This window comes from Vreelandella mediterranea (genome assembly GCF_970647075.1).
The window spans coordinates 2,440,087-2,497,099 of the sequence record NZ_OZ310198.1; the positions used below are offsets into that span (position 1 = coordinate 2,440,087).

The following is a 57,013-nucleotide window of genomic DNA, read 5'->3' on the forward strand; positions in this document are numbered from 1 at the left end:
CCCGTTAGCTTATCGTCAAAATCAGTACCGATTAGCTCCGCCACGAAATCAGCCTTGTAATCTTCCAGACTCGTTGTGAGCACATCGACCAAGTTGCTGCTGTCTGAAGAAAGCTCGATCACGGAACCAAACCCCAGTTCCTCGACAAGATCCTCATAAACCGAAGTGGCGTAAGAGGTAACAGCAAAAATAGGATAAATACTGCTTTCTTCCAGCGCCTCTCTAACCTGCTCGATGGACGGGTAGTCCTCACCGGTCCCCATCGGATCACCATCCAAAACTCGGTCACCATTGTTGGGTGGCAAATCAAGGCCAGACCTGGAACCTTCAGCGCCGTCACCAGCCTCGTGATAATCCGCATCGGTTAGCAGCACCAGTGTACGAAGCGCATCCGGACGATAACCGATACCGGTAGCGTCCATGTCCACACTGCCATCGTCCAGATAAACCAGCGGATCCTCAGCGCGTAGCGCAATCTGGAGTAGTGAGGTCAGCTGCGCTTCGGGGCCATCAGCCCCGGACTTGATGACCATTTCTTCGTAAGCCTGGCGCAGACCTTCAGGATCGAGCGATAGCGGCGTATCGGTGCGATACTCATAATCAGCTTCAGTCCAGTCTGACGGCGGACTGCCAAAAGGTCTGATCGGTTTATCGACAAACGACGCTACACCAAACGCGCTGTTGGGCTGGATGTTACGCACTCCTGCGATCAGGTCATCAATGAAGCCCGACGCATTAATGGTATACAAATCGTTTGTAAAAGAGCTCGAAAGGTCTTGAGATAGCATGATATCGAGTGGCTGCAGCCCCGTAGCACCTACACCGGTCCCCAACAAAATGCTGGCACCGCCTGCTTCAGCACCGCCATTCACTTCACCACCGTCGGTAAGATCAACGACAGCCGCCCCCTCAGCCATGGAGAGATCCAGTATGCTGTTGCGCCCGCTATCGATAATGGTTTTTTCGCCTGAGCCTGAGATGCGATAGGTATCCTTGCCACCCAGGCCTACCAATACGTCATCTCCATCAAGACCGTCGATAACATCATCGCCAGCGGTGCCTCTTAAATAGTCATCGCCAGCGCTACCAAGGATTACCCCGGTTTCATCGACTTCTTTTCCCACGGAGTCAACACGGCGAGCTTCACTGGCATCGGTGCCTTCTACAGTCAGACTATCCGTCAGGGTATAGCCCGCCATGCTGCCCAGATCAGATGTGGCACTCAGCTTACCAGCGCCGCTGAGAATTCGAGCGCCTCCTATGTCATCCAGCGAATCGACTTCCAGGGTCACCCCTTCGCCCAACTCGATCTCTCCCAGGTAGGCAAGTGTTACGCCCTCCCCCAAACTGAAAGTCGTTGGTTCATCGGCGCTGATGCGTAAGGTGCTGCTTCCGTCTCCAGTTAGAGAGATGAATTCTTCAAGCTGTTTGATGCTGAATGCCACTGAGGAGCGAATTTCCACAGTGCTAACACCCGTAATATCGTAATTACTCAGATCGGCTTTACCAATGACATAAAGCGTATCCGATCCACCACCACCATCGATTCGCCCCGCACCACCATTATCATCTTCATTGAATACCTTGCCATTCAAGTCGGTAATCGGAAAGCCCAGTGCTTGAGTAGTATCTGTACTCTCGACCTTACCGCCGGCAGAAACATCACCCACGATGACGAAAGTGTCATTACCTTCACCACCCAGCATCGTATCGGTACCACCGCCGCCACGCAGAATAGCCCCATCATCATCCGCTCGGAGTACGTCCGTGCCCTCGCCCGTTGACAAGAACCCATCACCGACAATCAACGTATCGTTTGTAGCAACATCTTCGCCATCGGTTACTGTTAGCGTCAGCTCTACTTGTTCATCATCATTAAGCGAGCTATCTTCCTTCAATTTGAGCAGCCAGCCCTCTTCAGCATCGCTATCAAGCTCGAAACGCTCATCTCCTGATACATTAAAATCGTAGTCTGTCTCGACAGATGTATCCGTAATCGCACTTAAAAAGCCAAGCTCTGCCCCTGCCTGACCGGCCCTTATAGCCGAACCATCAAAAGCGATTTTGACATCAATGGGTTCTGGCTCTGGCTCTGGTTCCGGTTCCGGTTCCGGTTCTGGCTCTGGCTCTGGTTCCGGTTCTGGTTCTGGTTCTGGCTCTGGCTCTGGTTCTGGTTCTGGTTCTGGCTCTGGTTCTGGTTCTGGTTCGGGAGGGGTATTAAGCGCTGTAATATTCTCCTCAAGCGCTTGCCGATCGTCCGCTGCGGCCGATTGCGCCAGCGTAAACGCCAACGTAGAGAGCGATAGTGAACCGTCGGCAAGTTTTTCAGACCAATAGGCAGCCCCCTCTGCATCAGGCTCACGATTGAACATATTGTCGTAAAGAGCAGCAATCTGTGCCTTGCTATCCAGATCGCCATACTTTTCTAAATATTCGTCTGCACTGCCAAACGCCTCTATAACCGGATTAAGGTCTCCTCCCGCAACTTGCAAAGCATTGACCCAATACGCCTTACCCTCTGCATCTGCTGCGCGACCGTAATAACCGGTATACAGCATATCCATAAGATCGCTGTAGGTCTTATCGAGTGCATTATTAACACGCTGCGCCAAAGCTTCTGCATCCTGGTTGGCAGATGCGCCGATAACGTACTGCACGACATCAGCAAATCTCTCGCCGCTATCAAGCCTATCAGCCCAGTAAGCCTGGCCTTTTGCCTCTACGTCACGACCGTATAGATGTTGATAAAGTACATTGATTCGTTCGTCTGCACTCAGGCCTGCATATAGCTCATCGAACTCGGATGACTGAGTAAATGATCGGCTAATCTCTTTAAAGTCATTGGTATCGTACTGGTCGGCCCAATAAAGCAATCCACCCCAGTCGGCCGGACGGTCGTACATGGCAATGTACAGCGCTTGTATATTTTCATAAGTCGACACGATAAACCCTCACTGTTTTTCCCTGATAGACCATTCGCTGACAGTCCGTATTTGAACATTACCGCAACATGGCTAAAAATAATTAACCCTTTTTCGTTTTTTTGCAATAGTTTATACAAAAAAACTAATATGAAATGAGCGATTGGGAAGAGCGCTATAGAGGGATGATCGATTAACGGAGTATCCATGATCTTGACTGCTTTGCCAGGTATCGCGACCTACCTATTCGTTTAAAAAAACCATTAAAAAGACGTCAGGTCTTGTTTCAGAACGGCTGAACCCCACACATGTGGGGTTCATGGCTGCTATCTGTTTTATTGCGTGGCGTCGGTCACCGCGCCGGTGCTCGCGGAGCTTACCTGACGGGCGTACTTGGCCAGTACGCCGCGGGTGTAGCGCGGCGCAGGTTGTTGCCACTGACTCTGGCGGCGGGTCATCTCGTCAACGCTTACGTCGATATCGATGGTATCCGCCTCGGCGTCGATGGTGATGATATCGCCGGTTTCGACCAGGCCCAGCGGGCCGCCCTCGAAGGCTTCAGGGGCCACGTGGCCGACCACGAAGCCGTGGCTACCGCCGGAAAAACGCCCGTCGGTGATGAGAGCAACGTCGTTACCCAGGCCCCGGCCCATGATCGCCGAGGTCGGGGTGAGCATTTCGCGCATGCCTGGGCCACCTTTCGGGCCTTCGTAGCGAATCACCACCACGTCGCCGGCCACCACGGTACCGTCGTTGATGCGCGCCTGGGCTTCCTCTTCGGAGCCAAACACCCGCGCCGGGCCGCTAAAGCGCGTGCCTTCCTTGCCGGTGATTTTGGCGACCGCGCCTTCCGGGGCCAGGTTGCCGTAAAGAATGCGCAGGTGGCTTTGCGCCTTCACGGGGTTGTCCAGCGGCGCGATGATCGACTGATCCATCGGGTAGGGTTCGACGTCCGCCAGGTTTTCCGCCAGGGTCTTGCCGGTCACGGTCAGGCAGTCACCGTGCAGAAGCCCCGCATCCAGCAGGATTTTCATCAGCGGCTGAATACCGCCAATCGCGACCAGCTCGCTCATCATGTAGTGGCCGCTGGGGCGCAGATCCGCCACCACCGGCACACGCTTGCCGATCTCGGTGAAGTCCTTGAGATTGAGCTCGACGTCGATGGTGCGCGCCATGGCGATCAGGTGCAGCACCGCGTTGGTCGAGCCGCCGAGGGCGATAATGATGGTAATCGCGTTCTCGAACGCCTCGCGGGTCATGATATCGGAAGGCTTGATGTCGGCCTTGAGAAGCTCGAGCACCGCCTCCCCCGCGGCTTTACAGTCGTCGCGCTTCTCCTGGGAAATCGCGTTCTGCGCGGAGCTTCCCGGCAGGCTCATGCCCAGCGCCTCGATCGCCGAGGCCATGGTATTGGCGGTGTACATGCCGCCGCAGGAGCCGGGGCCGGGAATCGCGGTTTCCTCGATCTGCTTGAGCTCGATCAGGTCCATGTCGCCACGCGAATGCGCGCCCATGGCCTCGAACACCGAGACGATATCCGTGTGGCCCTTGCCCGGCATGATGGTGCCGCCATAGACGAACACGCTGGGCCGGTCGAGGCGCGCCAGGCCCATCACGCAACCGGGCATGTTCTTGTCGCAGCCGCCGATGGCGACCAGCCCGTCGAACCCTTCGCAGCCCGCCACCGTCTCGATGGAGTCCGCGATCACTTCGCGGGAGACCAGCGAGTACTTCATGCCCTCGGTGCCGTTGGCGATACCATCAGAAATGGTGATGGTATTGAACACCACGCCCTTGCCGCCGCCGGCGTCGGCGCCGTCCCGGGCCAGTTCGGCCAGCTCACCGATATGGCTGTTGCACGGTGTCACCATACTCCAGGTCGAGGCGACCCCCACCTGGGGCTTTTTGAAGTCGTCGTCGTTGAAGCCCACCGCGCGCAGCATGGCACGGCTGGCGGCTTTGCCCGGGCCGTCCACGACCGGGGCGGAGTGGCGCCGCGAGCCTTGCGCTGCAACGTCCTGGGAATCGTTCTGAGAAGGGCTGGTCGGCTCGGTCATGGCAGGCTCCTGAATTTTTAATAGTGTTCTAATAAAATATTCTAATAAAACCCCATAGCTTGGCGATGCGCGGGCCTCACTGCAAGATGCTTAAGGCAATTATCCGGCAAAATTCCCGGGGCGCGGCGCGTAAAGACAAAAGTGTCGAAACTCATTAAGATCATGGCCTTTCAACAACGCACTGATTTTCACTCGACACACGAGGACGCCATGGAACCCCAGGAGAAACACGAGCTTTTAAAAAGCGTCGCGGAGCCGCTATACCGCGGTAAACTCTGGATGCAACTGATCGGCGTAATGCTGATTCTGGGCGGGCTGTTAACGGCGATTACCATCATCGGCATTATCGTCGCCTGGATTCCCATCTGGGCGGGCATCGTACTCTTCCAGGCGGCCAGTGCCAGCCAGCGTGCCTATCAAAGCGGCGACGAGCGCGAGCTGCGCTTTGCACTTGGCAAGCTCAAGACCCACTTCACCATCTTCGGCGTGCTGATTTTGCTCTACCTGCTGCTGTTCGTGGGCATGACCTTCCTGGGCCTGATGGGCATTGGTAACGTCACCCTCTCCTACTAGTTTTAAAAAACGACCCGGTTTCAAAAACGACAGGCAGTTCAGGCCTGTTTCCAACCGCTCACGGGGGTGTTCATGTCGAGCCTTTTCGCGCCACCATTAACGCCTGGTTTCATGGTGATTCACGCCAATCGGCTGGAAGATTTACGCGCCGTGGCGGTGGAGTGGATGCGCCTGCACCCGCTGGGCCCGCTCGAAAACGAAACGATCCTGGTGCAGAGCAACGGCATCGGCCAGTGGCTGAAGCTGGCCCTGGCCGAAGACCCGAAAAACGGCGGCGCGGGCATCGCGGCCGCACTCGATGTCACCCTGCCCGCGCGCTTTCTCTGGCAGGCCTACCGCACGGTGCTGAGTCACGTGAATGCGCAGGACGACGCCGTTCCGGAAACGTCGCCCTTCGACAAATCGCGCCTGGTGTGGCGTCTTCTGCGCCTTCTGCCCACGCTGGTCGATGAACCAGTGTTCGAGCCTCTCGCGCGGTTTCTCGAATTCGACCGGGACCAGCGCAAGCATTACCAGCTCGCCGAACGCCTGGCGGACCTGTTCGATCAGTACCAGGTGTACCGGGCGGACTGGCTGGAAGCCTGGGCGGCGGGCAGCGACGTGCTCATCAGCGCCCGCGGCGAGCGCCGTGAGCTTGCACCCCATCAGATGTGGCAGCCCGCGCTTTGGCGGCGCCTGCGTGAGGATGTCGCCGCCACCCAGGGCCAGGCCGGGCTCGACAGCAGCCGCGCCCAAGTGCACCAGCGCTTTTTAACCGCCACCGAGCAGTTGGAAGGCCAAGTATGCCCGCCAAACGTACCCCGGCGGCTGATCATCTTCGGTATCTCCTCGCTGCCCCAGCAGACCCTCGAGGCCCTGGCCGCGCTTTCGCGCTGCTGTCAGATCGTGCTCTGCGTACATAACCCTTGCCAGTACTACTGGGCGGATATCATCGAACACAAGGACCTGCTGCGCGCCAGCCGCTACCGCCAGCGCCGCAAGGAGGGCATGCCCGAGGCGCTGGATGTACTCGGCACCGGCGATGCCACCGAGGCCCTGCACCTGCACGCCCAGCCGCTGTTGGCCGCCTGGGGCAAGCAGGGCCGCGACTACCTGCGCCTGATCGACGAGCACGACGACACCGGCGACTACCAGAGCCTTTTCGAGCAGCGCGCGCTGCGTATCGATATGTTCGAGCCGTTCTGCCAGGGTGAAGGGACGCTCTTGAGCCAGCTACAAGACGACATTCGCGAACTACGCCCGGTGGGTGAAACCCGCGAGCACTGGGGCGCACCAAGCGCAGAAGACGACTCGATCGTTTTCCACATCGCCCACGGCCCCCAGCGCGAAGTCGAGATCCTCCACGACCAGCTGCTCGCCGCCTTCAGCGAAGACCCCAACCTTCGCCCGCGGGATATCATCGTCATGGTGCCGGATATCGACCGCTACGCGCCGCATATCGAGGCGGTGTTTGGAAAGCTCACCCAGGACGATGCGCGCTATATCCCGCATACGCTCTCGGATCAGGCCAGCCGCCACCGCCTGCCGATGATGATCGCGCTGGAAAAATTACTGCGCCTGCCGGAGCTGCGCGTTTCGACCAGCGACGTGCTGGATTTGCTCGACGTGCCCGCCCTGCGCCAGCGCTTTGGGTTGGAAGAGCGCGATATTCCCATTCTCGAGCGCTGGATGGCCGGTGCCGGCATTCGCTGGGGGCTCAACGCCCGCGCCCGCGAACACCTGGAACTGCCGGAAGGCATCACCCAGAACACCTGGGCCTTTGGCCTGCGCCGCTTGCTGCTGGGCTATAGCGTGGGGGCGGCCGAGTCCTGGCAGGGTATCGAGCCGTTCGATGATATCGGCGGGCTCGAGGCGCGCCTGGCGGGGCCGCTGGCTACGCTGCTGGAAAAGCTGGAAGTCACCTGGGAGCGCTTTTGCCAGCCGGCGGACCCCGCCACCTGGGTCGCCCGGCTACGCGAGCTTCTCGAAACCTTCTTCTTGACCGACGACCCCGCGGAAAGCGTGATGCTCACCAAGCTGGAAAACGGCTTGCAGCAGATGCTCGAGAGCACCCAGGAAGCCGCGCTGGAGGATGCACTACCGCTTTCCATGGTGCGCGAGCACTGGCTTTCGCAGATCGACGAGCACAGCCTTTCTCAGCGCTTTCTGGCAGGGGCCGTCAACTTCGCAACGCTGATGCCCATGCGCGCGATCCCCTTCAAGCGCGTGTGCCTGCTGGGTATGAACGACGGCGAGTATCCGCGCTCCCAGCCGCCGCTGGATTTCGACCTGATGGGCGGCGACTACCGCCCCGGTGACCGGTCGCGGCGGGAAGACGACCGCTACCTGTTTTTGGAAGCGCTGCTCTCCGCCCGCGACCAGCTCTACGTGAGCTGGGTGGGCAGAAGCCAGATCGACAACACGCCACTACCACCTTCCGTGCTGGTGGGCCAACTTCGCGAGCATTTAGAGGCAGGCTGGCAGCACGAAAGCGACGACTTGCTCGCGCGGCTGACCACCGAGCACCCGCTTCAGCCGTTTAGCCGGCGCTACTTCGAGGCGGCCTCCCAAGGGCTTTTTACCTACGCCCACGAGTGGCGCGAGGTACACACTGCGCAAACCACCCGGCAAGCTGCCGCGCTGCCCGCGCTTATCGAGGACGAATCGGCCACCCTGAACCTGGCCCAGCTGGGTAATTTCCTGCGCGAGCCGGTGAAGAGCTTTTTCAACACCCGCCTTGGGGTCTATTTCGAGCAGGAAGCGATCGAAAAGCTCGACGCCGAACCCTTCGCACTCGATGGCCTGCAGAACTGGCAGTTGCAGGATCAACTGATTGCCGCCCAGCGCCGCGCGGTAGATAACGACGAGCCGCGCATCGAGGCGCTGCACGCCGAACTTGAACGCTTCAAGGGTCAGGGGGTGCTGGCCATCGGCGCCTTCGGCGAGCGCATGCGCGACGCCCTGGCCGAGCCTATGGAAGCCCTTTTCGAGGAGTACGAGAAGGCGCTTAACGAGTGGCCAAGGCAGATAAACGCGCCGCTGCCGATCATCCTGGAGACCGACCACGGCCCCAGGCTTGAAGACTGGCTGGGGGAGCTTCGCGAAAGTGACCAGGGCGAGCGCTGCCGCGTGCTGCTTTTGAGCACCAGCCTGGTACGCCAAAGCAAATACCAGTGGCACCACCTGCTGCGCCACTGGGTCGCGCACCTGGCGGGCAACCTGCATGGCCCCCTGACCACCCGGCTGATTTCCAAGGCAGGCCTCGCCACCTTCGAGCCGCTGGCCGCCGAGACCGCCCAGGCCCACCTGACGACCCAGCTAAGCGCCTGGCAGCGCGGCCAGCAAGGGCCGCTACCGCTGGCACCCCAAGCGGGGTTCGAGTGGCTCAATCAATTGGGCACGCCGGAGAGCGACACCGAGAGCAAGGCCTACGCCAGTGCGCAAAGCGCCTATGAGGGCGGGCGCTACATGGCCGGGGATGTCACCAAAAGCGCGTATCTCGCCCACCAGTGGCCGGACTTCGCGCGGCTGTTCGGTGCCCGCACCGCCCAGGGGGAAGGCTTCGCGGAGCTGGTCGAAACCCTTTACGCGCCGCTTTTTAACGCGGTGAAGAAGCCTTCCAACAAGGGCGGGCGTGAAAAACCCGCCGATTAGAAACGCTTTAAGCGAGGCCGCTTAGGGGCAGGCCTCCGGGGAGGCGTGGCTGAGCGAGAGGATTTTCTTGGCCAGCGTAATCATCTCCGGGTCGCCGGTATGCTTGTCCGGCACGTCGGAAAGCTTGATGACCGGCAGCCACCCCTGGCCTTCCGGGCGCGCCTTGACCATCTTGATCACCATGTTCATCGGCTCGACGCCTACGTCGTTGGTGAAGTTGGTGCCGATGCCGAAGGCGGTGCCGATACGCCCCTGGCAGAACGCCTGAATGTGCTCGACGCGCTCCGGCGTCAGTGCGTCGGAAAAAATGATCGTCTTGTTTTGCGGGTTCACGCCCAACCGTTTGTAGTGCTCGATGGTCGCCTTGGCGAACTCCACCGGGTCGCCGCTGTCGTGGCGCACGCCGTCGAAAAGCTTGGCGAACTTCTTATCGAAGCTTTCGAAAAAGGCTTTGCTGGTAAACGTATCGGTCAGCGCGATGCCCAAATCGCCGCGGTACACGTCTACCCAATGTTCCAGCGCCAAGCTGTTGGCCATTTTGAAACCAAAACGCGCGCCGTGGAACATGAACCACTCGTGGGCGTGGGTGCCGATCGGCTTCACCCCGTGGCGCATGGCCAACAGCACGTTGCTGGTGCCGGTAAAGGTGTCGCCGCCGTAGAGGCGAAGCGCGCCCACCACCTGGTCGTGTACCGCAAAGGAGAAGCGCCGCCGAGTGCCGAATTCGGCAATCTTGAGCCCCAAATGGCGGTAGTGTTCGATCTTCTCTTTAGTGCGCTGCTCGATCAGCTCGTCGGTGTTATCCGGCGCCTGCTCGTCACGCAGCACGTACCAAAGCTCGCTGATCAGCGCCATCAACGGCACTTCCCACAAAATGGTGCGATACCAGGGCCCTTCCATCACCACGGAAAGCTCGCTGCCCTGCTGCTCGATGACGACCTCGGACGGGTCATAACGAAAACCGGCCAGAAAATCGAGGTAGGTCGGGTCCAGGTACGGGCAAGTGGTTTCCAGGTAGTTCTTTTCTTCCTCGGTCAGTGCGAGCGAGGCCATCTTGTCCACTTCCTGACGAAGTACGGCACCGAACCCTTCAGGAAAGCTGTGCTCGCCCCGGTTGATGAACGCGTAGTGCGCGTGCGCGTAGGGAAAGCGCTTGATCACGGCGTTTTGCATCGTGATCTTGTAAAAATCGTTATCGAGAAGCGATGTCAGCATGGTGTCTCATCGTCAGCAAAAACTAAGTGCCTCGGTAGCTTTTCGGGTTCGGCTTGAAAACTGTGCGAGCGAAGGCAAGACAAGGCAAAAATTGGCGAAGAACGGATCGGACTCGCGCCCGAGTTTACATAAAGTAAATGAGTATTCTGAGCTGATTTTTAACGCTGTATTGCCGAGCGCAGCCAGTTTTCAGGGTGAACCCAAGGGCGTCCTGGCGTGGGCTGGCCGACAAGATTAGCAGGTGAAGGCGCTATCTCACAGTCCGAGGCACCGCCGCGGCGCTTTTGATCCCCTCAAACCATCGCGATATAGTGCCAAGCTGGCGCTATAAAGGCGCTTTCCACCGCCCCGCCCGGAGAGTTTATGAGCCAGCCTGCCCCCCTTGATCCCCTACGCCTGCCCCTGCACGGCAGCCGTTTGATAGAGGCAAGCGCAGGCACCGGCAAAACTTTCACCATTGCGCTTTTGTACGTGCGCCTGGTGCTGGGCGGCCAAGCCGAGGACGACGACACCGCCTTCATTCGCCCGCTTACCCCGCCCGAGATTCTGGTGGTCACCTTCACCAACGCCGCCACGCAAGAGCTTCGCGAGCGCATTCGCGCGCGGCTGGTGGAAGCCGCAGCGGTGTTTCGTGAAACCCAATTTGATGCCCTACTGGTCGCGCTGCGCGAGCAGTATGACCCAGCGGCCTGGCCCGCCTGCGCGCGGCGCCTCGAGCTTGCCGCCGAGTGGATGGACGAGGCCGCCGTTTCGACCATTCACAGCTGGTGCTACCGCATGCTGCGCGAACACGCCTTCGATAGCGGCAGCCTCTTCTCGCTGAACCTGGAAAACGACCAGCGCGAGCTCGAGCAGGAAGTAGTGCGCGACTACTGGCGCACCTTCTACTACCCGCTGGACGCCGAGGCACTTGGTCAGATTACCCAATACTGGAAATCCCCGGAGGAACTTCACGGCGAGCTTGCAAAGCTATTGGCCGAAAGCGACGCCCTGGGCCACCCGCGCACGGCGCCCCAGGAAACGCTAACCGAGACCCAGGCGCAGAAAAGCCAGGCTCTGGCCACTCTAAAAGCGCCCTGGGGCAAGTGGCTCGAAAAACTCGGGCCCGAGCTCGAAGCGGCGGCGAAAGCCAAGGCCTTCAATGGCAAAAGCCTTAACGCCAAAAGCCGCGCTAACTGGCTGGACGCGCTGCGCCAGTGGAGTGAAACGGATTTGGAGCGCCCGGCGCTGACCGATGCCGCCTGGAAGCGCATGACCCCGGAAGGCATGCGGGAAATATGGAAAGAAGGCGAGCCGCCGCTCATGGAGGCCTGGCAGGCGCTGGCAACGCTTAAAGCCGAGCTCAACACCCTACCCGAGCCCTACAACGACCTTCTGATTCACGCCGTGCAGTGGTGCAAGGTTCGCCTGGAGCGGGAGCAGCAGCGCCGGGCCGAAATGGGCCCGACGGAGCTTTTGACGCATTTGGACCGCGCCCTGCAAGGCCCCAACCGGGAGGCCTTGGCCGCGCAAATCAAGCGCCAGTTCCCGGTGGCGCTGATCGACGAGTTCCAGGACACCGACCCGGTGCAGTACCGTATTTTCGATGCGGTGTACCAGGTCGCCACGCCCACCCGGGAGAGCGCCATTTTGCTGATCGGCGACCCCAAGCAGGCCATCTACGCCTTTCGCGGCGCGGACATTTTCACCTACCTGCAGGCGCGCGCGGACACCAACGGCCGCCACGTCACGCTTTCGACCAACTTCCGCTCGACCCGCGCCATGGTGGAGGCGGTCAACCACTGCTTTCGCTACGCCGACGCCCACCCCCAGGGCGCGTTCTTGTTTCGCGATGAAAGCGGCGAAAACCCCTTGCCGTTTCTGCCCGTGGATGCCCGCGGCCGGGACGAGTGGCTGGTGCACGACGGGGAGCCGGTACCGGCGATGACCCTGTGGCCGCTGGCAGCCGACGAGGTGCTTTCCAAAACCGCCTACCACACCGAGATGGCCGAGCGCTGCGCCACCCAGATGGCCACCCTTCTGGAGGCAGGCCAAAAAGGCCAAAGCGGTTTCCAAAACGGCGAGACGCTCACACCGCTCAAGCCCTCCGACATGGCGGTGCTGGTCAACGGGCTGAGTGAGGCGCGGGCGATTCGCCTGGCGCTGGCCGCCCGCGGGGTGAAAAGCGTGTATCTATCGGATCACGACAAGGTGTTCAGCTCGCCCATGGCCGCCCAGGTCGAGCGGCTTCTGCGTGCCTGCGCCGAGCCGCTGGCAAGCTCCCGCCAGGCTGAGGCGCACTTAAGGGCGGCGCTGGCCACCCCGGCGCTGGGGCTAACGCTTGCCGAGCTCGACCACCTTCAGCAGGATGAGCTTGCCTGGGAGGCGCGCGTGGTGCAGTTCGGCCACTACCACCGGCTTTGGCAGCGCCAGGGGGTGCTGCCGCTGGTGCGCAAGCTGATGGTGGATTTCGAGATTCCCGCCCGGCTGCTGGGCGCTTTCGAAGACGGCGAGCGCTTACTCACCGACCTGCTGCACCTGGGCGAGCTTCTACAGCAGGCAAGCCAAGAGCTCGACGGTGAGCACGCGCTGATCCGCTTTCTGGCCGAGGCCATTAACGAGCCGGACAACCAGAACGACAGCCACAAGCTGCGCCTGGAAAGCGACGCGGACCTGGTCAAGGTGGTCACCATTCACAAATCCAAGGGTCTCGAGTACCCGCTGGTGTTTCTGCCCTTCATCAGCAACCACCGCCCGGTAAAAAAAGACGACCTACCGCTGCGCTGGCACGACGACACCGGCCGCCTGCAGCTAAGCCTGAGCGCCGACGACGAAACACTTAATACCGCCGACCGCGAACGCCTGGGCGAGGATTTGCGCAAGCTGTATGTGGCGATGACCCGCGCCCGCCACGCCACCTGGCTGGGCCTGGCCCCGCTCAAGGAGGGTGAGGACAGCGCCATGGGCTACCTGATGAACGCCGGTGAGCCCATCGCCCCTGGTGCGCTCACATCCGCACTCGAGGCTTTGGCCGAGGGCAGTGACCTCCGCGTAGCGCCGCCGCCGGCGCCCACCGCGCTGCGCCTGGCCCCGGCCGCCGAGGCCCACGTTTTAGGCCACGCCCGCACGCCCACCCGCCCGGCCCGGGAGCACTGGTGGATCGCCAGCTACTCGGCGCTGCGCCTTTCCGGCACGCTCAGCGCCCCCACCGCCACGCCGTTGGAGCCCACCACCGCCCAGGAAGCTACCGCCTTCGAGGTGCTGGACGAACCAAGAGATGCCACCGAACCCCAGGCGTTTCACCTGCACAAGTTCCCCCGCGGGCCGGGGCCGGGCACCTTTCTGCACGGGCTTTTGGAGTGGGCGGGCAGGCTCGGCTTTCAGGCCGCCGCAGACGACGAAGCGCAGCTTAACGACATGCTCTGGCGCCGGGTGCAGCTTCGCGGCTGGCAAGCCTGGCAGGAGCCATTAGCGGGCTGGCTGCAGGCGCTGTTCACCACGGCGCTGCCGCTGAACGCCACCCAAAGCGTGGCGCTGGTAGCGATTACCGAATACCAGGTCGAGCTCGAGTTCTGGCTGGCCGCCCACACGGTGGACACCCGCGCCATTGACGCCCTGGTAAGCCGCCATATACTGCCCGGCCATGCCCGCCCGGCGCTGGACCGCGACACACTGAACGGCATGCTCAAAGGCTTTATCGATTTGGCTTTCGAGCACGAGGGCCGCTTCTATGTGCTGGACTGGAAATCCAACTACCTGGGCCCGGGGGACACCGCCTACGAGCCGGACGCCCTGCGCCAGGCGCTGCTGGAAAAACGCTACGACCTGCAGGCCGCACTCTACCTACTTGCCATGCACCGGCTGTTGAAAGCCCGCGTGAGTGACTACGACCCGCACCAGCACCTGGGCGGCTCACTCACCGTGTTCCTGCGCGGCAGCCGCAGCGCCGGGCGCGGCGTTTATGCCGAGCCCGCCCCCGTTGCGCTGATCGAAGCGCTGGACGCCCTGTTTACCGGCACCGCCCAGGAGGCCACCGCGTGAGCCGCCACGACACCCAAACGTTCGATCTCTTCAGCGACGACGCCGCCGAACCAGGCCCAGTAGAGCCCGCAGCCCCACCGGGGACGCCCCACCCGGCGCTTGATGACACCCAGGCCCTGCTGGATCTTCTGGAGCGCTGGGTAGCCCGCGGCTGGCTGCGCGACCTGGACCGGGCGCTGGCGCGCTTTCTCGCATTGGAGGCCCCGGACGCCCCGGCACTTTTGCTACTCGCCGCGGCCCTGGCCAGCCACCAGCTCGGCCGCGGCCACGTATGCCTGGATATTAACGCCACCCTGGCCGCACCGGATTTCGCGCTCTCGCTACCGCCGGAAGGCGACGACCTGTTAGAGCCACCGCCGCTACCAAGCCAGGTACTGGCCACCCTCACACAAGATAAATGGCAAGCCGCACTTGCCCACCCAACGCTTGCAAGCCCCGGCCCCGGCAACACCCCGCTGGTTGTAAGCGGCCCAAGGCTCTACCTACGCCGCTACTGGCAGTTCGAACAAACCCTCCACGCGGAAATCGCTGATCGACTTGTTACTTCAGAACATAGCAATAGTCTGGCTACTACTTGTAGGAGCCCGATTCATTGGTGGTCCGACACGTCGGCGAAGGATGACGCTAGTCATCCCGGCCGCGCCACTGAACCTGACCTCCTCCCCCAAACCCTAAACACCTTATTCCCGCCAAGCCTGGAACTGGACTGGCAAAAAACCGCCTGCGCCCTCGCCGCCCGCAGCCGCTTCGCCGTCATCACCGGCGGCCCCGGCACCGGCAAAACCACCACCGTGGTGCGCCTGCTGGCCCTGCTGCAAACCCTGCAACTGGCCCAAGCCGAGCAGCCGCTACGCATTCGCCTGGCCGCCCCCACCGGCAAGGCCGCCGCGCGCCTGAACGAATCCATCGCCGGTCAGGTCAGCCAGCTTCCCACCCAGGCGCTGGCCAGGCTCTGGGAAGAGGGCCGCGCGCACGCCAGCGCCGAGCAGCTACACGCGTCCATTCCCGTTGACGTCACCACGCTTCACCGCCTGCTGGGCGCCCGGCCGGACACCCGCCACTTTCGCCACAGCGCCCACAACCCGCTGGCGCTGGACGTGCTGGTCATCGACGAAGCCTCAATGGTGGATATCGAAATGATGACCGCCGTGCTCAGCGCCTTGCCCGCCCAGGCGCAGTTGGTACTGCTGGGCGATAAAGACCAGCTCGCCTCGGTCGAAGCCGGTGCGGTGCTGGGCGACTTATGCCGCCGCGCCGAAGCCGCCCACTACACCCCGCACACCGCCCAGTGGCTGGAAGCCGCCACCGGCCAGCCGATACCCGCCGAGTTCATCGACCCCGCCGGCCAACCCCAGGACCAGGCGATTACCATGCTGCGGGTCAGCCACCGCTTCGATGAACACAGCGGCATCGGCCAGTTGGCGAAGGCGATCAACCAACCAAGCCACGCGGCAAGCGATGCAGAGAAGCAGCAGCACGTGAGAAACGTACTGCGCCACGGCTACCCGGACCTGCACCACCTGGCGCTAACCGACGACGCCGCACTGGATAAACTGGTCATTCACGGAAGCCCCGGCGGCTTTGCCAACGCCGGCCAGGGCCGCACCGATGCCAAGGGCGAGCCCATCGCCCCGCCCAGCGGCTACCGGCACTACCTGGCAGCGCTGGATAGCGAGCGCCCCAACGGAGCATCCTTCGAGGAGAACCCGGCGGCGTTCAACGCCTGGGCAAGCGCGGTGCTCGAGGCCTACAGCCACTTCCAGCTACTCTGCGCGCTGCGCAAAGGCCCCTGGGGCGTAGAGGGATTGAACCTGCGCATCGCCAAAACGCTGCGTGGTGAAGGCGTACTTCAAGGCAACGACTACACCCTGGAAAAAGGCTGGTTCGAAGGCCGCCCGGTGCTGGTCACCCAAAACGATTACGGCCTGAAACTGATGAACGGCGACATCGGCATCACCTTGGCCGTACCCGATCCGCGCGACCCCGGCAAGCCGCTACTGCGTGTGGCGTTTCCCACAAGCGACCCGGACAAACCCATCCGCTGGGTGCTGCCCTCGCGCCTGCACTCGGTGGAAACCGTGTTCGCGATGACGGTCCACAAATCCCAGGGCTCGGAGTTCGTCCACACCGCCCTGCTGCTGCCCACCACGATCAACCCGATTTTGACCCGGGAGCTGGTGTACACCGGCATCACCCGCGCCCGACAGTGGCTAACCCTGGTGGAAGCCAAACGTGGGGTGTTGAATGAGGCGGTAGTGCGAGAGGTAATGCGGGTCAGCGGAACCGTCGCATAGGGGCCACAACCAAGACGCCCCCGGAGTTCCGGGGGCGTGGGTGTTGCCAGGTTATCAATTTACCGAGAGCCATTAGCTCTCATTGAGGACCGCTTCCGGGAAGTGGCGACGCAGCATCCGGTTCTGAAAGCCGTCCACGAAACGGCTGTTGATGATGATGATGAACCGCTCGAAGGGTGCTTCGCTCTCGAGTTGTTCGATCCCGTCGACACTGTGGAATAGCCGGTCATCGCGCAGATGAAGGATATCACCCGGATCCAGGGTGATATCGACCAAGGGTTGCGTGCCAGCCTTGTCGCCGTAGAGGTGATTTTCAGCACCCGCCACGTTTTCCCGATTGAGGACCAGAATACTCAGGGCCTTGCAGCCATCGGCATGAATCCCCTGTCCCTGAAGGGGGTCGATGCTGCCTTCCCCGCGAACCCCGGTGATCTGCATCAGAATGGGTTCGTGCGCACCGATACTCCAGAGCTTTGCCCAGGCGTGCACGAAGGCCTTCACATCCGGGCGTGCCATGAATTCACTGGTCAGCGGATCATAGTAGCGTAGGCGATCCGCCATGCTCTCCGCGTCATTGAAGGCTCCCCCTTGGGCCATGGGACATTGGCCCATATCCCCGACATCTCCCTGATCATTAAGGGCGAGCCATGACATCCGCTTCCACCGCTGGTTGACATAGGGATCGCGCGGCAGGTCAGCGGTAAACGCCTGCCAGGCGGTCAAATCGATGCGCTCCCGAATATCGGTTTTCGCCCACTCCTGATTCCTTAGCGCCTCGGCCACTCCCGCATTCCAATAATTGGAAGGCATGGAGGTGGGATCGAAACCGTGCTTGAGGGTATCGAGTTTCATGATGGTATTCTCCTGTTAACTGGGCGGAATTGCCCTGTGTTGCCGATGTAAGAACGCGGTCAACAGGAGAGAAATGAAAAGATCTGCAACAATATGTCAAAAAATGCACTGAAAAAGAGTGTTTTTTGAAAACAGGATCAGACCACTGATGACGTACATCTGTAGGTTACCTACTGCACATAGGTGTAAGATAACCACAACAAATGACTATGTTTGCCATAATAATGGCTCCTGACAGTGCTTTTTCTTTAAGTGGACTCCATGACTGCCAGCCATTCCCGACATCACAGAGATCCGGAACGCCTGAAGGAGAACCGCTGGGAGTTTTCCGGTGCGCTCAAATTGGTGGCGTCAACGACACCTTCCACTAATGACATCGATTCGCATGATGCAGGCAGGGAAGACGTCGAGTTAGTACGCCGCCAGCATCTAGAGAGTGAGCAGCGATTCCGCGCCCTGCTGGAGAGTCTGCCGAAAGTGGCGGTTCAAGGGTATGATCGCGATCGGCGAGTGATTTACTGGAATGAAGGTAGCACTCGTCTCTATGGCTATACCGCTGAGGAAGCCCAGGGACAGTTACTGGAAGATCTGATCATTCCTGCCTTCATGCGTGACGGGGTAATCCAGGCGCATGGTGTCTGGATCAAAGAAAGGATCGATATACCCGCCGAAGAACTCGAGCTTAAGCACAAAACCGGTGAACTGGTATCGGTCTTTTCGCAGCACCTGATGCTCAATCAGCATACCGACTCACCCTTGATGTTCTGCGTGGATGTCGATCTTTCCGACCAAAAGCGTGCCCACCGTGACCTGGAATTCGCCACCCGTTTCGACAGGCTCACCCATCTCCCTAACCGCCAGACCTTCGAGGCCGACCTGGACAGCCTGTTGGATTCTTGTCGACGCCAGGGCAATGGCCTGACAACCATCTACCTGGACATCGATCACTTCGCCGAGATCAATGATGCCCTTGGCTATGATCAGGGCGATCGCCTGCTCATTGAGCTGACTCGGCGACTGAAAAAGTGCCAGCAAGTCACTGACCTGGTGTCCCGTGTCTCTAGCGATGAATTCGTGCTGGCTTTTCCCGGCGTCTACCTGGACTCCGATGTCAGACGGGTCATGCGTCATGTCCAGAATATCTTTCGAGAACCTTTCGTCCTGAATGGTCGGGAGCGTCAGGTCACGGCCTGTTTGGGTGTGGCGTTCTTTCCCGGGAATGGTGAATCGTCACGCGAATTGATCCGTAATGCCGATGTTGCCAAGAATAGCGCCAAACTGGAGGGTCGGGGTACTGTACGTTTCTTCCAACAGAAGCTCCATGATGAGCTGGTTCGCCAGCACTGTCTCTCGACGCGACTCGAGGAAGCCGTGAATAACGGTGAACTCGCCCTCCACTACCAGCCCCAAGTCTCGGCGGCCAGCGGGCGAATAGAGAATCTCGAGGCCTTGTTACGCTGGGCGCCTGCCGAAGGCCCGCCGATCTCGCCTGCCGAGTTTATCCCGCTGGCCGAGCGTTCCGGTTTGATCCATCGTCTGGGCGAATGGGTCATCGAAGAGGCTTGCCGCCAGCAGGTGGAATGGCGTGCCAAGGGATTTCATGAGCACCGTATCGACATTAATGTCTCGGGTCGTCAACTGGTGCGTCCCGATGCCCTCAAGCGCTTCGAGGACTCGCTGCAGCGTCACGGCTTAGGTCCGCGGGATATCGGCATCGAATTGACCGAGCACGTCCTGATCGAAGCCGACGAGACCGTCCTCGAGGACCTGCGGCGCCTCCATGATCGCGGTTTTCGCATTGCCATCGACGACTTCGGGACTGGTTATTCCTCCCTGAGCTATCTCAAGCACTTTCCCGTCACCGCCCTGAAGATCGATCGCTCCTTCATCCACGACGCTCCCACACAGCCGAAGGACAGGGCCATCATGGAGGGCACCATCTTCATCGGTCATCGGCTGGGATTGGAAGTGGTGGCCGAGGGTGTCGAGAACGCCGAACAGTTGTCATTGCTTCGCGAAATGCATTGCGACCTCGTCCAGGGGTTCTTCTTCTACCGTCCGATGCCTCCCAAGGATATCGACCGCCTGCTGGGCGGTTTCGTGCCTGGTCACGAAGGGCTTTCGAGCTGAGCCTCGCTCTTCATTAGGAGCGCCAGGAAGATCGCTCTTAAGCCTCGTCTTTCCAACCAGTGACCCGGCAAACCCGATCCGCTGGGTGCTACCATCACGGCTGCACTCGGTAGAACCGTATTCGCGATGACGGCACACAAATCCCGGAGCTCGGAGTTCGTCCACACCTCCCTGCTGCTACCCACAACGATCAACCCGATTTTGACCCGGGAGCGGGTGTACACCGGCATCACCCGCGCCCGGCCGTGGCTAACCCTGGTGGAAGCCAAGCGCGGGGTGTTGAATGAGGCGGTAGTGCGGGAAGTGACGGGGCAGTGGAATTGGGAAGTCGATCAGCCTTTAGGCATCGTTTCCGGGCGAATATACGGGAACATATGCGCGACATAGTCGGCTTTGCCCAGCTCGACCTTCTCGCTGCGCAGGATGGAGTAGGCAGTCATGATGTGGAAGTAGAACTGCCCCAGCGTCCAGTCCTGCGCGTACTGCTCGGCGGTTAAATCGAGAACCATGCCGTTAGGCAGCTCGAGCACCAGCGGCTTGTCCGCGCTGACATCCAGCGCATCGGACGCCAGGCCATTAAGTAAAACGAGGGTTTCATCGATACGCTTTTGGGCATCTTCAAGCGTGCCGGACTGTTCACCCGCGTTACGCCCTTCGTCGAGCAACTCCTTGATCGAGGCCGGTAGGTCTTTACCCTGCAGGCGGTGGACCGCCTCTTGCGCCTGCACGCAGGCAAAGCGTACCTGCGTGGAAAGCGGAAACATATCCGGCGCGAGGCGTGCGGAGAGCAGCGCTTGTGCCTCGGCGCCCGGCAGCTGGCTTTGCGCCTTTTTCAGCCAGTTCGAAAGCGCGCCGAGCATTTGGGTATAGGTGGGGACCAGCAGTTGCGTGAATGGCATCATTGTTATTCCTGTTGAATGGATAGCGGCGCAGTGGTGGCTATCGCGAGCCCATTTTATAAACCTACTCGCTTGCGAATGACAGCCAACAAGCCAGATAAACCGATTCGCTATTGCCGAACTCTTGAACGGCCGCTTTGGGCTACACTATGCCCGCCTCAATCGACGGGGCGCGGGACGGATCAAAGCAAAGGAGCTGCCAATGAAGTATCAAACGACAATAGGCCGTATCGGGCGTCAGGGCGTTTCCCTGCTATCTCGGCTCGGCCGCCACGAACTCGCCATGCTGGTGTGCCTGGCGGTCATTTCCGGCGGCATTTGGGGCTTCGTCGCGCTGGCCGGTGAAGTCATCGAGGGCGACACCCAGAGCTTCGACGAGCGCTTGCTGCTCGCCCTTCGCAACCCCGCCGACCTTAACGACCCGATCGGCCCGGGCTGGGTCGAGGAAATGGGCCGGGACTTTACCGCCCTCGGCGGCGTGGGCGTGTTGGTGCTCCTCACGCTGGGGGCGCTGGGGTATCTGCTACTCGCCAGGCACTTTCGCGCGGCGCTCTTCGCCTTGGTGGCGGTGCCCGGCGGCATCCTGCTCAGCACCCTGATGAAGATGGGCTTTGACCGAGCCCGCCCGGACCTCGTACCGCACGAAGCCATGGTCTACACGGCGAGCTTTCCCAGCGGCCACTCCATGATGTCGGCCGTCACCTACCTGACGCTAGCTGCGCTGCTCATCCGCATACAGCCCGCGCTGCGCCTAAAAGCGTATCTACTGATACTGGCGATATTGCTGACCCTGCTCGTGGGCATGAGCCGCGTCTATCTGGGCGTTCACTGGCCGACCGATGTGCTGGCCGGCTGGACCGCTGGCGCAAGCTGGGCCGCGCTCTGCTGGGGGGTAATGCATTGGATGCAGGGACGTGGGCAGATTGAGGCGGAAGAGAGTGAGGTGGGGGCTGAATAATCTGCTTCCAGCGAATGCAGGGCAACACTTTACGCATTGCCCTGCACTGGGAAGCATAAATATTTGGCGAGAGCCTTTTGGATAGTTGCTCGCGTGCTTCAGGGTCAGGCAGCTGGATTTGCAATTTTTCAGCCAGTTTGAAAGCGCGCCCAGAAATTCAATTTATGCGGGGATCAGCAGCTGTGTGAATGACATTATTGTTCTTCCAGCTAAACCAGTAATTGAATGTCTCGTTTACTGTGATTTCACACAATCCAAAAGGTTTGGAGTTTGTCCACACGGACTATTGCTGCCGACAATAGTTTATTGATCCTGACGCGAGAACTTTTTTACGCACCGTATCAAAACATAGGCGCTAAGTATTGAACTTAGAGAAAGCCAAACGAGATTCTTGACTAAATTAATCTTGAAGAAATACTTTCGTTTAAGCGTAGGATTAAAAAAAGCCACACACATAACACATTCAATACGTCTTAAAAATCACCTTCACTTTAAACTTTACAATCCAAACTTTATTAAGAGCCTTTTGTTATCTCTTTATTAATTAATAGAGCAGATGGATTATCTGGATATTTAATTATTAACGAATTTATGTAGAGATATAGCTTTTTGTACATTTTTGGATCCACATCATAAATAAATGCCAACATACCATTAATGTGATTGAAATCATTTTCCGCTTCAGAGAAAAACCTGTGTAGCTTAACTCGCATTTGACGATACTTTTGCCGACCAATGCCTGCACGATGTTCTGAAACAATTAAACCTGTAATGCGCTTCTGCCTTTGTGTACCTGAAATCTTTGTCTTACTATGATTAACATTAAAGCCTTCGTCAAAAATAACTGTGTTTACGAACTCTTTTGCTTTATAAATCCTTTGAGCCGTTTGTGCTGAGAATGTTATATCATCTGCATATCTAGTATAAACAATACCCCTTGGGCCAGCATATCCATATAATCTAGCATCTAATTTAGCACAAATTAGATTAGCAAGCTTTGGAGATGTTGGAGCTCCCTGAGGAAGGCTTCCGTCAAAAGTGCAAACACTAGCTAGAACTGAGCTTATTAATTTACTGTAACCAATAGAATAAAAAATAGAATAGACTTTTTCTACTTTTATACTTGGAAAAAAATCTTCCAAATCTATAGTTAGAACATAATTAGACCCTACATGAGGCGATGCGTTATCAAGAATAGACGTGTTTTTTTCAAAACCTTTTGAATGCTCAGAAGACGACAACTTATCAAGTATATTTCTCAATATCCAGCTTTGAAAAGCTTTTAGCTCTCGATTTGGCTGAGCTATAACCCTTGGCGAACCGTTTTTTTTAGAAATCTGATAAGTTTTATAGAGATAGTGTGATCTATAAGCCAAATAACGAACTTTACTTATAGACAATCGCATCTCATTAGCAAGATCTTCAACTTTTTCAATAGGAGGAAGCCCGAGATTTCTTAGGCGATATATTTTTTGTTTATCAAGCATAAGGAGGCGCTACACCTTTACGTCTAAAGAACCGGATCTAAAGATGCGGTGCAATCATCGGGAGATGATTGTGCCGCATCTTTAGATCTGCTATAGCCCTAGTTTTCGTGCAGGATAGCGAATCACTACCCAGCGGGCCTAAGCCCACTCGCTAAAGGTGAGCACCTGCAACTACTCTATCATAGCTTACTCGTGCATTTCTACGATTTTGTGCATTCATCAACTCAATTCTAGCTTTATCCAAGCTACTATTTGAAAATTCTGATCTAACATAGGAAGCACCCAACTGCGTAACCTTATATCCTATAGGTGTTCTAGTGATGAACCTCTCCTTAATGAGCTTACCAAGGGATGATTTGGTAGCTATCTCACAGAGTTTTTTATTGTATGAAGCCGCATAACCAACCAACTTGTACAGATTTACATTATCTATCTCATCAATCAAATAAATACAAGGAAGAATAAAATTCCCAACTTCAAGAATATTTGTAACATCTTTTTTTACTGGATGTTCTTTTTTAATAGTAGCCACATAACCGCTTATCTTTCTATAAAAAGAAACACTTTTTAAACTAGGCTCTAATTCATCGGCTCCGTAATATAAAACTTTACCTGTCTTAGTGTTCCTAACCAACCTATTGGGCCCATAGTTAATAAAACTTTTATCTGACTTATATTTATTACTTATCAAAACAATCATTTTCTGAGCAAGCTTTTGATTATTTGAAAAAGCCCCAAGCTCTGCAAATGACCCTGGGCTCTCAGGAAACAAAACTATTGCATCAACACTATCAGCTAAAGTATTCTCAAGCTCCAACAAGCTATACTGCCCTTGACCGGCTAAAAGGTCTTCAAACAAATCCTCAGGATACAACAACTCGAATGAAGATCTAAAATTAAATATATTAGCCAATTTTGAGCGTGATTTTTCTTTATCTGTTATATCAGCACCACATAAAAAAATTGTTGTCTTTCTTTGAAATCTTGGCACAAAAATTTTATTTTTAACTATACTCGCTACATCCTCAATTTCTTTTTCTTTTAAATTCAATAATTTTTTCATATGAGCACCAAAGGCAATGTTAGCAATACCTATGCTATATTAATCTTTTAACAACCTATTTCACTAAAAAAAAAGCATCAACTTTCTTTAAATTAACTTCAAGTCGAACTCATAGCCAATCTTGGCACTTGGACATCCAAGTATCTGTAAAGTCTTTTATGATAGCGGCGATACTATAATATTTAAAGCTTAATCTTAGCATGATGGCGATATTCAAGCTATTTCCTAGTTGAATGGTGCATTTCAAGTGCGGATAGGCGCGGTAGCGTTTTCAGGTAGAATTAAATGACTACATTCTCAGTTGCTTACCTAGCACAATAAAATTCTCAACTACAATATCCCAGTCCTCCTCGGCCTCTAAGTCCTTGCTCTGCAGCGGCCCATACTCCGTAGGCCGCGCTATAAACGCTGTTTTCATCCCCACACCACGTGCAGCCCCCAGGTCCGCATTATGCGCCGCGCACAGCATCACCTCTTCCGGCGGCAGGCCTAACAGGCGGCACGCGCCCAAGTAGACTTCCGCGTCCGGCTTGTAGTGCTCGAACAGCTCGGCGCAGAAAATCATATCCCAAGGAAGCTTAGCATTGCGAGCCACATCGACCATCAGCGAAACATTGCCGTTAGTCAGGGTGCCGATGATGTAGTTTTCTTTTAAGCGCTCAAGGCCGCGCGGTACATCCGGCCAGGGGGTTAGCCGGTGCCAGAAGAGGTTGATGCGATCAATGGTTGGCTCGTCCAACGCTACCCCGTGTTGGTCGAGCAGTTTGACCAGACTTTCGCGGTGCAGGTCATCGAGCTTCGTCCAGGGGAGTTCGCCTTTGCGTACCCGCTCCATGGAAGGTGCGTATTGCTGGCGCCATTGATCCGTCAGCGCTTCTCTGGGTAGCTCTAAGCCCAGCTCTTTTTCCAGTTCCGTAAACTGGCGGATCAAGCTGGAGCGCCAATCGACCACGGTGCCGAATACGTCAAACAGGATCGCTTTCATTACCGCCTCCGCTGAAGGGGAACGTCGTTATGAGTTCTGGCCGTTGTACGGCGCTCAGCATGCGTTAGTCACTTTACCCAACGCCTAGAAAGAACAGTAGTACCTTTAAGTATTATGAATGACAGGGCGCTGGCAGTGAGGGGCACAGGGGAAAGGTCATACCGGCGTCAGTTGCCAGCCTTGCTGGGTTGCTTGCAAGTAGTCCGTGAGCGTGAGGTTTTCGAGAAAGGCATCGTCGTGGGAGACCACCAGCAACGTGCCCTGGTAGCCGCGCAGCATGGTTTCTAATGCCTGGGTGGACGGCAGGTCCAGGTGGTTGTTGGGTTCGTCCAGCATCAATAGCTGAGGCGGCGCGTCGGCGTAGAGCAAGCACGCGAGCGCTGCTTTCAAGCGTTCACCGCCGCTCAGTGCGCCGCTGGGCGTGGTGATTTTCTGCGCATCCAGGCCAAGCTGGGCCAGCAGCATGCGAAGCTCGCCGTCACTCGCTTTACGATTAGCCGCCCGCAGCTGGTCGAACACGGTTTGGGTCGGGTCAAAACGATCAAGGCGCTGGTCGAGATAGGCGTTTTGGGGCGTGACCTGGCAGGTGCCCGTTAAAGGCGCCACCAGCCCTGCCATCACGCGCAGCAGCGTGGACTTACCGCCGCCATTCGGCCCCACGATGCCGATTCTTTGCGGCCCCTGCAGCGTCAGGCTAATGTGATGTGTGGCCCCCGCAACGAAGGGTAGCGCTACCCTTTCCAACTCGGCCACTCGGCGATTCGTACCCCGTGGCAGTGCCACTTCATGCAGGGCGATGGGCACCTCTTTTTCGACCTGGCGGGCGGCTTCGCGTACGCGCTGGTTGAGCTCTTCCCGGCTGGCGGTGTGCTGTTGGCGTAGTGCGCCCATGGAGTGTTCGCTGCGCTCTTTCTGGCCATCGAGCAATACCTTCGCCTGATTGGCGCCCTTGGCCTGGCGGCTATCCCGCGCCTGGCGTTTCTGCTGGCGCTCGCGCTGCTTGTGCATGGCCCGCTCTTCGCGTTGGCGTGCAAGCTTGTGCTGGCTGAGACGGGCCTGCGCCGCTTGCTGCTCGTGCGCCTTCGCCGCGCTGTAAAAGGTGTAGTTGCCGCCGTAGCTTTGTAGCCCCAATGGGGAGAGCTCCACGATCCGCTCCATGGCGTCCAGCAACTGGCGGTCGTGGCTGACCACGATCAGCCCCTTCGGCCAGCGCTTTAGTTGCTCGATGAGTGCCTGCCGGTTGGGTCGGTCGAGGTGGTTGCTCGGCTCGTCAAGAATCAGAAAGTCCGCTTCTGATAGCATGGCGCCGATCAGAGCAACCCGCATGGCTTCGCCACCGCTCAATGTATCGGCGGGGGTACAGGCTTCGAGATACCCCAAACCGCTGCGTTCAAGCTCAAAACGCAGCCGCTGGGGCATGTCCCAACGCTCATCGACCGCCTCGAAATTTTCAAGCGCGGCGCTGCCCGCTTCGATTTGTGCCAGCGCATCAAGCGTTGTGTGTACACCGGCAAGCGCCGCCACGGTCGTGTTTGCCGAGGGGGCGGCAACCTGTTGGGCAAGGTAGTGCACGTTGGCAGGAAGCTGGCAGTGGCCGGTGGTCGGCGTTAAAAGTCCCGCCAGCATTTGCGCAAGGACCGTTTTACCCACACCGTTGCGCCCCACCAGGCCCGTGGGTCGGCTATCGAACTGCTCATGAAGATTGGTAAAAAGCGTTCTGCCATCCGGCAAAACGCAGGAGACACCGTTCAAGGTGATAGAAGTGTTCGCCATGTGGTATTCCCAGGATGCCAAGACCTCCCCCGCGTTTAGGGGCTGGTGGAGACTGGCCGTCATTGCAACGGCAGGCATCAATGGTTCATTGGACGAACACCTTTATAAGATATGGAACATCTTACGGGTTTGGGCACGTTAGCCAATGATGATTACGAGTGTCAAATGCGGGCATTCGCGCGCAGCCGCTTAGCCCACCACGTTGATACTCGGTGATTCACTGCCCACTTGGCGGTGGTGCTCGGCGTTGACCATCTCGGCGAACTGCTTGCCGTTTTTGACATGGCGAATGTGGATCTCGCTGTCTTTGGTATAGCGGTGAGCAAGGTGCACCGTATAGGAGCGAAGTGCCCAGCTGACAAAGTTGGTGATGAACAGTGCACTGTCCAGGTCGCGCCACTTCACGCCCCGCATGCCCTTTTGCCAAGGGAAAACGCCCTCGTCGTACCATACACCGGCGTCATTGACGAAAATCCTGACGCTGCGCACATAGATGATGTGGTAGATAAAGCTTGCGATGCCGGCCGCCAGCGCCACCCAGCTCAACCAGGGCTGGCTCACCATACCGGAAATGAACAGCCCCGCGATCGCAACCACAATGCCCATGAAAAAGGGCTTGAAGTACGCAAGCCAGGAAAGCCTATAAACCCGTGAACGATCGTTATTGCCTTGCATGTCTTTTCCCATGTGCATTAGTTGTATATGTATTACTTTAACTTAATACACAGGATGACGTCTTGTCTCATGCACACGGGTAATGGGCTCAACGGCAGCAATAAAAGCTGAACCGGGCTCGTTTCAGGGCAGAATCGAGCGTGCCGTGCCCGGCCCTTAGCTAAAGCAAACCGCGCCGCAGCCGATAAAATTTTGAAAACTCAAAAAATTACTAAAAACGGGATTGATATGACGCTTTCGATTCATTCCGGGGTCACGTTTTCCGTCGAGTCCTACAAAGCCAATGCGCTTCGGCCCAGCGAAACGCCCCCTTCAGCACAAAGCGCGCCGACACAGTCCAATGAGAAAAGCGCGGGCATTCACGTTGATCTCTCCCCCTTGGGGCGGGCGCTGGCGGCAGGGCCAGGGGAATCGCGCGCCTCCACCGAGGCCAAACAAAAGAACATCAACGAAAGCGACTTCTCTATCGAGATAAAGGAGCTCATGAAGCGCATCGTGGAACTTCAGGAAGAACTGAGAAAGAAACAGGAAGAGCTTCAAGCCATGATGCGGGATCAATCACTGAGCGATGAGCAGCGCCAGCAGAAGATAAACGCGTTGCAAGGTGAAATTTCTCAGCTGTCCGGTGCGCTAAACGATGCCATGGGGGCCTTGTCCGACGCCCTGCAGCAGGAAGGGCTGGAGGGGGAAGCCGCTTTGAAGGCGGCTTCCCTGGTGGCCTAAAACGATGTTTAAAAGCGGCAGGTGAGTCTATCTACTCTTGGCCTGCCACCACTCGACTATCCCCGGCTCGACCCGGCCTTTGGCCGGCAGCCGACCATCCCGCGCGAAATCCGCCCATAGTTTGCGCAGGCGCTGGCCGTGTTCGAGCAGCGTGGTTTCATCTACGTGTTTGACGATATCCGCGTACTGCCAGCTGGCGGGCTCTCCCAGTAGTAGCGGTAGGTCAATCGTGTGGGCGGCGCCAAACGGCGTGCGGCCCTTGTTCCAATCAAGCCGGTACACAAAAGCATGCCCGCCGGCTTGAGCATGGCGGCGGGCAAATTTAAGCGCGTCGCGCTGGTATACCTTGCGCGTGGTGGCCGACACCATCGCCCGGCCGATGGCCTCCCCTACCAGCGGCGCGTGGCGCAGCCGCGTTAACCCCGGCGACATGACCAGAAACAGCGCGGTTTCCTCGGCGGTGGTGCCAATGAACACGTCGATTTTTTCCGCCGCGCGGCGCCAGGCCTGGTCGATGTCGGCCTCAGCAGGCAGCGGGTAGTGGCCGTACTGGGTGCCAAAGGGCATGGCCGCTTTCATGCCAAAGCCGCGGGCGGCCTCAGCTACTTTCGTTTGCACGCGCAGCACCTCGTCCAGCGGCGCGTCACTTTTAAGCTCGGCGGCCTTTTTACCCATTTTGGCGGTCATCTTTGCGCGGCCCCGGCTAATACCCAGCGGCGCGCTCTGGATGATCGCGCGCTGAAAAAGCCCCTCAACGCCCTCGGCAATCATCAGGTGCGCCGCCGCATCGCCCCCAGCGGAGTGGCCGAACAGCGTGACATTATTCGGGTCGCCGCCCATGGCGGCAATGTTGGTGTTGACCCAACGCAGCGCGGAGATCATGTCCAGAAGGCCCAGGTTGGCGGGCCGCCCCGCGTAGCCACCCAGAAACCCTAAAAGGCCCAGCCGGTAGGTAACCGACACTACGATGACATCCTGCTCGAGGGCCAGCGGGCGCACGTCGAACACCGCCAAGTCGCCTGCGCCAAACACGTAAGAGCCGCCGTGAATCCAGACCATGACCGGGCGCGGGGTTTTTGAGGGGGGTTCCGGCACGGTGACCGACAGGTGCAGCGCGCCTTCGCTTGCGTGAAACTCGTCGGCGGCTACACCGAGCGCTTCGTTGAGCTCAGGAATCGTGTTCTGCGGCGCCGCCGGGGCCCACCGGGTGGCGTGAATCGTTGCGGTGGCAGGCGGCTCATCGGTGGGTGGGCAGAAGCGCTCGGTACGGGCGTAGGCAATACCCGTGGCGCGAATGACGCCGCGATCATACCAGCCGATGATCTCCCCGGCGGGGGCTTTAAAACGGGGCGCGTCCTGCGCGGTCGATGCGGCGTGGTCCATGGGGCTCTCTTGGCTTTAAAAAACAAGGGCAGCATAGCATTGCCACGACAACCAAGTGGATAAACCGCCCAAGTGCTCGGTTGGGCAATCCGCTGAATACAACAGTGGTGGCGGCTTGAAACGTACTTAAGCCTGAGTTTGAAACGGTGGTGGGTAAGGAGCTTGCTTACTGCTTAAATACTTGCCAATAGGTTATTGCCTATATAGCATATAACCTATTAAATCCCGAGGTACTCATGTGGTCAATAGAACAGACAGACACCTTTGAAGCGTGGTTTTCTCGCTTGAAGAAGCTGACCGGGAGAATGTCCTGGCCTCTCTTCTTCTTTTACGCGAACGGGGTCCTATGCTCTCGCGACCGCATGCTGACACGGTGAACGGCTCGCAGTTTTCCAATATGAAAGAACTGCGTATACAAAGCGGTGGCCGCCCTATCAGAGCATTCTTTGCGTTCGACCCAAGGCGTACTGGCATCATTTTATGTGCTGGTGATAAAGGCGGAAACGACAAGCGCTTTTACGATGAAATGATTCCAGTTGCCGACAAAGAGTATGCGGCGCATCTGGAAACTTTAAAGTGAGGTAGTCCCCATGGCACGCAAACTTGAAGACTTGCTGGCAAAAGAAAAACCAGAGATCGTTGCCGCTGCTGAGGCGAAGGCGAGCGATATGCTATTTGAAATCAGGCTGGCTGAAATTCGTCTGCTGGCAGAAAAGACGCAAACTGAAATCGCCGCTGCAATGGGTGTCCGACAGCCAACCGTTGCAGGGCTTGAAAAGGTTGGCCAGGATATGCGTCTTAGCTCTCTTAAGCGCTATGTCGAAGCACTGGGCGGCCGCGCCCGAGTGGATATCGAGCTACCCGACGGCAGTCATCATGAGTTCCCTATATAACTAATTTTTATGAAGTTTCTCTAGCCAAACCACTTTTTGACTAACTGGTGATTTGGCCTTCACTCTCCCTGCCCATTGAAGCAATCTCTACAGCAGGCGTTTGAGCAAAGAAGTCATTGGACGCACTCGCCCATCACCGCCTAGACTCAAGACTCCTTTATTGAGAGTGCTTCGCCCATGCGCGTTTTCTCTAATCCGGTCGGTGCCGGTTCGCTTTGGTTCGATAACCTGGTCACCGCCGACGGCGTGCCGGTCGCCTACGACCCGCAAGCCCGTGCATTCATTCCCATGCCGCCGTTTTGCGCCAACCGCGAGGTGATTGGCTGTAACTGGATCGCGGCGCAAAAGGGCCAGCTCTGCCGCGCCTGCGCGATGACCGCGGTGGCCCCGGACCCGACCATCCCCAACGCCATTCCCAACTGGGCGCAAACCGAAGCCGCCAAGCGCTGGGTGATCGATAACCTGGGCCGTTGGAACTGGTTTCGTACGGAAGACCCGGGTGCGCCGCCGGTGTTCCACCTGCTGGCCGAAGGCAAAAAGCCGGTGATGATGGGCCACGTGGATGGCGTGGTGACCATCAGCATCGCAGAGGCCGACCCGGTACTGGTGACCACGCGCCGCGAAGCGCTGGATGAGCCCTACCGCACCATGATTGGCCACATGCGTCACGAAATCGCCCATATGCTTTGGTGGCGGCTAAGCCTGCGCGAAGACTTCATGAACGAGTTTCGCGAGATGTTTGGCGATGAGCGCGCCGACTACGGCGAGGCGCTCAAGCACCACTACAACGAAGGGCCGCCGGAAGAGTGGCGCACGGCTTTCGTTTCGACCTACGCCTCGGCGCACCCCCACGAAGATTGGGCGGAAACCGTTTCGCACCTTTTACACCTGACCGATATCACCGACAGCTTCGTATCATCCGGCATGGATTCGCCGGAGCTGCCGCGCGACCACAAGTGGGATGCCTACGCCGAGCCGGACGCCGAGCGCTTGATTCACATCGCCACGGCCTTGATTGCGGGCGTGAACCACGTCAACCGCGCCATGGGCCTGGCAGATGTCTACCCCTTCATGCTCACGCCGGAAACGCTCAAGAAACTCGTGTTCGTGCACGGCTGGCTGCGCCGCGGGGCGCAGGGGCTATAGAGCTGTCTGACAAATCGCTTTGAACCAACGCCCCGCCTTTACCGGCGGGGCGTTTTCTTGTGCGCCGAGCCCAATATGGCTCATTGCACAAAGCGCACACTCACTCGACCAGCGAACGACTCACGTAGCGGGCAAACCGCTCGTGCAGCTCGCTTGCGTTCGACACGCTGAGCACCAGTTGGATGGACGGTAAATCCGGTACACCGTTCGCCTCGGATAGTACGCAAAGCTCCTCGGTCAGCGCGCTTTGGGGAAGGATTCCCACCCCCAGCCCGCTGATGACCGCCTTTTTGACGTTATCGAACGACCCGCTCACGTAGGAAAAATAGTGCGAGCGGCCGACACTCTTGAGTGCCGTAACAGCGCTATTGCGGATCACACACCCGTCCATAAACGTGGCCAGCGCGATATCGTCCATCTCATCGAAATGGACGGCGCCGGCGCTTACCCAGAAAAGCGGCTCGACCTGAATGACCTGCTCGGTTTTCGAAACCACGGGCTGGCCCGCAATGCCCTTGAGAATCACCATATCGAGCTGCTGCTTTTCGGTCATCGCGGAAAGCACCGCCGAGGAAGCCGCGGTGACTTCAACCCGAAGCCCCGGGTTTTCTTCCAAACAAAGCGAAATCACCTTGTGAAGATTGCTCACCGCGAAGTCGTCCGGCACGCCCAGCGATATCTTGCCTTCCAGGCGTGAGGCCTTTAACGAATTAACCGCTCGGCTCGTGCGGTGAAGAATATCCCGAGCCGCCGGCAGTAGCCGCCGCCCTTCTTCGGTAAGGCCCATCACCTGGCCCTGGCGGCGCTCGATCAAGCGACAGCCCACCTCCTCTTCCAGGCGCTTGAGGCCCACGCTCAGCGTCGATTGAGTACGCGCCAGCGCCTCGCTCGCCCGGCCAAACCCGCCGTACTGCGCCACGCTCACGAAGGCGCGCAGTTGCTCGAGCGTGATACCGCGCCCGTTAAGAGGGTTTTCATCTTGCCCTTCTGACTGCATGGCCGCCCTGCCTCCCCAACATTGATAAAAGCGATTTTAACAGCGACACAATTCATTTAACAAAAAATGAACGGGCCGTGAAAATCGCTCAAGTCGAGGGGCCTTGCCACTCCCCACATTATTCAAACCGTGAGAAATGCCATGTTCATGATCGTTGTCCCCATTTTTATGGTGATTCTTCTAGGCTACGGCTTCGGGAAGGTAAAACCGGATAGCGGAAGTTCGGATAAACTCATCAATGATTACGTCTTATACATCGCGCTTCCCGCCCTGCTGTTTCTGGCCATTGCCAACGCGGAGATCGACGAACTCAAACAGTGGGGCTTCATCGGCGCCTCCCTTGTGGGGATTGTGGTCATTTACGTCATAGCGGGACTGGTGGCCAGGTTCAAAGGCGTGTCGCTGCCGCAGTCGTCGATCCTTAGCATGGGGGCCTGCTATGGCACGACCGGCTATATGGGCGTGCCCATCCTGATTTCCGTGTACGGCCAGGAGGCCGCACTGCCGGCCGCCATCGCGACGATCCTGCACAATATTCCCGCCATCATGGCCGTTATCATCAGTTGGGACCTGTTCGCCAGCCGCCAGCGCGCGGAACACACCTCGGCGGTGGCCAGTCTCTGGAAAGCCTTTAAGACGACGTTCACCAACCCGCTGACCGTATCGGTACTCGCCGGGCTCGTCTTCGTACTGTTCGGTATCAAAGTGCCCGCTTTTTTGGACGCGTTTGCCGGTTTTCTGGGGAGTGCGGCGGGCCCAACGGCGCTGTTTGCCCTGGGGCTTGGCTTATCCCGGCTCAATATGAAAGAGCACGTGACCGGGGAAGCAATGGGCATCGTCGCACCCATGCTGGTACTCAAGATATTTCTACAGCCCGCCATTACGTTGCTGGCGGGCGTGTATCTCTTTGGCATGGGGGAAGAGAGCGCGCTTTGGCTGGCGGCGGCAGTGGTCATGGCGGCGCAGCCGATCGGCGCGGGGGTTTATGTATTCGCGAAGAAGTATGACTACCGCCAGGACACGATATCGCTTGCCATCATCGCGTCTTTATTGGTGTCGTTGATGACCCTGCCGGTCATTTTAAGCCTGATGCGCGGTTAAAGCGGTGATCAAAGGTGCAGGGCCCAAGCGTTGCTTGAAAAGTGCTTAAGCGTTGGGCCCGGCACCGTTGATGAAGGAGTAGAGCGAGATATCGCTACGAAACTCCCAGCCCAGGTTTTCCCAGAAGCGCTTGCCGGCGGCGTTATCCACCAGCAGCATCAAATGCGACTTGTGAATCCCCTCCTCTTTCAGCCCATCCAGGCAGCGCTTTACCAGCGCCCGGCCAATGCCCTGCTCACGCTCGCCGGGCGCGACGCACAGGTGCTGGATAAACCCGCGGTGGCCGTCGTGGCCACCCATGATGGTGCCCACCAGCACACCGTCACGCTCGGCGATCACGCTCAGCCCCGGGTTGCGCTCAAGGTAGCGCGCAATGCCCTCGCGGGAATCCACTTCGCGTAGCCGCACGCCCGGCGTTTGCTGCCAAAGCGCCACGGCGGCGGCGTAATCGTTGAGGGTCATGGGGCGGTAGTGCATAAGGGTAGAATCTCGTGGAATTTATTAATGCGGGAAGTGTTAAAGACGTACGTTATGTACGGCGCTTGAGAGTTGTGTATACCTTACCTTTGTCGCGCTTGCCGACGGCCAGTACATATACAAACAGCTCATCGTCGACGATTTCATACACGAGGCGATAACCAGCAGTGCGCAGCTTGATCTTGTAAATCGCGTCATACCCGCTGAGCTTGTCTGCTGGTACACGAGGATTTTCAAGTCGTTCAGCCAGCTTCTTTTTGAACTGGTTTTTGACTGGCGCTCCCAGTTTTTCCCACTCCTTTAACGCAGCGGGTACAAACCGAAGTCTATAGGTCATCCAACTCTACCGTGACCGCTTTATCCTTGTCGCCTCGGCGCTGCTCTACCAACCTGGCAAGCTCGTAATCTTCGAGCATTTCCATCATGGCCTCAAAGGTCTCGGCCGGGACCAAATAAGCGGCAGGCTTGTTGTGATTCAACACGGCAATAGCGGCGCCGTCGGCTTGCGCCAGCAGCGAGGAAGGGTTCTTTTTCAATTCAGAAATACTGACGGATAGTGGGGCCAATACCTGCTGCATGGTTGGCTGCTCCAAAAAAAGGGCTAATTCAAGCCCTGATTTTAGTACTTATTTCACCTTCTCGCTATGCCTTCCCATACTCCACACAACCCGCGCCCCTTCGAGCCAAGTCTAAAAGCTTATCCCCAGCCGCAGCGCCTGAAGGCCATCGAGGGTCACACTGACCTCATCAGAAAACACCGGGTGCCCTTCGATTCCCAGGTCCAGTGCCGCTTGCGAGCCACGATAGCTCACGTTCAGCGTTACGTCCGTCGAGGTACTCACCGGCGCCCACAGCCCGTACTCGACACTTTCCACATTCACGCCGGAGAGCCCGCGCTCATCGAGCGCCTGCTGCACCTCCCGCTCTACGGCGTGGCCGTAGTAGAAATAAACGCCCGCATAACCCAGCACCAATACCACTAACAGTGAAAAAAGCTTACCCATGAACGTCCCCACGTTAACGCCGTCGATCAACGGCCAAGGCGTGATAATGCCAATGGCGAATCCAGGGCACAAGCAAGCCCCGTGGGCCAAACACCTGGTTTTTGGCATCAAAACGATCAGTGATTGAACAACCGCCATGCGTCAATGGAACGAGCATAGCCTGGCGGCAGGTTGGCGGGTAACGCATCCACTGGGAATGTCTCGATTCTTGAATGTTCATGACTGACTTTCGGCGCAAAGCCGCCCACGAGACGACAGCCATAGGTCACGATGAACACGTGCTTGCCGGGAATGACCTCGAACAGGTAGCTATCGATAATGCCCTGAGCGGCTACCTCGACATCCAGCTCTTCTTTGAACTCTCTCTCCATACACCCAGAGGAGCTCTCGCCGACTTCGATACGCCCACCGGGCAATTCCCACTCGTTGCGATCATTGAGCGCCAGCACGACCTCGCTTGAGGGTAGTAGCAAGACGCCTTTAATGGAGACTGGAAACATGCTTTTCCTTGTTATCGATCAGTTAGCCTTGATGGATACGGCACAGCGCCAGGCCTGACGCCATACCACTGCCAGTACTCGTTCCTTCAAGCCTCACCGATTGAGCAATTATGTACAAGCGAAGGCTAGCGACACTGACGTAAGCTAACAGGGTAACGCACCAGGGAGCGCGCAATGTCTAACGCTAGCCGATTTCAGTTCATCAAGAGCCAGCACGTGCCGGGCCTGACGTTGCTGCACGCGGCGCTCGACGACTTTCGCTACGACCGCCACGCTCATGAAGAGTACGCCTTCGGTGTGACGCTTTCCGGGCGCCAGGATTTCTTTAGCGGCGGGCAGTTTCACAAAAGCCCGCCGGGCAACGTCATTGTGTTCAATCCGGAAGAAGTACACGACGGCCAGCCCGGCGGCGATCACACGCTGGGTTACCTGATGCTGTACGCCGAACCCGCGCAGGTGAATCCGCTGTTTGCCGAGGTGCTGGGGCGCCACACCAGCGCCGGCTTTCGCTCCCCCAATACGCTCATTCAGGATGCCCGCTTGCGCGGCGCTATTATGGAGCTGGCGCGGCTGGTGACCCGTAACGTAGGCAGCGCCATCGATCAGGAAAACGCGCTTTACCAGATCGTGGAGCGAAGCGTGCAGTTGGGCGGCACACCGTCTACCGATACGCTCACCACGCGACCGAAGGCGCTACTGGGGCGGGCGAAGGCGTATATTCACGCCCATCTGGAACAGGATATTTCCCTCGATGAAATAAGCCAGGCGGCACATCTTTCCAAGTACCACTTTTTGCGCCTGTTTCGAACGCATTACGGCATCACGCCGTACCAGTACGTCATCAACTGTCGCATCAACGCCGCCCGCGCGGCGCTCGCCCAGGGCGCTTCGCTGAACGAGGTCGCCCTGCGTTTTGGCTTTGCCGATCTCAGCCATTTCATCCGTCGCTTCAAACGCATTTACGCCGTGACGCCCCACCAGTACCAGCGCGACATCGCCCGCTAATCACTCGCCAAACGACCTACCACCGGACGAGGTTTTACCATGCTAGGAATCATTGCCTACGCGCTGGGCGTCATGTACACGCCCGGGCCCGTGAATCTGCTCGGCTTGAATATGGGGGTCAACGGCCAGGCCAGGCGCTCGGTCGGCTTTTGCCTTGGGGTGGGCAGCGCCATGCTGGTTTACCTGTTGGTGCTGGGCTGGGCAGGGGCTGCATGGATCGACGACCAGGCGCTGGTGGCGATTAGCGCCCTGGGCTGCGCCTACATATTGTACCTTGCCTTCAAAATCGCCCGCGCCAGCGGAAAGCTTGAAACCGAGGCCGCTACCCCGCACCTTTTGAGCTTTCGCGACGGGCTTTTCATGCAGCTACTCAACCCCAAGGCCCTGGTCGCCACCTTGCCCATCACCACGCTGCAATTTCCCGCAGCGGGTATTCAAGGCGCTAGCCTGGCCGTCTGGGCGGTAGCGCTCGCGCTGCTGGCCGCCGGCGCCCCGGCAAGCTATATGCTGGCGGGCCAGTTGATCGGCCTGCGCCTCCAAAGCCCCGGCGTCGTGAAGGGCTTCAACGGGGTCATGGCCGGGCTTTTGGCCGCCGTGGCGCTATCGATCGGGTTCGAGCACGTGTGGCTGCCGCTTGCTAATTCGATCAGCTAGCGGTATCTACTCGCGAAACGATGCAGTCGAGAAGCAGCAGCTTACAGTTTTCTGTCCATTACAGCTTTCTGCCCAGCCTCTTCTCGATCTGTTTTTTCTCCCACTCCGGCCCGAAGAAGTTCAGTACTTCAAAAGCACTCAAGCCATGGCTGATAATGCCTATGCCCCACCCCATGGCGGGCCACCATGCCCACATATATCCCGTTCCACTGACGAGATTAATGACAAACAGCAGGGAGATGATCAGCACATAAGAAATAAGATGGGCATAAAAATCCTTGATGGCCCTTACCTTTTCTATAACGGATTTCTCATTGTCGGTTAGTGTGATTTCGCTGTTCATTTCGGGTTCTCTCTCGAGGTCTGCGACATTGATTTCAAATACAGCAGCCAAGGATTTAAGAGACTCAAGCCCCGGTTTATGCCCACTCTCTATTCGCTGGATGGTTCTAACGCTCAATCCACTGAGTTGAGACAACTGATCCTGGGACCTGCAACCTGAGTTTTCTAACGATCATTGTGTAATCCTTGCTGCTGTTCCAGAAACCATCATCGAAGCCGATAGCGCTTCCAACAACGTCACCAACACGACAGCGGCCTGACAGTTTATTATTTTCAATAGTTTGGAATGGATCGAATTTCAAACGTTGAACAGAATCCCCGAAACGATGCCTTATCAAGCGCTCCGCGCTTCCCCTGACAACCCCTCTCTCATCGTTTATACCACCTGGTCCAACAGCAGGCACATCAAGCGGTTCACATGATGGTAGATACCGGAACAGTGACTGGCGCTAGGCCCGGCGACATTCATGGTGCGCAGATCGAAATCGCGCAGGAAATCGCTCAACAGCACGGCGGCGTTTTTGGGGATCACCATGCCAATATCGATCAACTTATAAGGCTTCACCTGCCGGATAAAGAAAAGCACGGTGGCCTTTGTTCCGCCATTCGGTTAGGACACGTAGAAAACGGCGGTGCCGTCGGCGTTCTATACACCGCGTTTGGTACGCTGACGGTAGCCGCCGCCGATCTTGTCGCGCGTATAGAGATTATCGAGTGCCCCGGTCTGGCCGCCGCTAATGATTCTTTTCAGCATAGTGTGTTACCGGTCGTTGGCGTGGCCAAAGGGCTTGGGAGGCCACCGCGTTTGTGGTCATAAAACCATCGGCCACCGTGTTCACCTCTTTTGCATCTACCATCGTTTCAATCTCTACCCAGCGAGCGATCCTCAGCAATCTCGATGAACTTCTGGACGGCTGAGAGCCCAGAGTCGCGGCGCCATACCAGCATCAAGGGCAATCTAAGATCGAGATCGCTGACACGGTGGCTGACTACACCTTTAGGCGCCCCCGCCATGGTCATGGCAGGCAGAATTGTGCAGCCCATTCCTGCCGCGACCAGACAGAGCATTGTGGCATTATCAGTACCTTCCTGAACCACATGCGGCGTGAAGTCGGCACGCTGGAAAGCATGGATCAACTTGTCATGGTAGGTAGGCGTCGCGCTGCGATCGAACCAGATGAATTCTTCGTTGTTCAGCTCACTCAATTGCTGAGGGGGATGCCTGGCCAATCTGGAGGTTACGCTGGTCACAAGTACCAGATGATCCTCGTAGAGACAGTGACTGCAAAGGCTCTGGTCGTCGGGCGGAAAGAAGAGAATTCCCGCGTCCAGTTCTTCACGGCGTATCGCCTCGATCTGAGGGGCAGATAGAAGTGAATCAACTTTGAGCAAAACTTCGGGATAGCGCTCGCGAAAAGAGTTCAAAAGCCCCGTGATCTGCGGTACCCAAAGATGCATAACGGTAACGCCGAGGTGAAGCTGACCCAACTGGCCATCCGCGATTCGTTGTGCACTGCGCTTGGCTTGCTCAAACTCACCCATCAGCCTTCGCGTATCACGATAGAAAGCCCGCCCGGCCATCGTCAATCGGACCCCCGTACGCGAGCGGTTTAATAGCGTGGTGCCAACTTCTTCTTCCAGCAATTGAAGTTGTCGTGTCAATGCGGGCTGCGCCAGTGGGATGCGCTTGGCGGCCGCCGTAATCGTCCCTTCTTCTGCGACCAGATGAAAATAACTTAAGCGCTTGAAATCCATCTCGCCCTCGTTGGCATTCTACTTTGTGACGATTAGCCATCTAATATTAGTATGGAAAAGCATTAAAAAAACGATTTTCTCTATATTAGTTAGCCCTCCAGGATAAAAGTGTCATCCACAACAATGCGTATCAACCATGACACATTTTATCGACCCGGCGTTTTTCGAAGATCACCACCTCGACCTTACCAACCTGCGACAGGAATTCCATCGCTATCCTGAGCTTGGCTTCCAGGAACACGAGACGGTTAAGCGTATTGCTGAAGAGCTAAAGCGTTTGGATTTGCCTTTTGAAACAGGCATCGGTAAGACCGGCATTGTCGCGACAGTGACGGGCAATCAATTAGACAACGGTCGCCGTATCGGTTTACGTGCCGATATGGACGCGCTACCTATCAAGGAGCTCAACCAGCACGATTACATCTCCGAGTCGCCGGGACGCATGCATGCATGCGGACACGATGGCCACACCACCATGCTTTTAGGGGCGGCACGTTACCTGGCCCAACATCGCGATTTTGCAGGCACCCTGTATCTCGTCTTTCAGCCCGCCGAGGAAGGTCTGGGGGGTGGTAGAGCGATGGTCGAAGATGGCCTGTTCGAGCGCTTTCCTATGCAGGCTATTTACGCGCTTCACAATTGGCCCACGCTTGAGGCCGGTCAGGTCGCCGTTCGCACGGGCGCGATCATGGCTGCCACTGATCGTCTCGATATTGTCGTACGAGGTAAAGGCGGCCATGGCGGCGTCAATCCGCACTTGTCGATTGACCCTGTACGCACGGCGGCCTCGCTAATCCAAAGCTTGCATTCGGTCGTGTCGCGGGAAATCAACCCGCTTGCCCCTGCAGCACTGAGTCTTTGCGGTCTGCAGGGGGGGGATTTGGACGGTTTTGCCATTATTCCCGATGAGGTACGTATCAGCGGTACCGCGCGCAGCCTCGATGACGTGACACGCGGGCGGCTCGAAAGCGCGGTGCGTCGAATCTGCGAAGGCACGGCCACGACCTACGGCTGCGACATCGAGCTGGAGTATCACCGCATTTTTCCGGCCACCATCAACACCGCCAAGGAAACTCGTCATGTCGAGCAGTGCGTCGTCGATACGCTTGGCGAGCCCGCGCTCATCAGAGACACCGAGCCAAGTTTGGGCGGAGAGGATTTCGCCTTCATGCTGGAAAAGTGCCCCGGTGCTTACTTCTTTCTGGGCACCTCCAAGGAAGGCAACGATTACCCGCTCCACAACGCACGGTATGACTTCAACGACGCTATCATTCCCACCGGTTGTCGGCTACTGGTCACCATTGGCTTGAACGCACTGTCAATGGCTGATTAAACGCATTTTTAGACTACAACGCTAAAAAGAGGATGTCGCATGAAATACCACCCCCGGTTACCCGCCCGCTGGATGCTAATCTATTTCTCCATCTGCACCTTGGCCATGGTGTGGCCAGGCGCACTGATCGCCAACCGGATCGAGCCCTTCGTGCTGGGGCTTCCGTTCTTCGTATTCTGGTATGTGGCGTGGGTGTTTGCACTGTTCGTGGGTCTAGCGATCGCTTACCAGGGCGACAAAGCAGAGGAGACGCACGATGAGTGAACCGCTGATCATCACCTCCATTACCGTTGTCTATCTGGCCCTCGTTCTGGCCGTCGGCCTTCGGGCTCGACACAATCAGAGTTCGTCACTTGAAGGCTACGTCGCCGGTGGCCGCCACATGGGCTTGCTGGTTCTCTTCTTCATTCTGGGAGCCGAGGTATTTTCCGCCTTTGCCTTTCTGGGGGCTCCCGGGTGGGCCTACAGCCGGGGTGCTCCCGCTTTATACATCATTGCCTACCTAACCCTATCCGTTGTCGTATGGTGGCTCATCGCCCCCTACATATCCCGGCTCGGACGCTCTCACGGCTACCTAACCCAAGCGGAATTCTTGTCCGCCTGCTACCCGACCCGCAACAACTTCCTGGGGCTTTTCATTGGAGTCATCAGCGTGCTTGCCATCATCCCCTACATGACCATCCAGATCGCGGGTGCTGGTCTGTTATTCGAGGCTGCGACCTCGGGCACGATCCCCTTCTGGCTGGGGAGTCTCCTCGCCTGCGCCGTGGTGGCGGCCTATGTCTATGCCAGCGGCTTACAGGGCATTGGCTGGACCAACCTCCTGCAGGGCATCATGATGATCGCTGTAGCCTGGTTTTTGGGACTAGCGACGGCCGATCAGCTGTTTGGCGGGGTCGGCGAGATGTTTCGCGAGCTGCAGCGTGAAGCACCGGAATACCTGACGATGCCTGGCGCCGACGGTATGGGCTGGGGAGCATTTTCGACCGCCATTCTGGTCAGCGCTCTGGGTTGTGTCATGTGGCCCCATATCTTCATGAAGTTCTACAGCGCCAAGAGCGAGCAAACGCTGAAACGCGTTTTTGTACTTTACCCACTTTATAGCTACCTGCTGGTACCGCTGCTCATCATCGGCTTTGCAGGCGTATTGCTGATAGATACCCCGCTGGATTCTGCCGACCGTGTTCTGCTCACCGTCGTGGTCGAGATCGCGGATTTCCCGGCCTGGCTGGTGGGGCTAGCGCTCTCCGGTGCACTGGCGGCGGCAATGTCAACGGCGGCCAACCTTGCGCATACCTCGGCGACAATTCTGGTTCGCGATGTGGGACAGCATCTCCCTTCACTGCGCAGCATGTCGGATCAAAAAGCGCTCAAGCTGACCCGTTATGGCGTTGTCCTGCTCTCCTTTCTGGCTTACCTGCTCGCATTGGCGAACCCTGGGTCACTGGTGGGGCTTCTGTTGGGCGCATACGGTATCGTGGTTCAACTGCTGCCAATGTTACTGGGCGCTCTTTTCTGGCGCCGCGCGTCCAAGGTCGGTGCACTTGCAGGTCTGGCCGTAGGTTCAGCTATCACCTTGCTGCTCGAATTCGCTATCAGCGCTCCCTTTGGCTGGCATGCAGGGTTCTGCGGACTGCTCATCAATACCGTCGTGTTCATCGCGGCAAGCCTCGCCCGGCCAAATGTCTCTCAACAAACGCCTGCCGAAGCATTGAGCGAACACTCATAGACGCCCTGCTCCAATCGAAAACCACTCCCGGTAGCGTTGGGCCGTTTGCGAGCTCATGGTGAATCTCACCATGAGCTCGCTTCATTCATACTCAACAGTTGCATTGCCTTAACCTGATTAATCGATCCGCTTCCCACTTGGAAATAGTGGCGCTGGGCTGATCATTAATGCGTCTATTCACCTATGCTAATTTCCCCCCTCCTTTCGAAGGAAAAAGAATGCACGATCAAAAAGTAGCCCTTGTCACCGGTGGCTCGCGCGGTATCGGCGCGAGTATTGCCAAAAAGCTGGCCAGTGATGGCTTCGCGGTGGTCGTTAACTTCACGAGCAACACCAAGGCGGCGGCGCAGGTGGTCGAGGAGATCGAAGCCAGCGGTGGCCAGGCCCACGCCGTTCAAGCGGATATTGCCGATGCCCAAGCGGTACGCGCGCTGTTCGATGCAACGCTTGCCCAGTGGGGGCGACTCGATGTGCTGGTCAATAACGCCGGCATTATGAAGCTCGCCCCGCTGGCCGAGATGGACGAAGGGGACGTCGACGCACAGATCGATACCAACCTGAAAGGCTCGATCAACACCCTGCGCGAGGCAGCGAAGCACCTGGAAGATGGTGGTCGCATCGTCAATTTATCGACCAGCGTGGTGGGGCTTAAGCTCGAGAACTACGCGGTGTATGCCGCCACCAAGGCGGCGGTGGAAACCCTAAGTGCGATTCTAGCCAAGGAGCTTCGCGGGCGCAGTATCACCGTGAACGCGGTGGCCCCCGGCCCTACCGCCACGGATCTTTTCCTGAAAGGCAAATCCGACGAGCTGATCGAGCGATTGGCGAAAATGCCACCGCTCGAGCGCCTCGCCGAGCCCGAGGATATCGCCAATGTAGTCGCCTTTTTGGCCTCCCCGGCCGGGGGCTGGGTGAACGGGCAAACGCTGCGTGCCAACGGCGGCGCTGTTTAGCTTACCGCCTCCTCTTCGCGGCATTGTTTAACGCTAAAAACTGACACGCTGATGATTGCTTTTATCAGCGTGTCAGCTCAACAAATGATCTATTCTCGTGTATCAGCAGCCTTCTCACTATCTGCGTATTCTTCAAGTACGCGCTTCGCTTCGGCTTCGATCGCTTCTAGCGCATCATCGGGTACCTGATAGCGAAACTGTTTACGGAGGTTATTTGAAAGGCGCCCGTCGTTACTCAGGCACATCATCACAAGGCGCGCCAAGTCGCTACCTCGAATATCATAGGTTTCGTTTATTGCTGCATAAACGCGATCAAAACACGCCAAATAGCGTGTTTCCGTTTTTAACTCATCTTCCAAGGCAGCTTTTGCCATTTTTAGCGTGAACGCCACCGCGGGTGTAGCATCCCAGTACCGGTAAAGCGCATTCAGGCCCTGGTAATTAAAGTGGTATTCATCAGCATCTATCCACCTGACTCGCCAGTATTCGCGAGCTGGTTTCGAAAATTTCTCCAGTGCACTCAGGTAATCATTTTCATGGCGCTTCATGGCCACTGAAATGGGCAACAGATTGTCATGATAGAGCCCGCCCATCCGGCACAGCGTGTGGTGTATCAGAAAGCGTGAAATACGTCCGTTACCGTCCATAAAAGGGTGCAAAAAGACGAAGCCAAAGGAGAGTATCGCCGCAATCACCAGCGGGGAAACACCCTTTTCAGCGTCATGCTCTGAGCATTGATTTGCCCAGTCCATCAGCGCCTGCATTAACGTATGGCAAAGGGTGGGCGGTGGCGGCAGGTAGCTAACACCTAGTGCTCCGGATGAGCCGTTGTGCAGGTAGTTTTGCTCATGTCGAAATGAAGCCGCTTTATCGAAAGCATTGTTGATAGTGCTGTTTTGCAGCTCCACAAGATACGTTTGTGTCAGCGGCTTACGCTCATGAGCCTGGCGAAGAAGCTGCATAAAGCGCTGCTGCTTATCCGGCGTGGGCGATTCTCTTTCAATGGCAAACGACGATTGCGTTTCACTCAGGTAGGCCCACTGAATCGCGCGGTCCAACATTCCCGGGGGCAATGAGTCCATGAAGATGGATGCTTGAGCCAAAATGTCTTCTTCAAGCAGTCCAGCAATCTCGGGCGTACGCCGCACGGTGGCACAATAATCGAGCGTTCCCAGTCCATTGAAATCGATTCGCCAGCGGCTATCGCGCACCGTGGGCCCGGTAATGTAGTGGTCAGGATCAAACAGAGGCACCGCACGGCCGCTTACAGCAATCTCGAACGGCAGTGGTTTGACCATCGCCTCGTATAAATAGCCCAACTTTCTTAAATAGATGCCGTTGGGAGAGGCGTGCAGCGCGTCTTGAAGCGGCTTAACTGACAAGTGGGGCAAGGCACCGGCCAGAATGGCCAGATTGATACCTTCGTGCTTAAGGGCGAAAAGCATGTGGTTAAGTAACGAGGCATCAGGAGCGCGCACGGCAGGCACCGCTATCTCTTGTTCCAAAAACATAATGCGTGTAACAGGGCGCACCCTGGCAGGATACTCAGGCGGGCATACGGCCAGATTCAAGTACTCATGAAGGTATGCATAGCCTACCGTTTTCATTGCAGAGCGTCCCAAAACCAAAATATTTCGTTCACTTCAACAAGAAAATATTCAGCAAGCAACTAAAACCATTTTTTTTATTAACCCGCACGGCATAACGACACCGTTATCGTCTAAACAACCGCCTACTCGCTGCATTAAAGCAGGACACAACCCGCTTTAATGCAGCACTTAATGTTTGAATTCAGGAATTAACTGATTTGCGGCTCGCGCGCTTCCTCCCGGCAACGGCGCACGCTCGTCGCCAGTTCACGCACCAGGCCGTGCACCTCGCTCACCGCCTCGTCAGCGGTACTGGCCTGCTCGATACGGTCGACCAGCGCGGAGCCTACCACCACGGCGTCGCTGAAGCGCCCGATGGTCGCGGCCTGTTCCGGGGTGCGAATACCGAAGCCCACGCCGATGGGTAGCCGGGTATGGCGTTTTAGGTCGGCGACCGCGCGCTCGACATTTTCCGGCGTGGCCGCACCGGCGCCGGTCACACCGGCCACGGAGACGTAGTAGATGAAGCCGGAGGCATTGGCCAGCACCGTGGGCAGGCGCTTGGCGTCGGTGGTGGGCGTAGCCAAGCGGATGAAATCGATGCCGTGCCGGGCGGCGGGCTGGCAGAGCTCGTCGTCGTGCTCCGGCGGTAGATCCACCACGATCAGGCCATCCACCCCGGCGCGCGCGGCGTCGGTCAAAAAGCGCTCGACGCCGTAGCAGAAGATGGGGTTGTAGTAGCCCATTAGCACGATCGGCGTGGTGGCGTTCTCTTCACGAAAGCGGCGCACCATCTCCAGCGTTTTGGCCTGGGTCTGGCCGGCTTCCAACGCGCGCAGGGCGGCTTTTTGGATGGCGGGGCCGTCGGCCATGGGGTCACTGAAAGGCATGCCCAGCTCGATGATGTCTACCCCCGCTTCCGGCAGGCCGTGTAGCAAACGCCGCGAGGTGTCGGCGTCCGGGTCGCCGGCGGTCAGGTAGCTGACCAGCGCCGGGCGGTTTTCTTCTTTCAGCGCGGCAAAGCAGTTTTGCAGGCGCGAGGTGGGCTTATGGTTAGCAGCGTGACTCATTTGAATTTATCTCCCAGGTAGTGAGCGACGCTCATCATGTCTTTATCGCCCCGGCCACTTAAGTTGACGACCATCAGGTGCTCGCGGGAAAGCGTGGGCGCGCGTTTGGCCACTTCAGCCAGGGCGTGGGCGGTTTCAAGCGCCGGGATGATGCCTTCTTGTTGGCAGCAAATCTGAAAGGCCTCGAGCGCTTCCTCGTCGGTGGCCGAGACGTACTCGACCCGGCCCTGCTCGTGAAGCCAGGCGTGCTCGGGGCCGATGCCGGGGTAATCGAGCCCTGCGGAAATCGAGTGGGCGTCAATAATCTGGCCGTCCTCGTCTTGCAGCAAAAACGTGCGGTTGCCATGCAAAACGCCGGGCGTGCCGCCGTTGAGACTCGCCGCGTGCTTGCCCGTACTCACGCCCTTGCCGCCGGCTTCCACGCCAATCATCTGCACGCTGTCATCGCCAAGGAACGGGTGGAAAAGCCCCATGGCGTTGGAGCCACCGCCAATGCAGGCTACCAGCGAGTCCGGCAGGCGCCCTTCTTTCTCCTGCATCTGGCGGCGGGTTTCATGACCGATCACCGCCTGGAAATCGCGCACCATGGCCGGGTACGGGTGGGGGCCTGCCACGGTGCCAATAATGTAGAAGGTGTCATCGATATTGGTCACCCAGTCGCGCAACGCCTCGTTCATGGCATCTTTCAGCGTGCCGGTGCCGGAGGTAACGGGGATCACCTGCGCGCCCAATAGCTTCATGCGAAACACGTTGGGCTGCTGGCGTTCGATATCCGTGGTGCCCATGTAGATCACACACGACATTCCAAAACGCGCCGCCACAGTGGCGGTGGCCACGCCGTGCATGCCCGCGCCGGTCTCGGCGATGATGCGCTTTTTGCCCATCTGCTGGGCCAGCAGCACCTGGCCGATGCAGTTGTTGATCTTGTGCGCGCCGGTGTGGTTGAGCTCTTCGCGCTTTAAGTAGATGCGGGCACCGCCAAAGTGCTCGGTCAGCCGCTCGGCGAAGTAAAGCGGGCTAGGACGGCCCACGTAGTCGTTTTGGAAATAGGTAAGCTTTCGTTGAAATTCCGGGTCGTTCTTGGCCGCGGCGTACTCGTCCCGCAGCTCATTGATCAGCGGCATCAGCGTTTCCGCGACGAAACGGCCGCCGAAGCTGCCGAACATGCCGTTGCCATCGGGCAGGCTGGCGGGTGGAGTAAAGGGTTGGTTCATCACGACCTCGAATGCCGAAAGAGAAAGTAGTGGCTTTACGCTAACCCGGGCACGCGGCGATAAAAATCGATAAGATGTCGGCTACCTGTGATTTTTAATCAACTATTTCGAGATTACCATGCACCAGAGCCTGCCGCCGTTAAGCGCGCTGCGCGCATTCGAAGCCACTGCGCGCCTTGGCAGCGTCACCGCCGCTGCTAACGAGCTCAGCGTGACCCACGGCGCGGTCAGCCGCCAGCTCAAAAGCCTGGACGAACACTTCGGCACGGCGCTTTTTGGGAAGGCGGGCCGCGGCATTACGCTGACCCGCCACGGCGAGACGCTACAAAGCGGGCTGGGTGAAGCGTTTGGGCGGCTGCGCGACAGTTGCGCTCTTCTCAAGCGTGAGATCGACGGCGCGCCCTTCACCCTGGCCTGCCCGGGCAGCCTGCTGGCGCGCTGGCTGATCCCAAGGCTTGGCCGCCTGAAAAGCGCCCTGCCCGAGCTCAACCTGCAGGTAGTGGTCAGCGAAACCGAGCAGCCAAATGAGCAAACAACCAGCGCAGCGCTCGCGTTTATCGAGCCGCCCTGGCCGGGTGATGGCGAGGTGATCGAGCTAATGGTCGAGGAGATCTGCGCGGTGGCCACCCCGGAGGTCGCCGCCCGCCTCGACTCTAACGCGCCCGCAACGCTTTATAACGCGCCGCTTCTCTACACCGCCTCTCGCCCCCAGGCCTGGCCCGCCTGGGCAAGCGCCAAGGGGCTCGAAGAGGGGCGTTTAAGCGAGGCGCTTACGAAAGGCCAGGGGTTCGATCACCTTTACTACCTGATGGAAGCGGCGGTGGCGGGGCTGGGCGTGGCCATTGCGCCCAAACTGCTGGTGGAGGACGACTTGAAAAATGGACGGCTGGTGGCGCCCTGGGGCAGCGTGGAAACCCCTGCCCGGCTCTGTTTATGGCTGCCGAGCCAAACGAGCCCGCGGGCCGGTGATAAGCTGGCGGCCTGGTTCAAGCAGGCGCTGAACGAGCCAGCGCCTTGAAGCGTCAGTTGGCCTAAAGCGCGCGCCGCCACGCGGCCAGCGCTTCGATATCCGCCGGCGTAGTGCGGCAACACCCGCCAATGCCGGAAGCGCCCGCGGCCAGCCACTGCTCGGCGCCCTGGGCAAGCCCGGAAGGCGCGCTGGTGTGATCGCAGGGCGCGGGGTGCCAGGTTTTGGTCACCGGGTCGTACACCTCGCCGGAGTTGGGGTAAACCAACACCGGCAAATCGCAGGCGCGCTTGATCGCCTTGATCAGCGATTCGATATGCGCAAGCGCAGTACAGTTGACACCAAGGGCCGCCACCCCCGGGCAGCCCGCCAGCGCCGCCGCGCACGTCTTAATCGGCGTACCGTCGCTGATGTGTTCGCCATCCTTCGCCGAAAAGGTGATCCAGGCCTGAGCGCCTGGGTTTTCGGCCAACAAATCGGTGATCGCCAGCGCCTCCTCCAGAGACGGCAGCGTCTCCACGGCCAGCACATCGGCGCCCGCGTTTAATAGAAGCTCAAACCGTTCGCGGTGAAAATCGACCAGCCCGGCCCGGTCCAGCTCATACCCGCCCCGGTACTCGCTGCCGTCGGCAAGGTAGGCACCGTAAGGCCCGACCGAGGCCGCCACCAGCGGTTGGGGTCGGTCGGTTTGGCCGGGCTGCCACACCGCATCGCGGGCTTCACGGGCCAGCGTGACCGAGCGCGTGATCAGCGCGCGCGCCTGCGCCTCGCTTAGCCCCGCCTGCATGAAACCGGGAATCGTCGCCTGGTAGCTTGCGGTAATCGCGCAGTCCGCCCCGGCTTCGAAATACGCCTGGTGCACCTGGCGAATCGTCTCCGGCGCCTGGCTTAAAAGGCGCGCCGACCACAGCGCGTCGTTGAGATCACAGCCAAGCGCCTCGAGCTCGGTGGCCAGCGCCCCGTCGATCACCATGAAAGGCGCATCCGCCAGCAGGGCCTTGATCGGGTTCGACTCGCTCATACGTTTTTCTCCTGGGTGGCGTTGGCTGTGTCTATCGGGATTGGCGGCGCTGCGCGGTGGCGCACGTAGTGCACCAGGTAACAAAGCGCGATGAACGGCACGCCGAAGTAGAGTGCGACGCGCTGCTGCGGATCAAACGCGATACCGATGCACGCCGCCAAACATGCCGCAAACGCGATCAGCGGCACCCAGGGGTAGAACGGCGTGCGGTAGACCAGGTCTTCAAGGCGGCCGCCTTCACGCAGGAACTGGCGGCGAAAGTTGAGCTGGCTGAGCGCGATCGCCATCCACACCACCACTACGGCGAGGCCCGAAATCGACACCAGCACCAGGTAGACGGTTTCCGGCGCGTAAACGCTTGAGAACAGCGCGCCGAAGCCGCCGATCATGCTGAGCAGCAGCGCGTTCATGGGAATGCCGCGCTTGTTGAGCCGGCCAAGCGCCGGGGGCAGCGTGCCTTGATCGGAAAGCGTCCAAAGCATACGCGATGAGGCGTAAAGCCCGGAGTTGGCCGCCGAGAGCAGCGCGGTGATGATCACGAAGTTCATGATGTCCGCCGCCCCCGGCACGCCCAGGCGCTGAAACACCGCGACGAACGGGCTTTGGCTCAGCCCGGCCTGGCTTTGCGGTAAGAGCGCGGCAATCACGATGATGGTGCCGACGAAAAACAGAATCAGCCGCCAAAGCGTCGCGCGGATCGCTTTGGGCACGTTGCGCCCCGGGTCGACGGTTTCACCGGCAGCAATGCCGATGAGCTCGGTGCCGGAAAACGCAAACATCACCGCCAGCAACGTAGTACCGATAGCCAAGAGGCTCGGCGACATGGCGCCCTCGCCCCAGAAAGCCGAAAGCCCAGGGGATGCCACGCTAGCGCCGCTTGCATCCTGCAGCGGCACCCAGCCGATGATCGCGCCGGCGCCGACGATGACGAACACCACCACCGCGATCACCTTGATCAACGAAAGCCAGAACTCGGACTCGGCAAAAAAGCGCGAGGTAAAGGCGTTGACGCCAAACACGATCGCCGCGAATAGTCCGCTCCAGTACCAGCCGGGCACATCCGGAAACCAGCGCCCCATGAACACCGCCGCGGCGGTAAATTCCGAGCCCAGCGCCACCGTCCAAGTCAGCCAGTACATCCAGGCCACCATGTAGCCGGTACCAGGGCCGATATAGCGGCTGGCGTGGGCGCTGAACGCGCCGGAGTCCGGCATGTGTACGGCAAGCTCGCCCAGGCACATCATCACAAGCCAGGCGACGATCCCCCCCACCAGATACGCCAATACCGCGCCCGTGGGCCCGGCCTGCTGTACGGTATAGCCAGAGCTTAGAAAAAGCCCGGTACCAATGACCCCGCCCAGCGACAACATCACCAAATGGCGCGTCTGCATACTGCGCTTGAAGTGCGCGCCCTCTTGCTCACTCATGATCGATCCTGATATTTGCCTGGCGGCCTCTGAAGGCCTGCGGTCCAACGGGTGTGGCGCGCTATATTAGGGCAAATTCAAGTGGTCAAAAAGGAATTAAAATCGAATCTTATATTCTATTTTTAAATACTCTGCCGCTGCCAAACCGCTCGTGCGGGCTTCGCCTACCGGCCTCTCTCGCCGGGTCAGTCTATCGAGGCGATCTTTTATTCGTTAAACTTAGCATCGTGTCGTGGCATCCGGGAAAATCCTGGCGAATTTGGCCACACCCCAAGGGCAATTACCTGACTATCGACACCTCGATCAAATGCTCATCCATAAGGCTGCTTAATGAAGGTAAAAAGCGTCACCGCGCTATGCAAAGCCGGTGCACTCGCCCTGCTATTATCCGGCTGCGCGGGGTTCGTCGGGGGGGATTTAAAGAATACAAGAGGCGTTTATTTGCCTGGCATGGCTCAATGCTCCTCGGGTGACTATCGCTATCGATTGACCGTGAAGAGCAGCGTTGCCGAGGACGGCAGCTATTCGGACCCTGCTCAATTCGTTGCGGGTTGGACACTCGGCCTGATACCGCTCTACTGGCTCTCCTTCGAGAATAGTCTTGTCGAGGTCGTCGACACTCAACCATCGGATCCAACCAAAGCCGATGAACCGACGCTGGCTTTCTCGCATGATTACAGCGTCAGAGTCCATAAATATTACGGCATCATTTGGCCTATGGTCTTGAATACCAATGGCGTCAATGCGCTCAAGGCCGATACAGGCTTCGGAATTCGCGTTGCACCAGGGGTGAACGCCCGCGCCGTCGGCAAGGCGTTGAGCGAACTGCCCAACGACTTGCCCAGAGACCAGCTCTGTTACGACTCGGGCAAACGCTCACGCTTTAAATAGTGGCGAGCCACCGGTTCGATTGGCCCGAACCCCATCGACGCCAAATAGCCGTGGCTACCATCAGCTTTCCAGTTCGATATCCGCCCAGCCGCGCTCTTTTACCAGCGCCTCGAGTTTGGGCGGGCGGTAGTCTTCATCGCGCTCGTAGCGGGCCTTCACGCTTTTGTGGATCGCCGTGGGTTTGCCTTCGTTGATCAGCGGGCGGTCGAGTTTGGACCTCAACCGGTATATGTGTTTGCGCGATTCATTGAGCGCCGCTTGACTGCCGTCGGTTAGATTCTCGAACAGATGGGGTTCGAGGGCCAAGCCTGCCGCTTTGGCCTCGTCCGCCATCCACTCAAGGGGCATGTCCGAGGTTAGAAGGCCGTTTTCATCCGGTTCCTTGCCCCCGCCTATATCGCTATGTACGCCGGCAAACCACACCTGTTTCAAATCCACGTCTTCACGGGCCTCCCACAGGGTGGGCTCGAAATCCTCGCGCTTTTCATCCACGGCAAGCGCATGGCGCGCGGTGGCGATATTGCTCCCCATCTTGGTGTCGTAAAATTCGTTGTCGTGATTGAAGAGCCCACCCAACAGGCTCAGCGGTATACCGAGTGCGCCCACGGTGTCCCAGACGCCGATAAAATGAATACGGCGAGAAGGATGACAATACGCCTCGCGAAACGCCTTGGCGGCCTCCCCACCGGGCCAGTTTTCGTCGGCGTCGTCCCGGTACATCTCCCAAGCCTGGGTGATCCGGTCCGCCTCTGAGCGCTTCAGAATGCCGCAATTATTGATCAGCCCGCTCAAGGCACGCACGTTATAGGCGCCGCGGCTAAAGCCGAACAGGTAAATGTCATCGCCCGGGGCGTAATTTTGAACGATGTAGCGGTAGCCATCGATAATGTTCTTTTCGATACCGGCGCCGGTCAGCGCGCCGGTCAGCCGGTTATCGTGGGAGCCCACGCCCCAGCCGTAGGAGACGTGCTGGCGCACCTCGCCGCTAAAAGGCGAAATGGCCCGCGCCAGCTTCAATACGTTGGTCGGATAATCCTCTTCCAGGTCTTCTTCGGGCTGATTCCAGGTGCCGTCGGCACAGATGACGAGATTGGCCAAAGTGTCACTCCTTGACGCCCGGGCGAGTGAGCATCACCAGCGTTAACGCTGCCTACTGGTTCGAGGCGATCAGCGTGCCGCCGGCGGCCATGAACAGGCCGCCGGTCGCCCGGTTGAACCGCTTGTAGCGGCGCGGGCTTTGAAACCAACGGCTAATGCTGGAGCCAAGACCCGCATAGGTCGACATAAGCGTGAGATCGATGGCAAGCCAGGTCAACGCAAGAATAATGAACCGGGGTTGGCGCGCAGCGATGAAATCGGGAAACCGTGGGCCTTGAATGTTGATCCAGCCCATTTGGAAAGCGGTCTCAAAAGAGGTACGGTCATTGCCCCCGTTCAATTAAAGGACTGATCATGCAGCACACATCGTGGGTTACTGCTCTTTCTCTAGGTCTTTTCGCTGGTGCTACGACGTCCGCCCAAGCGGATACGCCGCTGGAGCAACAGCTAAAGGATCTGCAGTCGTTTCAGGTCATTGCCCACCGCGGCGCTAGCGGCCATGCGCCGGAAAGCAGCATGGCCGCGCTCGAACTGGCCCACGAGTGGGGCGCGGATTACCTGGAACTCGATATCCAGATGACCTCTGATGGCGAGCTAGTCGCTTTTCACGATGACACCCTCGAGCGCACCAGTAACGGCGAAGGCCATATCAACGATCACACCCTGACCGAGCTGAAAGACCTGGATACCGGCGCCTGGTTCAACGAGGAAAACCCCGAGCGTGCCGAACACGCCTTCGAAGGCGCGCACATTCTAACCCTGGAAGAAGTCTTCAACCGCTTCAGCGAGGATGCCCGGTTTTATCTCGAAACCAAGTCGCCGGAACTCAACCCGGGCGTAGAAGAGGGCCTGGTGCGCCGCCTGGAAGCGTACGACATGATTAATACCGGGCGCGTGCTGATCCAGTCCTTCGATCAGGAGAGCCTTCTCAAAATTCATGAGCTGAACGCGGATATTCCGCTGATTCAGCTCGTGTGGTACTCCCCGGAGGAAGATGACAGTGAACGCCTGACCGAGTGGACGGACGTAACGCCGGGGCCCGGTGAGATCACCGACGAAGACTTCCAGGCGGTGGCCGAGTACGCGGTGGGCCTGGGCACCAACTACCTCCACGAAGGTGTCGAAGTAATCGACGAAGGCTTCGTTCGCCAGGCCCAGGACAACGACCTGGCCGTGCATGTCTACACGGTCAACGACGTTGAGGAAATGCAACGTTTGCTCGACTGGGGCGTGGATGGTCTCTTCACCGACTACGCCGACCGGCTGATCGAGTTGACCGAATAACACCGGAAAAGTAACGCTGAAAAAGCGCTACTTTCAGCCGCCCAATCTCTCCTGATGGCGGCTGACCAGCTCGGCCAGAAACTCCGCCACGGCGCAGATACGCCCGCTCTGGGCAATATCGGCCTGGCTGACCAGGTAAATGGGTTGCGCTACGCCGATCTCTCTAGCGACACAAACAAGCCCCGCGTTCAAGGCCACGATATGCGGCAGTACGGCCAGGCCGAGCCCCGCTTTGGCCGCCGCTACCTGAGTGGCGATGGAGGTCGTGGTCAGCGCGGGCGGGCGCCCTTGCAGGGTGCGCTCACACCACTGAGCCGCCGGCAGGTGGGCATACTCATCCATCCAGGTAATGAAGGCCTCGTCGTCGAAGCCGCCAGGGTTACTTGAGCAAGCGCGCCTGGCGGCAACCTCCGCACTGGCGTACACCCCATAGCCCAGCGTGCCCAACCGCCGAAGCGTCACGTTACCGCGCTCGGGCCTGACCATTCTAAGCGCGAGGTCGGCGTCGCGGCGGTGCAGGTTGACCGTGGTGATATCGGTGACCAACTCCAGGGTGATGCCCGGGTACTGGCGGTAGAGCGCCGGGAGGGCGGGCAGTATCAGCTCAGTGGCTAGATTTTCCGCGGTGGCCAACCGCACTTTTCCGGTGATGGGGGTGTGCTGGGCCGCTCCCGAGGTGAACGCGGCCGCCGCCGCTTCCATCGCCTCGGCGTGTTCCAAAAGCCCCACGCCCTCTTCGGTGAGCCGATAGCCCGACTGAAGCCGGATAAACAGCGCCACATCGAGCGCATGCTCCAGGCGTTCGATGCGGCGGGAAAGCGTGGCAATCCCCAGATGAAGCTCCGCCGCCGCCCCGCTTAGCGTGCCGTTTCGCGCCACGGCCAAAAACGCCCGGGTGTCGTCCCACACCCAACTGCGCGGCAGGGTCTTTTCGACAGAGCCGCCTGGCCCGTTCTTTTGCCCCGTCATCTATAGCGCCTCGATCGCCCGGGCGAGGTTTTCCCGGTGAAGGCCTTCGAGGGTTTTGAGCGGCAGCGGCAAACACGGCGCGCTGATCCGCCCCATTAGCTCCGCCGCGGTCGCGATGACCCTAAGGCTTCCGTGTTCGCGAAAGAGCGCCCAGAGCGGCTCGAGCTCGCTGGACAGCCGCTGAGCTTTTTCGGCATTGCCTGCCTGGGCGGCGCGGGTAATGGCCAGCGCTTTTTCCGGAAACAGACCGCCGAGCACCGAATACCAACCATCGCAGCCGGCAGTCAGGGCGGTGGCTGCGACGAAGTCGCCACTAATGCCAAGAGTGACATCGTCGGGAATCAAAGCGCGCAGCCTAGTGATGCGGGCACTAACCGCGTCGATATCGCCTGCCACCGGCGGTATCTTGATCGACTTCACTTGGGGGAGTTCGGCAATACGCCCATGCAGCTCGTCGCTGAAGGTGAAGTGCGTGGTGCCGGGGTTGTCGTAGACGCAGAGCGGCACGCTAAGCGTTTCGCACACCGTTTTATAGTGGCGGAACACTTCGTCCTCGGTGAGCGTTTGATACGACACCGGTGCCAGCAGCACGGCGCTCGCCCCGCCCTTCTGGGCGTCTTCCGCCAGCGCCAACACGTCGCGGGTGCGCAGCGCCCCGATGCCCACCATCACAGGTATGTCACCAGCGCTTTCCACCGCCAGCCGTGTAACACGCGCGCGCTCCTCCCGGGAGAGGTAAACGTAGCTCCCGGTGGAGCCCAGCACGCCGATGGAATCCACCCGCGCAGCGGCCAGGCGCTGGATCAGGGCGACGAATTCATCTTCGCGACCCCCCTGCTCGTTCATGGGCGTTAACGGAAAGGCACTGAGGCCGGTGAACATGGGGTTCTCCTTCAATATGAAACGAATGGGCGGGCTAATGTGCCTTGAAACGATAGCGCGGCTCGCCGGCCACGGGCAGGCGCACCGCGAATAGATCGCCCGACTCGGGGTAGCGTTCGAGCTCATTCGCGCCCATACCGAACCGGGCGGAGGTCACGAAAAGCGTTTGCATGTCGTCGCCCCCGAAGCAGCAGCTGGTGGGCCGGGGCACGGGCGCCGGAAGTTTATCGGTCAGTTCACCATAAGCGTTATAGCGCAGCAAGCAGGCGCCGTTGAACTGGCACACCCAAATGCCGCCTTCCACATCCATGGCGAGCCCGTCGGGTCGCCCAAGATGAGCTGGAGTCTCTACGAAGGTGGCGATATTGCTCAGGGCGCCGGTGCTCGGCGAGTAGTCCGCCTGCAAAATGCGCCGCGCCATGGAGTCCACGAAGTAAAGGCGGCTCCCCGCCCGGTTCCACGCCAGGCCGTTGGGCAGACCCATGCCCCCATGAATACGCGTGGCCGTTAATCGATCATCGAAGCCGTAGAGCCGCCCGCTTTCGCTTGCATGCTCTTGATCCATCAAACCACTTACGAAGCGCCCTTGGGGGTCGCAGGCGCCGTCGTTGAAGCGGTGATTCGGGTCCGTGCTTACCGCCTCCGAGGTTCGGGTAACGTGTCGAGTCTGGCGATCGAGCAGCGCGACCCGCGAGCCCTCGGCAAATATCAGATCACCGGTTTCGGTGAGCGCCAGCGCGCCGATGGGCTGGCTTGACGTATAGCGTGTCTGAAGCCCGCCGCCTGGTTCAAAAGCGTATAGGCGCCCGCCGGTGATATCGACGAAATAGAGCGTGCCGGTGCGCTCATCCCAGACCGGGCTTTCGCCAAGCTCGGCCCTCACCTCTGCCCACCGACTCAGGTTACCGATGTGCATGGGCGCGCTCCTTGATCGCGTTCCACCGCTCGGCCACCTCGTCGACGCTGGCCGCCCTGACGCGGTTCAAATCCCGCGGGTAGTCGACGCCGACGTTCTCCTCGAACCGGGTGGCACTGAACTGGCCGTTGCTGGCACGCAGAATATAGCCGCTC

General features: G+C 58.4%; 50 protein-coding genes and 3 pseudogenes (2 of these 53 running past the window's edge). 21 read left to right on the plus strand and 32 right to left on the minus strand.

What is annotated here, in order from left to right:
* Together ACWFVE_RS11250 and ilvD are read right to left on the minus strand one after the other, a co-directional pair.
* Positions 1-2,942, minus strand: the 5' portion of a protein-coding gene (locus ACWFVE_RS11250) for a DUF4214 domain-containing protein (RefSeq protein WP_447529360.1). The gene continues 538 nt to the left of window position 1, outside the view; the window shows 2,942 of its 3,480 coding nt (coding positions 1-2,942); it begins with the start codon at positions 2,940-2,942; the stop codon falls past the left edge of the window.
* A gap of 314 nt (positions 2,943-3,256) precedes the next feature.
* Positions 3,257-4,978 (minus strand): dihydroxy-acid dehydratase, encoded by a 1,722-nt coding sequence (gene ilvD / locus ACWFVE_RS11255; RefSeq protein ID WP_447529361.1) that lies wholly within the window; start codon positions 4,976-4,978, stop codon positions 3,257-3,259.
* A 210-nt stretch (positions 4,979-5,188) separates the two neighbouring features.
* Between ilvD and ACWFVE_RS11260 the strand changes: the two genes are divergently transcribed.
* Both ACWFVE_RS11260 and recC read left to right on the plus strand, forming a co-directional pair.
* Positions 5,189-5,551, plus strand: a complete 363-nt coding sequence (locus ACWFVE_RS11260) for a DUF5362 family protein (protein ID WP_447529362.1) — start codon at positions 5,189-5,191, stop codon at positions 5,549-5,551.
* A gap of 72 nt (positions 5,552-5,623) precedes the next feature.
* Positions 5,624-9,184: an exodeoxyribonuclease V subunit gamma gene (gene recC, locus ACWFVE_RS11265; RefSeq protein ID WP_447529363.1), complete on the plus strand. Its 3,561-nt coding sequence runs from the start codon at positions 5,624-5,626 to the stop codon at positions 9,182-9,184.
* 21 nt (positions 9,185-9,205) lie between these two features.
* On the opposite strand, the gene pncB is transcribed toward recC, so the two are convergent.
* Positions 9,206-10,399, minus strand: a complete 1,194-nt coding sequence (gene pncB, locus ACWFVE_RS11270; RefSeq protein WP_447529364.1) for a nicotinate phosphoribosyltransferase — start codon at positions 10,397-10,399, stop codon at positions 9,206-9,208.
* 363 nt (positions 10,400-10,762) lie between these two features.
* On the opposite strand from pncB, the gene recB reads away from it, so the two are divergent.
* Together recB and recD are read left to right on the plus strand one after the other, a co-directional pair.
* On the plus strand, positions 10,763-14,419 hold the full coding sequence (gene recB / locus ACWFVE_RS11275) for an exodeoxyribonuclease V subunit beta (protein WP_447529365.1): 3,657 nt from the start codon (positions 10,763-10,765) through the stop codon (positions 14,417-14,419).
* Positions 14,416-16,713, plus strand: coding sequence for an exodeoxyribonuclease V subunit alpha (recD, locus tag ACWFVE_RS11280; RefSeq protein WP_447529366.1), 2,298 nt, complete (start codon positions 14,416-14,418; stop codon positions 16,711-16,713). The genes recB and recD overlap by 4 nt, the downstream gene beginning before the upstream one ends.
* Before the next feature lie 72 nt (positions 16,714-16,785).
* Here the strand turns inward: recD and ACWFVE_RS11285 are convergent, their stop codons facing one another.
* A complete protein-coding gene (locus ACWFVE_RS11285) occupies positions 16,786-17,565 on the minus strand; it encodes a 2OG-Fe dioxygenase family protein (RefSeq protein WP_447529367.1) in 780 nt (259 codons plus the stop codon).
* Between the two features lie 261 nt (positions 17,566-17,826).
* Between ACWFVE_RS11285 and ACWFVE_RS11290 the strand changes: the two genes are divergently transcribed.
* Both ACWFVE_RS11290 and ACWFVE_RS11295 read left to right on the plus strand, forming a co-directional pair.
* Complete coding sequence (locus ACWFVE_RS11290) at positions 17,827-19,695, plus strand: putative bifunctional diguanylate cyclase/phosphodiesterase (RefSeq protein ID WP_447529368.1); 1,869 nt, start codon at positions 17,827-17,829, stop codon at positions 19,693-19,695.
* A gap of 22 nt (positions 19,696-19,717) precedes the next feature.
* A pseudogene (locus ACWFVE_RS11295) lies at positions 19,718-20,038 on the plus strand (ATP-binding domain-containing protein); the annotation flags it as partial.
* Here the strand turns inward: ACWFVE_RS11295 and ACWFVE_RS11300 are convergent.
* Positions 20,028-20,597 (minus strand): DUF1993 domain-containing protein, encoded by a 570-nt coding sequence (locus ACWFVE_RS11300; RefSeq protein WP_447529369.1) that lies wholly within the window; start codon positions 20,595-20,597, stop codon positions 20,028-20,030. The pseudogene ACWFVE_RS11295 and the gene ACWFVE_RS11300 sit on opposite strands and share 11 nt — an antisense overlap.
* A 199-nt stretch (positions 20,598-20,796) precedes the next feature.
* Here ACWFVE_RS11300 and ACWFVE_RS11305 point away from each other — a divergent pair, with 199 nt between their 5' ends.
* Positions 20,797-21,552, plus strand: a complete 756-nt coding sequence (locus ACWFVE_RS11305) for a phosphatase PAP2 family protein (protein ID WP_447529370.1) — start codon at positions 20,797-20,799, stop codon at positions 21,550-21,552.
* A 515-nt stretch (positions 21,553-22,067) separates the two neighbouring features.
* Here the strand turns inward: ACWFVE_RS11305 and ACWFVE_RS11310 are convergent.
* The 5 genes from ACWFVE_RS11310 to ACWFVE_RS11330 form a co-directional block, all read right to left on the minus strand.
* Positions 22,068-23,039, minus strand: a complete 972-nt coding sequence (locus tag ACWFVE_RS11310; protein ID WP_447529371.1) for a retron St85 family RNA-directed DNA polymerase — start codon at positions 23,037-23,039, stop codon at positions 22,068-22,070.
* A gap of 151 nt (positions 23,040-23,190) precedes the next feature.
* Positions 23,191-24,102, minus strand: a complete 912-nt coding sequence (locus ACWFVE_RS11315; protein ID WP_447529372.1) for a retron St85 family effector protein — start codon at positions 24,100-24,102, stop codon at positions 23,191-23,193.
* Between the two features lie 289 nt (positions 24,103-24,391).
* Entirely contained in the window at positions 24,392-25,087 is a 696-nt protein-coding gene (locus ACWFVE_RS11320) for a haloacid dehalogenase type II (protein ID WP_447529373.1), read from the minus strand.
* Positions 25,088-25,243: 156 nt separating this feature from the next.
* Positions 25,244-26,860 carry an ABC-F family ATP-binding cassette domain-containing protein gene (locus tag ACWFVE_RS11325; RefSeq protein WP_447529374.1) on the minus strand — a complete coding sequence of 539 codons (1,617 nt, stop codon included), beginning with the start codon at positions 26,858-26,860 and terminating at the stop codon, positions 25,244-25,246.
* Positions 26,861-27,049: 189 nt separating this feature from the next.
* Positions 27,050-27,535: a hypothetical protein gene (locus tag ACWFVE_RS11330; RefSeq protein ID WP_447529375.1), complete on the minus strand. Its 486-nt coding sequence runs from the start codon at positions 27,533-27,535 to the stop codon at positions 27,050-27,052.
* 228 nt (positions 27,536-27,763) lie between these two features.
* Here ACWFVE_RS11330 and ACWFVE_RS11335 point away from each other — a divergent pair, with 228 nt between their 5' ends.
* Entirely contained in the window at positions 27,764-28,258 is a 495-nt protein-coding gene (locus ACWFVE_RS11335; RefSeq protein WP_447529376.1) for a hypothetical protein, read from the plus strand.
* 27 nt (positions 28,259-28,285) lie between these two features.
* Here ACWFVE_RS11335 and ACWFVE_RS11340 read toward each other — a convergent pair whose 3' ends face one another.
* Positions 28,286-29,641, minus strand: coding sequence for a carboxylesterase family protein (locus ACWFVE_RS11340; RefSeq protein ID WP_447529377.1), 1,356 nt, complete (start codon positions 29,639-29,641; stop codon positions 28,286-28,288).
* Between the two features lie 271 nt (positions 29,642-29,912).
* Between ACWFVE_RS11340 and ACWFVE_RS11345 the strand changes: the two genes are divergently transcribed.
* From ACWFVE_RS11345 to ACWFVE_RS11355, 3 genes are all read left to right on the plus strand, one after another.
* Positions 29,913-30,221 (plus strand): type II toxin-antitoxin system RelE/ParE family toxin, encoded by a 309-nt coding sequence (locus tag ACWFVE_RS11345; protein ID WP_447529378.1) that lies wholly within the window; start codon positions 29,913-29,915, stop codon positions 30,219-30,221.
* Positions 30,222-30,231: 10 nt separating this feature from the next.
* Entirely contained in the window at positions 30,232-30,534 is a 303-nt protein-coding gene (locus ACWFVE_RS11350; protein WP_447529379.1) for a helix-turn-helix domain-containing protein, read from the plus strand.
* A 177-nt stretch (positions 30,535-30,711) separates the two neighbouring features.
* Positions 30,712-31,680 (plus strand): zinc-binding metallopeptidase family protein, encoded by a 969-nt coding sequence (locus tag ACWFVE_RS11355; RefSeq protein WP_447529380.1) that lies wholly within the window; start codon positions 30,712-30,714, stop codon positions 31,678-31,680.
* Between the two features lie 100 nt (positions 31,681-31,780).
* Here the strand turns inward: ACWFVE_RS11355 and ACWFVE_RS11360 are convergent, their stop codons facing one another.
* On the minus strand, positions 31,781-32,677 hold the full coding sequence (locus ACWFVE_RS11360; protein WP_447529381.1) for a LysR family transcriptional regulator: 897 nt from the start codon (positions 32,675-32,677) through the stop codon (positions 31,781-31,783).
* 141 nt (positions 32,678-32,818) lie between these two features.
* On the opposite strand from ACWFVE_RS11360, the gene ACWFVE_RS11365 reads away from it, so the two are divergent.
* Positions 32,819-33,778, plus strand: a complete 960-nt coding sequence (locus ACWFVE_RS11365; RefSeq protein ID WP_447529382.1) for an AEC family transporter — start codon at positions 32,819-32,821, stop codon at positions 33,776-33,778.
* Between the two features lie 45 nt (positions 33,779-33,823).
* On the opposite strand, the gene ACWFVE_RS11370 is transcribed toward ACWFVE_RS11365, so the two are convergent.
* From ACWFVE_RS11370 to ACWFVE_RS11390, 5 genes are all read right to left on the minus strand, one after another.
* The gene (locus ACWFVE_RS11370) at positions 33,824-34,255 is read right to left on the minus strand and encodes a GNAT family N-acetyltransferase (RefSeq protein ID WP_447529383.1); all 432 of its coding nucleotides are present in this window, start codon (positions 34,253-34,255) and stop codon (positions 33,824-33,826) included.
* A 52-nt stretch (positions 34,256-34,307) separates the two neighbouring features.
* Positions 34,308-34,592, minus strand: coding sequence for a type II toxin-antitoxin system RelE family toxin (locus tag ACWFVE_RS11375; RefSeq protein ID WP_447529384.1), 285 nt, complete (start codon positions 34,590-34,592; stop codon positions 34,308-34,310).
* Positions 34,582-34,833 carry a type II toxin-antitoxin system Phd/YefM family antitoxin gene (locus ACWFVE_RS11380; protein WP_447529385.1) on the minus strand — a complete coding sequence of 84 codons (252 nt, stop codon included), beginning with the start codon at positions 34,831-34,833 and terminating at the stop codon, positions 34,582-34,584. The genes ACWFVE_RS11375 and ACWFVE_RS11380 overlap by 11 nt, the downstream gene beginning before the upstream one ends.
* Before the next feature lie 111 nt (positions 34,834-34,944).
* On the minus strand, positions 34,945-35,259 hold the full coding sequence (locus ACWFVE_RS11385) for a hypothetical protein (protein ID WP_447529386.1): 315 nt from the start codon (positions 35,257-35,259) through the stop codon (positions 34,945-34,947).
* 116 nt (positions 35,260-35,375) lie between these two features.
* The gene (locus ACWFVE_RS11390) at positions 35,376-35,759 is read right to left on the minus strand and encodes an NUDIX hydrolase (RefSeq protein ID WP_447529387.1); all 384 of its coding nucleotides are present in this window, start codon (positions 35,757-35,759) and stop codon (positions 35,376-35,378) included.
* Positions 35,760-35,933: 174 nt separating this feature from the next.
* Between ACWFVE_RS11390 and ACWFVE_RS11395 the strand changes: the two genes are divergently transcribed.
* The gene (locus ACWFVE_RS11395; RefSeq protein ID WP_447529388.1) at positions 35,934-36,764 is read left to right on the plus strand and encodes an AraC family transcriptional regulator; all 831 of its coding nucleotides are present in this window, start codon (positions 35,934-35,936) and stop codon (positions 36,762-36,764) included.
* A 39-nt stretch (positions 36,765-36,803) separates the two neighbouring features.
* Positions 36,804-37,418, plus strand: coding sequence for a LysE family translocator (locus ACWFVE_RS11400; RefSeq protein WP_447529389.1), 615 nt, complete (start codon positions 36,804-36,806; stop codon positions 37,416-37,418).
* A 58-nt stretch (positions 37,419-37,476) separates the two neighbouring features.
* Here ACWFVE_RS11400 and ACWFVE_RS11405 read toward each other — a convergent pair whose 3' ends face one another.
* The 4 genes and pseudogenes from ACWFVE_RS11405 to ACWFVE_RS11420 all read right to left on the minus strand — a co-directional run bounded on the left by ACWFVE_RS11405 (position 37,477) and on the right by ACWFVE_RS11420 (position 39,515).
* On the minus strand, positions 37,477-37,761 hold the full coding sequence (locus ACWFVE_RS11405) for a 2TM domain-containing protein (RefSeq protein WP_447530531.1): 285 nt from the start codon (positions 37,759-37,761) through the stop codon (positions 37,477-37,479).
* A gap of 75 nt (positions 37,762-37,836) precedes the next feature.
* Positions 37,837-37,896, minus strand: a pseudogene (locus ACWFVE_RS11410) (XRE family transcriptional regulator); the annotation flags it as partial.
* A 240-nt stretch (positions 37,897-38,136) separates the two neighbouring features.
* Positions 38,137-38,355, minus strand: a pseudogene (locus tag ACWFVE_RS11415) (YpsA SLOG family protein); the annotation flags it as partial.
* 266 nt (positions 38,356-38,621) lie between these two features.
* Entirely contained in the window at positions 38,622-39,515 is an 894-nt protein-coding gene (locus tag ACWFVE_RS11420) for a LysR family transcriptional regulator (protein ID WP_447529390.1), read from the minus strand.
* 136 nt (positions 39,516-39,651) lie between these two features.
* Here ACWFVE_RS11420 and ACWFVE_RS11425 point away from each other — a divergent pair, with 136 nt between their 5' ends.
* The 4 genes from ACWFVE_RS11425 (at position 39,652) to ACWFVE_RS11440 (ending at position 43,530) form a co-directional block, all read left to right on the plus strand.
* A complete protein-coding gene (locus ACWFVE_RS11425) occupies positions 39,652-40,848 on the plus strand; it encodes a M20 aminoacylase family protein (protein ID WP_447529391.1) in 1,197 nt (398 codons plus the stop codon).
* Between the two features lie 39 nt (positions 40,849-40,887).
* A complete protein-coding gene (locus tag ACWFVE_RS11430; RefSeq protein WP_447529392.1) occupies positions 40,888-41,112 on the plus strand; it encodes a DUF3311 domain-containing protein in 225 nt (74 codons plus the stop codon).
* Positions 41,105-42,577 (plus strand): sodium:solute symporter family protein, encoded by a 1,473-nt coding sequence (locus ACWFVE_RS11435; protein ID WP_447529393.1) that lies wholly within the window; start codon positions 41,105-41,107, stop codon positions 42,575-42,577. Before ACWFVE_RS11430 ends, ACWFVE_RS11435 begins: the two co-directional genes overlap by 8 nt.
* 218 nt (positions 42,578-42,795) lie before the next feature.
* Positions 42,796-43,530, plus strand: coding sequence for an SDR family oxidoreductase (locus ACWFVE_RS11440; protein WP_447529394.1), 735 nt, complete (start codon positions 42,796-42,798; stop codon positions 43,528-43,530).
* Between the two features lie 89 nt (positions 43,531-43,619).
* Here ACWFVE_RS11440 and ACWFVE_RS11445 read toward each other — a convergent pair whose 3' ends face one another.
* The 3 genes from ACWFVE_RS11445 to trpB all read right to left on the minus strand — a co-directional run bounded on the left by ACWFVE_RS11445 (position 43,620) and on the right by trpB (position 47,403).
* Positions 43,620-45,137, minus strand: a complete 1,518-nt coding sequence (locus ACWFVE_RS11445) for a Fic family protein (RefSeq protein WP_447529395.1) — start codon at positions 45,135-45,137, stop codon at positions 43,620-43,622.
* A gap of 191 nt (positions 45,138-45,328) precedes the next feature.
* The gene (gene trpA, locus ACWFVE_RS11450; protein ID WP_447529396.1) at positions 45,329-46,189 is read right to left on the minus strand and encodes a tryptophan synthase subunit alpha; all 861 of its coding nucleotides are present in this window, start codon (positions 46,187-46,189) and stop codon (positions 45,329-45,331) included.
* Positions 46,186-47,403 carry a tryptophan synthase subunit beta gene (gene trpB, locus ACWFVE_RS11455; protein ID WP_447529397.1) on the minus strand — a complete coding sequence of 406 codons (1,218 nt, stop codon included), beginning with the start codon at positions 47,401-47,403 and terminating at the stop codon, positions 46,186-46,188. The genes trpA and trpB overlap by 4 nt, the downstream gene beginning before the upstream one ends.
* Positions 47,404-47,521: 118 nt before the next feature.
* Between trpB and ACWFVE_RS11460 the strand changes: the two genes are divergently transcribed.
* Entirely contained in the window at positions 47,522-48,421 is a 900-nt protein-coding gene (locus ACWFVE_RS11460; protein ID WP_447529398.1) for a LysR family transcriptional regulator, read from the plus strand.
* Positions 48,422-48,434: 13 nt separating this feature from the next.
* Here the strand turns inward: ACWFVE_RS11460 and mmuM are convergent, their stop codons facing one another.
* Together mmuM and ACWFVE_RS11470 are read right to left on the minus strand one after the other, a co-directional pair.
* On the minus strand, positions 48,435-49,391 hold the full coding sequence (mmuM, locus tag ACWFVE_RS11465; protein WP_447529399.1) for a homocysteine S-methyltransferase: 957 nt from the start codon (positions 49,389-49,391) through the stop codon (positions 48,435-48,437).
* Positions 49,388-50,818 carry an amino acid permease gene (locus ACWFVE_RS11470; protein WP_447529400.1) on the minus strand — a complete coding sequence of 477 codons (1,431 nt, stop codon included), beginning with the start codon at positions 50,816-50,818 and terminating at the stop codon, positions 49,388-49,390. The genes mmuM and ACWFVE_RS11470 overlap by 4 nt, the downstream gene beginning before the upstream one ends.
* Before the next feature lie 330 nt (positions 50,819-51,148).
* Here ACWFVE_RS11470 and ACWFVE_RS11475 point away from each other — a divergent pair, with 330 nt between their 5' ends.
* Positions 51,149-51,709 (plus strand): hypothetical protein, encoded by a 561-nt coding sequence (locus ACWFVE_RS11475; RefSeq protein WP_447529401.1) that lies wholly within the window; start codon positions 51,149-51,151, stop codon positions 51,707-51,709.
* Positions 51,710-51,769: 60 nt separating this feature from the next.
* Here ACWFVE_RS11475 and ACWFVE_RS11480 read toward each other — a convergent pair whose 3' ends face one another.
* A complete protein-coding gene (locus ACWFVE_RS11480) occupies positions 51,770-52,807 on the minus strand; it encodes a DUF2235 domain-containing protein (protein ID WP_447529402.1) in 1,038 nt (345 codons plus the stop codon).
* A gap of 52 nt (positions 52,808-52,859) precedes the next feature.
* Positions 52,860-53,102, minus strand: a complete 243-nt coding sequence (locus tag ACWFVE_RS11485; protein WP_447529403.1) for a hypothetical protein — start codon at positions 53,100-53,102, stop codon at positions 52,860-52,862.
* A 59-nt stretch (positions 53,103-53,161) separates the two neighbouring features.
* On the opposite strand from ACWFVE_RS11485, the gene ACWFVE_RS11490 reads away from it, so the two are divergent.
* Positions 53,162-54,091, plus strand: coding sequence for a glycerophosphodiester phosphodiesterase (locus ACWFVE_RS11490; protein WP_447529404.1), 930 nt, complete (start codon positions 53,162-53,164; stop codon positions 54,089-54,091).
* Positions 54,092-54,124: 33 nt separating this feature from the next.
* On the opposite strand, the gene ACWFVE_RS11495 is transcribed toward ACWFVE_RS11490, so the two are convergent.
* The 4 genes in view from ACWFVE_RS11495 to ACWFVE_RS11510 are tightly spaced (at most 34 nt apart) and all read right to left on the minus strand, a layout consistent with a single transcriptional unit that may run on beyond the window.
* A complete protein-coding gene (locus tag ACWFVE_RS11495; RefSeq protein WP_447529405.1) occupies positions 54,125-55,060 on the minus strand; it encodes a LysR substrate-binding domain-containing protein in 936 nt (311 codons plus the stop codon).
* Complete coding sequence (locus ACWFVE_RS11500; RefSeq protein ID WP_447529406.1) at positions 55,061-55,942, minus strand: dihydrodipicolinate synthase family protein; 882 nt, start codon at positions 55,940-55,942, stop codon at positions 55,061-55,063. It abuts the gene before it with no gap.
* Between the two features lie 34 nt (positions 55,943-55,976).
* Positions 55,977-56,858: an SMP-30/gluconolactonase/LRE family protein gene (locus ACWFVE_RS11505; RefSeq protein WP_447529407.1), complete on the minus strand. Its 882-nt coding sequence runs from the start codon at positions 56,856-56,858 to the stop codon at positions 55,977-55,979.
* Positions 56,845-57,013 carry the 3' portion of an SDR family NAD(P)-dependent oxidoreductase gene (locus tag ACWFVE_RS11510; RefSeq protein WP_447529408.1) on the minus strand. 692 nt of this gene lie beyond the right edge of the window, so only the last 169 of its 861 coding nucleotides appear in the window; its start codon lies beyond the right edge, outside the window; it ends in the stop codon at positions 56,845-56,847. The genes ACWFVE_RS11505 and ACWFVE_RS11510 overlap by 14 nt, the downstream gene beginning before the upstream one ends.

Coding starts and splice junctions, on each gene's coding strand:
- ACWFVE_RS11385 (WP_447529386.1), bottom strand. CDS start 35,259: ATGGGTAAGCTTTTTTCACTGTTAGTGGTATTGGTGCTGGGTTATGCG.
- pncB (WP_447529364.1), bottom strand. CDS start 10,399: ATGCTGACATCGCTTCTCGATAACGATTTTTACAAGATCACGATGCAA.
- mmuM (WP_447529399.1), bottom strand. CDS start 49,391: ATGAGCGAGTCGAACCCGATCAAGGCCCTGCTGGCGGATGCGCCTTTC.
- ACWFVE_RS11405 (WP_447530531.1), bottom strand. CDS start 37,761: ATGAACAGCGAAATCACACTAACCGACAATGAGAAATCCGTTATAGAA.
- ACWFVE_RS11260 (WP_447529362.1), top strand. CDS start 5,189: ATGGAACCCCAGGAGAAACACGAGCTTTTAAAAAGCGTCGCGGAGCCG.
- ACWFVE_RS11325 (WP_447529374.1), bottom strand. CDS start 26,860: ATGGCGAACACTTCTATCACCTTGAACGGTGTCTCCTGCGTTTTGCCG.
- ACWFVE_RS11330 (WP_447529375.1), bottom strand. CDS start 27,535: ATGCAAGGCAATAACGATCGTTCACGGGTTTATAGGCTTTCCTGGCTT.
- ACWFVE_RS11285 (WP_447529367.1), bottom strand. CDS start 17,565: ATGAAACTCGATACCCTCAAGCACGGTTTCGATCCCACCTCCATGCCT.
- ACWFVE_RS11315 (WP_447529372.1), bottom strand. CDS start 24,102: ATGAAAAAATTATTGAATTTAAAAGAAAAAGAAATTGAGGATGTAGCG.
- ACWFVE_RS11425 (WP_447529391.1), top strand. CDS start 39,652: ATGACACATTTTATCGACCCGGCGTTTTTCGAAGATCACCACCTCGAC.
- ACWFVE_RS11355 (WP_447529380.1), top strand. CDS start 30,712: ATGCGCGTTTTCTCTAATCCGGTCGGTGCCGGTTCGCTTTGGTTCGAT.
- ACWFVE_RS11400 (WP_447529389.1), top strand. CDS start 36,804: ATGCTAGGAATCATTGCCTACGCGCTGGGCGTCATGTACACGCCCGGG.
- ACWFVE_RS11310 (WP_447529371.1), bottom strand. CDS start 23,039: ATGCTTGATAAACAAAAAATATATCGCCTAAGAAATCTCGGGCTTCCT.
- ACWFVE_RS11495 (WP_447529405.1), bottom strand. CDS start 55,060: ATGACGGGGCAAAAGAACGGGCCAGGCGGCTCTGTCGAAAAGACCCTG.
- ACWFVE_RS11395 (WP_447529388.1), top strand. CDS start 35,934: ATGTCTAACGCTAGCCGATTTCAGTTCATCAAGAGCCAGCACGTGCCG.
- ACWFVE_RS11440 (WP_447529394.1), top strand. CDS start 42,796: ATGCACGATCAAAAAGTAGCCCTTGTCACCGGTGGCTCGCGCGGTATC.
- ACWFVE_RS11435 (WP_447529393.1), top strand. CDS start 41,105: ATGAGTGAACCGCTGATCATCACCTCCATTACCGTTGTCTATCTGGCC.
- ACWFVE_RS11445 (WP_447529395.1), bottom strand. CDS start 45,137: ATGAAAACGGTAGGCTATGCATACCTTCATGAGTACTTGAATCTGGCC.
- ACWFVE_RS11290 (WP_447529368.1), top strand. CDS start 17,827: ATGACTGCCAGCCATTCCCGACATCACAGAGATCCGGAACGCCTGAAG.
- ACWFVE_RS11470 (WP_447529400.1), bottom strand. CDS start 50,818: ATGAGTGAGCAAGAGGGCGCGCACTTCAAGCGCAGTATGCAGACGCGC.
- ACWFVE_RS11390 (WP_447529387.1), bottom strand. CDS start 35,759: ATGTTTCCAGTCTCCATTAAAGGCGTCTTGCTACTACCCTCAAGCGAG.
- ACWFVE_RS11305 (WP_447529370.1), top strand. CDS start 20,797: ATGAAGTATCAAACGACAATAGGCCGTATCGGGCGTCAGGGCGTTTCC.
- ACWFVE_RS11420 (WP_447529390.1), bottom strand. CDS start 39,515: ATGGATTTCAAGCGCTTAAGTTATTTTCATCTGGTCGCAGAAGAAGGG.
- ACWFVE_RS11475 (WP_447529401.1), top strand. CDS start 51,149: ATGAAGGTAAAAAGCGTCACCGCGCTATGCAAAGCCGGTGCACTCGCC.
- ACWFVE_RS11340 (WP_447529377.1), bottom strand. CDS start 29,641: ATGGACCACGCCGCATCGACCGCGCAGGACGCGCCCCGTTTTAAAGCC.
- ACWFVE_RS11505 (WP_447529407.1), bottom strand. CDS start 56,858: ATGCACATCGGTAACCTGAGTCGGTGGGCAGAGGTGAGGGCCGAGCTT.
- ACWFVE_RS11500 (WP_447529406.1), bottom strand. CDS start 55,942: ATGTTCACCGGCCTCAGTGCCTTTCCGTTAACGCCCATGAACGAGCAG.
- ACWFVE_RS11460 (WP_447529398.1), top strand. CDS start 47,522: ATGCACCAGAGCCTGCCGCCGTTAAGCGCGCTGCGCGCATTCGAAGCC.
- trpB (WP_447529397.1), bottom strand. CDS start 47,403: ATGAACCAACCCTTTACTCCACCCGCCAGCCTGCCCGATGGCAACGGC.
- trpA (WP_447529396.1), bottom strand. CDS start 46,189: ATGAGTCACGCTGCTAACCATAAGCCCACCTCGCGCCTGCAAAACTGC.
- ACWFVE_RS11485 (WP_447529403.1), bottom strand. CDS start 53,102: ATGGGCTGGATCAACATTCAAGGCCCACGGTTTCCCGATTTCATCGCT.
- recB (WP_447529365.1), top strand. CDS start 10,763: ATGAGCCAGCCTGCCCCCCTTGATCCCCTACGCCTGCCCCTGCACGGC.
- ACWFVE_RS11490 (WP_447529404.1), top strand. CDS start 53,162: ATGCAGCACACATCGTGGGTTACTGCTCTTTCTCTAGGTCTTTTCGCT.
- ilvD (WP_447529361.1), bottom strand. CDS start 4,978: ATGACCGAGCCGACCAGCCCTTCTCAGAACGATTCCCAGGACGTTGCA.
- ACWFVE_RS11360 (WP_447529381.1), bottom strand. CDS start 32,677: ATGCAGTCAGAAGGGCAAGATGAAAACCCTCTTAACGGGCGCGGTATC.
- ACWFVE_RS11335 (WP_447529376.1), top strand. CDS start 27,764: ATGACGCTTTCGATTCATTCCGGGGTCACGTTTTCCGTCGAGTCCTAC.
- ACWFVE_RS11350 (WP_447529379.1), top strand. CDS start 30,232: ATGGCACGCAAACTTGAAGACTTGCTGGCAAAAGAAAAACCAGAGATC.
- ACWFVE_RS11365 (WP_447529382.1), top strand. CDS start 32,819: ATGTTCATGATCGTTGTCCCCATTTTTATGGTGATTCTTCTAGGCTAC.
- recC (WP_447529363.1), top strand. CDS start 5,624: ATGTCGAGCCTTTTCGCGCCACCATTAACGCCTGGTTTCATGGTGATT.
- ACWFVE_RS11380 (WP_447529385.1), bottom strand. CDS start 34,833: ATGCAGCAGGTATTGGCCCCACTATCCGTCAGTATTTCTGAATTGAAA.
- ACWFVE_RS11430 (WP_447529392.1), top strand. CDS start 40,888: ATGAAATACCACCCCCGGTTACCCGCCCGCTGGATGCTAATCTATTTC.
- ACWFVE_RS11320 (WP_447529373.1), bottom strand. CDS start 25,087: ATGAAAGCGATCCTGTTTGACGTATTCGGCACCGTGGTCGATTGGCGC.
- ACWFVE_RS11300 (WP_447529369.1), bottom strand. CDS start 20,597: ATGATGCCATTCACGCAACTGCTGGTCCCCACCTATACCCAAATGCTC.
- ACWFVE_RS11375 (WP_447529384.1), bottom strand. CDS start 34,592: ATGACCTATAGACTTCGGTTTGTACCCGCTGCGTTAAAGGAGTGGGAA.
- ACWFVE_RS11370 (WP_447529383.1), bottom strand. CDS start 34,255: ATGCACTACCGCCCCATGACCCTCAACGATTACGCCGCCGCCGTGGCG.